This is a genomic window from Microbacterium sp. JZ31, assembly GCF_016805985.1.
Taxonomy (GTDB): domain Bacteria; phylum Actinomycetota; class Actinomycetes; order Actinomycetales; family Microbacteriaceae; genus Microbacterium.
In genome coordinates this window covers 1,523,257-1,580,026 of the sequence record NZ_CP017661.1, presented here as the reverse complement: position 1 = coordinate 1,580,026, position 56,770 = coordinate 1,523,257, and the positions used below count along the sequence as shown (strand labels likewise).

Genomic DNA, 56,770 nt, shown 5'->3' with positions numbered 1-56,770 from the left:
CGCTGCATCCGCACAACGACCGCGGCACCGCGGTCGCCGCCGCGGAGCTCGGCTACATGGCCGGAGCCGACCGCATCGAGGGCTGCCTGTTCGGCAACGGCGAGCGCACGGGCAACGTCGACCTCGTCGCGCTGGGCGTCAACCTGTTCACGCAGGGGATCGACCCGCAGATCGACTTCAGCGACATCGACCACGTCAAGCGCACGGTGGAGTACTGCAATCAGCTGCCCGTCCCCGAGCGCAGCCCGTGGGCCGGCGACCTCGTCTTCACGGCGTTCAGCGGCTCGCACCAGGACGCCATCAAGAAGGGCTTCGAGGCGATGGCCGCGAGCGCCCAGGAGAAGGGCGTCACGGTCGACGACATCGAGTGGGCCGTGCCGTACCTGCCGATCGACCCGAAGGACCTCGGGCGCTCATACGAGGCGGTCATCCGCGTCAACTCGCAGTCGGGCAAGGGCGGCGTCGCCTACCTGCTGAAGAGCGACCACGCGCTCGACCTGCCGCGCCGGCTGCAGATCGAGTTCTCGGGCGTCGTGCAGGCCAAGACGGACGCCGAGGGCGGCGAGGTCACGAGCGACCAGATCTGGGCGATCTTCCAGGACGAGTACCTGCCCTCCGCCCAGGCCGAGGCCCGCTGGGGCCGTTTCGAGCTGCTGGGCACGAGCAGCCGCAGCAGGCTGGACGGCAACGTCGCACTCGAGGTCGTGCTGCGCGACGGCGAGGAGCAGCATCAGCTCGCGGGCCAAGGCAACGGACCGATCGCGGCGTTCCTGACCGTGCTGCGCGAGCAGGGCGTCGACGTCACGCTGTACGACTACGTGGAGCACACGCTCAGCGCGTCGGGCGACGCCGAGGCGGCCGCGTACGTCGAGCTGCAGGTCGACGGCGAGCGCCTGTGGGGCGTCGGCATCGACGGCGACATCTCGACCGCCTCTCTCAAGGCCATCGTGTCGGGCGTGAACCGCTCGATCCGGGCCCGCAAGCCGGAGCTCGCCGCCGCGATCTGAGCGGATTCAGGCGCGGGGGTCGTCGTCGGAGGCGGCCTCCGCGGCCTGCTCGGCGGCCGCCTGCGCCTGCTCGGCGGCTTCGACGGCCTGCTCGGCCGCGGCCTGCGCCTGCTCGACGCCGGCCTGCGCCTGCGCGATCATCTCCGACGAGATGACCGGGATCGCGGAGGTCTCGAGCGCGACGCGGCGGCGGTAGATCCGGCGCTGCTCGGGCAGCGACACGTCGAAGATCACGGCGAGCAGGCGGATGACCGTCGTGACCGCGACGCCGGCGATCGCGGCGGGCACGATGTCGAGACCCGCCCCGAAGCTCACGGCGAGCACGGTGCATCCGGCCGCGGCGGCGACCGCGTACAGCGAGCCGACATGCATGATCGCGATCGGCAGTCCCATCGCCATGTCGCGCGCGACGCCGCCGCCGACCGCGGCGACCGCGCCGATGAAGATCGCGGGCACGAGCGGCAGGCCGAACGCGAGGGCCTTGCTCGTGCCGAACGCACCGAACAGGCCGATCAGCACGGCGTCGAGCCCCACGATGACCTTGTTCAGCCGGTGGAAGACCCCGGCGAGCAGCATGCCGACGAGCGACGCGACGATCGCGGTCAGGATGTACCAGTTCGACTGCAGCGACGCGGGCGTCACGCCCAGCAGCACGTCGCGGATGAGACCGCCGCCCATGCCGAGGATGATGCCGATCAGCGCGACGCCGAGCAGATCCAGCCGGCGCTGCCCCTGGAAGCCGGATGCGAACATCGCACCCTGCACCCCGCCGAACGCCACCGCGATGAGGTCGGCCCACAGCGGCAGCACGAAGGTCGGATCGGTCACCCTCCAATGGTGTCACCGCGGCGCTAACGCGCCGATTCGGCCGGCGCCTGGCGCGTCGCCCGGATCGCGGAGATCGCCCGGATCCCGGACCGCCGGGCGGCGTCGAACCCGGGATCCGGGTGAACTCCTGGGTTCTGGTGGGTCGGCGGGGTCCCGGAGTGCCGCGCCGATTCGGCGGGCGCCTGGCGCGTCGCCCGTATTCCGGAGATCGCCGGGATCCCGGACCGCCGGCGCGTGTCGAATCCGGGATCCGGGTGAACTCAGGAATCCTGGCGGACCGACAGGGTCACGCTCCACCGCGGGAAGGGCTTCGCGCCCACAGCCGGATGTCGCAGGCGCGGCAGATAATGGATCGGTGCCCACCTATCGAGACGAAGCGGTCGTGCTGCGCACGCACAAGCTCGGCGAGGCCGACCGCATCGTCACCATGCTGAGCCGGCGGCACGGCAAGGTGCGCGCGGTCGCGAAGGGCGTGCGCCGCACCTCCTCGCGCTTCGGCTCGCGGCTCGAGCCGTTCATGGTCGCCGACGTGCAGCTGTACGCCGGCCGCAGCCTCGACATCGTGCAGCAGGCAGAGACGCTGGGGGCGTATGGCGCCGATATCGCGGCCGACTACGACCGCTACACGGCGGCCTCCGCCATGGCGGAGTCGGCCGATCGGCTGACGCACGACGAGCCGGCGCCGAACCAGTACTACCTGCTCGTGGGCGCGCTGCGCTCGCTCTCGCGCGGTGAGCACTCGCCCCGGCACACGCTCGACTCGTACCTTCTGCGCTCGCTCTCACTCGCCGGATGGGCGCCCGCGCTCGACGACTGCGCGCGGTGCGGCGCCGCCGGCCCGCACGATCAGTTCCTCGCGCAGCTCGGCGGCGTGGTGTGCACGGCGTGCGCGCCGCCCGGGACGCCGCACGTCAGCGCCAACGTGCTCGCCCTGCTGCGCGCGCTGCTGTCCGGCGACTGGGAGGTCGTCGACGCGGCGTCGCCGCGCGACGCGTCGCAGGCATCCGGTCTCGTGTCGGCGTATGTGCAGTGGACGATGGAGCGCGGGCTGCGCGCGCTGTCGCAGACCTCGACGAGCCAGGGAGCCCGATGACGCCCAAGCCCTACACGCACCGCGACGCGGTGCCGTACCGCGCGCTGGACTGGACGGGCCTGCAGGCTCCCGACTACGGCACGGACGCGCCCGCGCACGTGGCGATCGTGATGGACGGCAACGGGCGCTGGGCGAATCGGCGGGGACTCAGCCGCATCGAGGGGCACAAGGCGGGGGAGGAGGTGCTGCTCGACGTGGTCGCGGGCGCGATCCAGGCGGGCGTGAAGCACCTCTCCGTGTACGCGTTCTCGACCGAGAACTGGCGCCGCTCGCCCGACGAGGTGCGGTTCCTGATGGGCTACAACCGCGACGTGCTGCACCGCCGACGCGACCAGCTGAACGAGTGGGGTGTGCGCATCCGCTGGGCGGGCCGTACGCCCAGGCTGTGGGGCTCCGTGATCAAGGAGCTGAAGTTCGCCGAGCAGCTCACGGCCGGCAACGACGGTCTGACGCTCACGATGTGCATCAACTACGGCGGGCGCAACGAGATCGTCGACGCCGTGCGGGCGCTGGCCGAGGAGGTCGCCGCCGGCAGACTGAAGCCGTCCGGAATCACGGAGAAGGCGCTGCGCCGCCACTTCTACGTGCCCGACATGCCGGACGTCGATCTGTTCGTGCGGTCAAGCGGCGAGCAGCGCACCTCGAACTTCCTGCTGTGGCAGGCGGCGTATGCCGAGATGGTGTTCCTCGACACGCTGTGGCCCGACTTCAGCCGCAGCGACCTGTGGCACGCGATCGACCTCTACCTCGGACGGGAGCGCCGTTTCGGCGGCGCGGTCGACGCACCCACGAGTGCATGACGGATCCGGAATACCTCGAGCCGTCGCGCGCGTTGTCTTTGAGGTGACCGACGAGACTGCAACGCCCGCCCCCATCCGCATCGACGTCTGGAGCGACATCGCCTGCCCCTGGTGCTACATCGGCAAGCGCAACCTCGAGAACGGCATCGCCGCGACGGCGCAGGATGAGGACGCGCCCCGCGTCGAGATCACCTACCACTCGTTCGAGCTGTCGCCCGACACCCCCGTCGACTTCGAGGGCTCGAGCACGGACTTCCTCGCGCAGCACAAGGGCGTCACGCCCGAGCAGGCGCAGCAGATGAACGAGCGGGTCACGCAGATCGCGAAGGAGCAGGCCGGCCTGCACTACCGCTTCGACCTGCAGCAGCACACGAACACCGTCAAGGCGCACGAGCTCGTGCACTTCGCCAAACAGCACGGCAAGCAGCTCGAGATGAAGGAGCGCCTCCTCGCGGCCTACTTCGTCGAGGGCCGGCACGTCGGTCGCATCGACGAACTGGTCGAACTCGCCGGGTCCGTCGGACTGGACGAGGCCGCGGCGCGCGACGCGCTGGAGAACGACGAGTTCCTCCCCGCCGTGCGCCAGGACCAGGCGCAGGCGCGCGCCTACGGCATCAACGGCGTGCCGTTCTTCGTGATCGACGGTCAGTACGGCGTGAGCGGCGCGCAGCCCCCTGAGGCGTTCGCCCAGGTCGCCCGCCAGGTCTGGTCCGAGCACCGGGCGGCGGCGAACTGAGGCTCAGCGCGGGAGCGCGGCCTCGATCCGCCACACGATCTCCGGGTCGTCGGGCTTCTGCGTCGGCCGGAAGCGGGTGACGGTTCCGTCCGGCAGCACGAGGAACTTCTCGAAGTTCCAGGCGACGCGACCGGCCTTGCCGTGGGAGTCCGGCGTCTTCTTGAGCGCCTTGTAGAGCGGATGCGCCTTCGGGCCGTTGACCTTGATCTTGTCGTTCACCGGGAAGGTGACGCCCCAGGTCGTGGAGCAGTACTCGAGGATCTGCTCCATCGACCCCGGCTCCTGACCCATGAACTGGTTGCAGGGGAACCCGACGACCTGGAACCCGCGATCGCCGTACGTGCGCTGCAGCTCCTCGAGCTGCTCGTACTGCGGCGCGAGGCCGCACTTCGACGCGACGTTCACGACCAGCACCGGTCCGTCGAACTCGGACAGCGTCCGCTCCGCACCGGAGGCGTCCGCGAAGGGGATCTCCCGCACAGGGGGCAGATCTGTCGTGTCCACGTCGACTCACTCCGTTCGCTCGGGCATCGCCTGCTCTCAACAGGCTACGACGCTCGGCGATCGCCCATGCCGATTCTGTGAGAATGGATCCGTGACCTCTGTTCTGACCCGCCCGCGCCAGCTGCGCATCGGCACGATCGACCTCGACGTGCCGGTCGTCCTCGCACCCATGGCGGGCATCACGAACACCGCGTTCCGCCGGCTGTGCCGCGAGTACGGCGCCGGCCTGTACGTCAGCGAGATGATCACGACGCGCGCGCTCGTCGAGCGCAACGAGACCACGATGCGCCTGATCCGGCATCACGAGTCCGAGACGCCGCGGTCGATCCAGCTGTACGGCGTCGACCCGGCCGTGACGGCCGAGGCCGCGCGGATCATCGCCGAGGAGGACCGCGCCGACCACATCGACCTGAACTTCGGCTGTCCCGTGCCGAAGGTGACGCGCAAGGGCGGCGGCTCCGCGCTGCCGTGGAAGACCGGGCTGTTCCGCGACATCGTCGAGGGCGCGGTCAAGGCCGCGGGCGACGTCCCGGTCACGGTCAAGATGCGCAAGGGCATCGACGCGGATCACCTCACCTACCTCGAGGCGGGGCGGATCGCGGAGGGCGCCGGCGCGGCGGCCGTCGCACTGCACGCGCGCACGGCCGCCGAGTTCTACTCGGGCACGGCCGACTGGTCGGCGATCACGAAGCTCAAGGAGACCGTCACGAGCATCCCGGTGCTGGGCAACGGCGACATCTGGAGCGCGGCCGACGCCGTCCGGATGATGGACGAGACCGGATGCGACGGTGTCGTCGTCGGGCGCGGCTGTCTCGGGCGGCCGTGGCTGTTCGGCGAGCTGGCCGCCGCGTTCGGCGCCGACGCCCCGGTGGTCGACGCGAACCTCGGGTTCGTCGCGCGCGGCTTCCGTCGGCACGCCGAACTGCTCGTGGAGTTCTTCGAGGACGAGGATCGCGGCTGCCGTGACATCCGCAAGCACGTCGCGTGGTATTTCAAGGGCTACCCGGTCGGCGGCGACCTGCGTGCGAGTCTCGCGACCGCGTCCAGCCTCGCCGAGATCGACGACCTGCTGGCGCAGCTCGACCACGACGCGCCCTACCCGGGCGCCGCCGCCGAGGGGCAGCGCGGTCGTGCCGGTTCGCCCAAGCGACCCGTGCTGCCGCAGGGCTGGCTCGACTCGCGAGAGATCGGCGAGGACGCGAGCTGCGAGCTCCAGGGAGCGGAGCTGGACACCAGTGGTGGCTGACGGCATGCGCCCCGACGGATACCGCGAGGGCGACGCCGAGCGCTTCTTCGCCGAGCGGCACCGCTCCGAGCGCGACGACTTCGCGCGCGACCGGGCGCGCGTGCTGCACTCGGCGGGTCTGCGCCGCCTTGCGGCCAAGACGCAGGTGCTGAGCCCCGCGAGCTCGGCCGACTTCGCGCGCAACCGCCTCACGCACTCGCTCGAGGTGGCGCAGATCGGCCGCGAGCTCGCCATCTCGCTCGGATTGTCCGCCGACGTCGTCGACACGGCGTGCCTCAGTCACGACCTCGGCCATCCGCCCTTCGGGCACAACGGCGAGCGCGCGCTCAACGAGTGGGCCGACCACATCGGCGGCTTCGAGGGCAACGCGCAGTCGCTGCGCATCCTGACGCGGCTCGAGGCGAAGGTGCTCGACGACCGCGACCACTCCGTCGGACTCAACCTGACGCGCGCGAGCCTCGACGCCACGTGCAAGTACCCGTGGACGGTCGACAACCCCGTGCCCGACCCGGGCGGGCGCCTGAAGTTCGGCGTCTATCCCGAGGACGAGGCGGTGTTCCATTGGATGCGCGACGGCGCTCCGGGGCGGCTGCGGTGCATCGAGGCCGAGGTCATGGACCTCTCGGACGACATCGCCTATTCCGTGCACGACTTCGAGGACGCCGTCGTGAACGGCTACATCGACCTCGAGGCGCTCGCGGATCCGGTGCAGCACCATCCGCTGATCGGCAAGATCCAGCAGTGGGTGGGCTACGACTACTCGCGCGAGGAGCTGGCGGACGGCCTGTACCGCCTGACGAGGCAGCCGATGTGGCTGAGGTCGTTCGACCGGTCGCGGCAGGATCTCGCACGCCTGAAGAACCTGACGAGCGACCTGATCGGCCGCTTCGCCCGTGCCGCAGTGGCCGCCACGCGCGAGGCGTACGTGGGCCCGTCGCTCGCGCGCTACAACGCCCACGTCGTGGTGCCACGCGTCATCGAGGTCGAGATCGCGGTGCTCAAGGGCGTCATGGGATCGTCGATCGTGACCATCGAGGCGCGCAAGGGCGTCTACAAGGAGCAGCGCCGTGTGCTCAAGCGCCTCGCCGACGCGCTGCTGTCGACCGACACGCTGTGGTCGGCCGGCGGCGAGGTGTTCGAGCCGGCGTTCGCCGCGGACTTCCATGCCGCCGAGAACGACGCCGAGCGCGCCCGCGTCGTCGTCGATCAGGTGGCGAGCCTGACCGACCAGACGGCGATCGACTGGCATAACCGCCTCGTGGGAGAGATCGATCCGGCCGAGGTCGGCATCTGGACGCCGCGCCACGCGCGCCCGGGCGCGCGTCCGCGCGCCGCCGCGCCGCAGCCGGTGCGCGTCGGGGCCGACTGATGCCGAGGATCCGCCAGGCCGACGTCGAGGAGGTCAAGGCGCGCACGAACATCGCCGACGTGGTCGGCGAGCGCGTCGCGCTGCGCTCCGCGGGCGTGGGATCGCTCAAGGGCCTGTGCCCCTTCCACGACGAGAAGAGCCCGAGTTTCCACGTCCGGCCGCAGGTCGGCTACTACCACTGCTTCGGCTGCGGCGAGTCGGGCGACGTGTACACGTTCCTGCGCGAGATGGACCACGTCACCTTCACGGAGGCGGTCGAGCGCCTCGCGGCGCGCATCGGCTACACGCTGCACTACGAGGACGGCGGGCCTGCACCCGAGACGAGCGGACGCTCGCGCCTTTTCGCCGCCAACGCCGCTGCCGCCGAGTTCTTCCGCGGGCAGCTCGTCTCTCCCGAGGCCGAGCCCGCTCGACGCTTCCTCGGGGAGCGCGGCTTCGACGCGGGGGCCGCAGCGCACTTCGGGGTCGGCTACGCGCCCAAGGGCTGGGACGCGATGCTCAAGGCCCTCACGGCCCAGGGGTTCTCGCGCGAGGAGCTCACGACCGCCGGGCTCGTCTCGACCAATCAGCGCGGCGGCGTCTACGACCGCTTCCGAGGCCGGCTGGTGTGGCCGATCCGCGACGTCACGGGCCAGACGATCGGCTTCGGCGCACGAAAGCTGTACGACGACGATCAGGGCCCGAAATACCTGAACACACCCGAGACGCCGATCTACAAGAAGGCGCAGGTGCTGTACGGCCTCGACCTGGCCAAGCGCGACATCTCGCGCGGCGATCCCAAGCGCGTCGTCGTGGTGGAGGGGTACACCGACGTCATGGCGTGCCACCTGGCGGGTGTGACGACCGCGATCGCGACCTGCGGCACGGCGTTCGGGTCGGAGCACGTCACGGTGCTGCGGCGCGTGATGGGCGACGAGTCCGCATCCGGCGAGGTCGTCTTCACGTTCGACGGCGACGAGGCCGGCCAGAAGGCAGCGATCCGCGCGTTCGCGGAGGACAACCGCTTCAACGCCCAGACCTATGTGGCGATCGCGCCCGACGGGCTGGACCCGTGCGACCTGCGTCTGCAGCGCGGCGACGGCGCCGTGCGCGGCCTGCTCGACCACCGCGTGCCGATGTTCGAGTTCGTGATCGACCGCCGCATCGGCGGCTTCGACCTCGCGAGCGTCGAGGGGCGCATCGGCGCGCTGCGCTCGGCGGCCCCGATCGTCGCGGCGATCCGCGACCGGATGGTGCGGGCCGGATACGAGCGCGTGCTGGCGCGCAAGCTCGGCATGGAGCCGCGCGACGTGCACGGCGCGGTCGAGCAGGCGGCGCGCAGGGCGAGCGGATCCGTGGGTCAGGGTGCGAAGGGCGATGCTCGGCAGGAGCCCCGGCCGATGCCCGGCTCGGGGCCGCGGCCGATGCCAGGGTCGGAGCCCGCCGTGCAGGCGCCGCTGGAGCGCGTGACGCTCGCGTCGCTGCCACGCTCGACCGACGTGGCGCTCGAGCGGGACGCGCTCACCGGTGTCCTTCTCTACGGGCACCGGATCGATCCGGCCCTCCTCGCGCGTGCGCTCGGGATCCCGTTCCGGACGCAGGCCCTCGAGGCCGTGCGCGCGAGCGTGGCGGCGGCGGCGGATCGCACGCGGCCCGGATGGGCGCTGAACGCCATCGAGACCGTGCGCGAGCCGTACCGCCAGCTGGCGGGCGAGCTGCTCGCGCGCGACTTCCCGGCGCGGGACGACGACCACGCGATCGCGTCGGTCAACGACATCTGCCGCCGCCTCGTCCTGCGCTCGCTCGACGGGGAGAAGGCGGAGCTGCTCGGAGCCGTGCAGCGCACCGCGCCGACCTCCGACGAGGGGCGGTCCCTGCGCGTGCGCCTGCGCGACCTCGACAACGAAAGGCGCGCGCTGATCGACGTCGAATGAGGCGGCTGGCCCGGATGCCCGGGTACCAGGCAGGATGGGACGCATGTTCCGCGTCCCGGATGACCCCGTCAATGCCGTCGTCTGCGACGACCTGAGCGTGAGTCGCTGGGGCGCAGGGCCGGAGACCCGGGCCGTCGACGGCGTGACGTTCACCCTCAAGGCGGGGGAGATCCTCGCCGTCTCCGGCGAGGCCGGATCCGGAAAGTCCAGCCTGCTCGCGGTGCTCGCGGGCCGGCTCGACGACACGATGACCGTCTCCGGCGGATCGGCGCGCGTGACGGGGATCCCCGTGCACCACAAGGGGCGCGACCGGCGCGTGCTGACCTACCGGGTGGGCTATGTGCCGCAGGGCGCCGGAGCCGGGCTCCCCGCGCGCCTTACGGTGAGCGAGACGATCGCGGAGCCCATCACGTCGCGCGACCGCCGGGTCAACAGCCGCGCGGTCGCGGTGCGTGTCGCAGGGCTGCTCGACGAGATGCACCTGCCGCTCGGCACGGCCGACCGGTTCCCGTTCGAGCTCAGCGCCGGCATGCGCCAGCGGGTGGCCTTCGCGCGAGCGCTCGTGCTCGACCCGCGCGTGCTCGTCGCCGACGAGCCGCTCGCCAACATCGACCTGGAGGTCCGCCACGTCGTGTTCGACGCGATCGTGCGCCGGCGCCGCGACGCGGGTATGGCGGCGGTCGTCGCCAGCAACGACGCGGCCTTCGCGCGCGAACTGGGCGCCGCGCATCTGCGCCTGCGCGGTGGGCACGTCGTCGCGCAGTCCGCGGACGGCCAGGTGCTCTGGACCCCCGACACGCCAGGGCGCGCGCCCGTGTCGTGAGCATCCGTTTCGCTTTGCTAAGATTGTGGGGTTGCCCCGCGAGGGGCAGAGGAATGATCCTCGGTAGCTCAATTGGCAGAGCAGCCGGCTGTTAACCGGCAGGTTCTTGGTTCGAGTCCAAGCCGGGGAGCCATCAGGGCCCGTCCATCGGACGGGCCCTTTCCCTTTCGCGAAAGCGGCCGCGCCGCCAGGCTCCGCTCCGCTCGGAGTCCGGGTGAGCTGTCATGTCGCGGAGTCGCTGCGGTCTTCCCTTCAGCCCGTAAGGGCCGGCGGCTTCTGACCGTGCCGGATCGCGTACTCGACGAGCGTCTCGTCCATGTCGCGGGCCTTCAGCGGGAACTGCGTTCTCAGCTCCTGAGTGAAGTCGGCGATCGCCTCCCGCAGCGCGTCGCCCGCCGTGCGCACACCCGCATGATCGGACGCGCCGGCCCGCCGGGCCAGAGATAGGGCGAACGGCATCATGGCGGGCAGCGAGCTCTCCCGCTCGCGCTCGGAGAAGAAGTAGCTCTCAGAGCTCTGCGTCAGGTCCACGCGCACCTGCGCGAGTTCGGCGACCAGGCTGTGCAGCGTGCCCGCCACGACGGCGGCATCGATGTGGGGCAGCTCGACCCCGAAGCCGGCGCGCTCGAGGACGGCGAGGCGCAGGGCGAACGCGCGGCGCCGCCGCAGGCCGGGGTACAGCTCCAGGAACCAGGACACGGCCGCGGTCAGCAGGCCGAAGCCGATGACCGACTCGAATGGATTGATGAATCGCACCCACGGATCCGATCCGGCCACGTCTCCCAGGCCCAGGGTCGAAAGGCTCACCGCCGAGAAGTAGAACGCCTCCAGCGCATCGGGATAGTCCTCCGGCCGCAGCCCGGGGGAGTAGCTGAACCCGTCGGGGACGTGGGGCAGATACACCATGGCCCAGCCGACGATCTGCATGCCCACCCACAGGAGGATCACGCCGATGACGCCGAAGGGGCCGGCGAGCACAAGGCCGCGACTGCCGAAGAGGGCGCAGACGTGCCACGTGCCCTGCGCGACCCAGCGGGTGAGGCGCCCGCGTCCGACCGGATGCAGGAGCGTGCGGAACACCTCGGTCAGCCCGCCCACGATGAGCGCGATGCCGCAGAGCGTCCAGAACCACGTCACGGGATCACGCTACCCACCGTCAGCTTGTGGGGCGCGGCATCGGGGTGGGGCTTGACCCCGCCGTTACGTCATGGTTCTGACTGGACGCATGAGACTCATTTCCCTCGCCCATCTGGCGTCCTATCTGCTGTCCTGCTCGGCGGCGCGATGGGAGATCAATACGATGGCGCGCCGCACGGGCGGCGCCCCGACGTCGTAGGCGGCGCCGGCGCGCGTGATGCCCGCCGCCACGAAGTAGACGCCCAGCACGAGCGAGATCAGCTGCAGGCTGCGCTCGGGGAGGAGCAGGCCCGCGAGGCCCACGGCCACCGCGGCGACGGCAGCGGCGAAGATTCACCCGTGTGCCCGCCGGTGCACCTCGGCTCGGATCGCCTCGCGCTCCCGTCGGCGCCTGTCAGCGGATCGGGCCATCACGGTCTCCTGCCTCTCCTCCGTCGTGCGCGAGGTCGGACCGATCGCGCGGTTCGGCCGGGGGGACGGCGTCGGGGCGCGACGGTGCGAGCTTCGCATCCTGCCGCGGGATCAGCACCTGGGTGACGATCAGCAGCACCGAGGCCGTCACGGGGATCGCCACGAGCGCTCCCAGGAGGCCGAGCAGCGTGCCCCCGACGAGCGCCCCGATGACGACGAGCGACCCCGGCACGGCGATCGTCCGGTTCATGACGCGCGGCGTGAGCACGTAGGCCTCGAGCTGCATGTAGACGAGGTAGACGACGGCGAAGATCAGTGCGCTCGTGGGGCTCGTGAAGAGCGCGAGCGAGGAGGCGACGATCCAGAACAGGACGGATCCGACGAGCGGGATGAGCGTGATGCAGAAGGCCGTCACCGCCATGAGCTGCGGGAACGGCAGGCCGAGCAGCAGATGCAGCACGAACGCGACGACCGCGTTGAAGAACGCGAGGATCACCATGCCGCCCAGGTAGCCGCCGACGGACGCCGTGATCTCGTCGGTCAGGCTGCGCACGCGGGGGCGGCTGTGCGCCGGGGCGAGCCGCGTCAGGGAGGTCTTCATCGACGGCAGGGAGGCGAGGAAGTACAGGCTCAGCACGATGACGATCACGACTCCCGACGCCGCCGTCGCGATCGTCGTGCCGACCCGCAGCACGCCGCCGCCGATGGCGGCGATGTTGGCGGGATTCGTGAGGAAGGTCTGCACCTCGGCGAGCATGCCGGTGACCTGCTCGCCGAAGGAGCTCTCAAGACTCGCATACAGATCGGAGCTGCGGAGCTCGGCGACCGCGGCCGGCAGCGAGCGCACGAACTGCGCGATCTGCTCGACCACCGTCGGGACGATCAGCAGCAGCACGCCGGCGATCACCGCGACGAATGCGGCGCAGACGATCGTGATGCTCCACGCGCGGGACAGTCCGCGGCGCGCGATCCACTCGACGGCGGGGTCGAGGCCCAGCGCGACGAACAGCGCCAGCGCGATGTACACAAGCACCGTCGAGAGGTTCGTGATCGCGATGCCGAGCGCGATCGCCGCGAGGCCGCCCAGTGTCAGGAAGAATCCCGCTCCGAACGGCTGCCGGAGCAGCAGCGTCGCGATCGTGCGCGCGGGCGCCGATGCGGCGTCCGCCGTGGGCGTGGGCCGATCGGCGCTCATGTGAGTCACTGTACGGGCGCCCACGAGGGGCAGGAAGGTCGGGCCGCCGTCAGTCCGTCGCGATCGCCACGATCGGGTCCGTCGTGGGCGTGCCGGTCGGCGATCCGCCGTGCTCCTCGACCGTCACCGCGATGACGTCACCCGGCTGCATTCCCTCCTCGAGCAGCGCCCCCGTCGAGCGGGCGTCCTCGGCGTCGAACACTCCCGCCGGGATCGCCTCGTCGCTGCGCACGTACCAGAGCTCGAACTGCCTGTCCGCGCCGATCTCGGGCAGGCGCTCCGACACGAGCACCGCCTCACCGAGCTCGACCGACCAGTGCAGGATCGCCTCACCGCCGCCCGTCACGGGCGCGCTGGCCGTGCGTGCGTCGGGCGCGTCCTCGATCCGGTCCAGGGCGACGACCGCGGCGGGCCGGTCGAACCACTGCGCGGCGAGCACCGCGCCCACTCCGGCTCCCGCGAGCAGCACCATGGACGCCGCGAGCGTGAACCAGGCGCGCGCGCCCCAGGGCGCGCGGCCGCCGCGGCGCTGCTGCGGCTCGCCTTCGGCCGCGCGCTGCGTGGCGGCCTGCTCGCCCGCCGCCTGCTCGCCCGCGGCCAGCCCGGGAGCGTCCGGCCGGTTGGGTTCGGCCGCGATGCGCGCGAGGAGCTCGGAGCGGATGCGCGGCGGGGGAGCGACCTCCGAGACGGCATCGGCGAGCCGCGCGGCGGTCGCCGCGTCGTCCGCCGCGTGCGCCGCACTCTCCGGGTCCTGCTGCGTCACCTCGCGCAGGGCGCGCTGGTCCTCCGGGCTGAGCGCGTGCAGCGCCTGTCCGGCCGACAGCTCCTCGAAGTCCCGCTCGTTCATGCGCTCACCCCCAGTTCGGTTCGCAGGCGCGACAGTCCGTCGCGCATCCTCGTCTTGATCGTTCCCAGCGGCGCACCGACAAGGGCGGCGATCTCGCTCTGAGAGTAACCGCCGTAGTACGCCAGGACGATCGCCTCGCGTTGCGCGTGGGGGAGACCGCGAAGCGCGCCTACCACCTGCTGCGCGTCGAGCCGCATCTCGATCTCCTCGGCAACGCCGTCGAAGGCGACGCCCGCGTCTCGGATCCCGATCCGGGTGTCACGATCCGTGCTCGCCTGCGACGCCCTCACCCTGTCGATCGCCCGGCGATGAGCGATGGTCAGGATCCAGGATCGTCCTTGTCCTTGATTCGGAGCGAAGCGCGAAGCGGATTGCCATACCTCGAGGAAGACCTCCTGGAGGACCTCCTCGCTCTGGGCGCGATCGACGAGCACGCGCAGGATCAGACCGAAGACGCGGGGGGAGAGCATGTCGTACAGATCGGCGAACGCGCTCTGATCGCCGTCGGCGATGCGCACGAGCAGCAGGCCGACGTGATCGATCGGTGCCTCCTCGCCCTCACGCACCTCGACGCCGTCGATCCCCATGAGCACAAGCATGCCCCACGCGCACCCATCGCCCGACCAGCGCGACGCAGGCCGGTGCGACGCAGGCCGGTGCGGCGGCGGGTAGACGAGGGACCGCCGCTAGGGTGGGCGCATGTCCGCCGTCGCGCCCCGAGCGCCTGCCGAGACCGCGGACGCGCCCGCACCGCGGCGCCGGACGAGCGGGTATCCCCGCCACGCCGACCGGGGAAGCGGATGAGGTTCGTCACCGCGTTGCGGGAGCGGCTCGCCGCGCGGCGCCGCCCTCCGCTCCACGTCGCCGTGGACCAAGGGGACGGCCCGGCCGTCGTGCTGGTGCACGGCATCGCATCGTCCTACACGACGTTCGAGAACGTGATCCCGCTCTTGCGGCCCGAGCACCGGGTGGTCGCGATGGACCTTCTGGGGTTCGGAGCGTCGCCGGCGCCGCCCTCGGCGACCTTCACGCTGGACGAGCACGTGCTGTACCTCGAGCGCACCCTCGCACGGCTGCGCGTGCGCGAGCCGTTCGTGCTCGTGGGCCACTCCATGGGCGCGCTCATCGCGACGCGCTTCGCAGCTCGCCGCTCGTCCGCGCTGACGGGTCTCGTGCTCGTCAGCCCGCCCGTGTATCTGCCTCCGGACATCGTCGGAGACCCGGTGGACCGCGCCGCCATGACGCTCTACCGCCGGGTGTACGACCTCCTCCGCCGCAAGCGGGAGTTCACGCTCCGCAACGCGGCCCTGCTCGCGCGGCTCTCGCCGATCCGCGACGCGTTCGAGGTCAGCGACAGGAACTGGAACGCGTTCGTCCTCTCGCTCGAGAACGCGATCGAGACGCAGACCGTGATCACGGATGCCGCGGCCACGGATGTACCGATCGAGGTGGTGTACGGGACTCTCGATCCGTTCCTCGTCCCCGGTGCACTGCGCGTCATCGAGAAGATGAGGCACGTGACGGTGCACAGGGTGCACGGTGGCGACCACCTCATCCGCATGCCGATGGCCCGCGTCGTCGCGAAGGCGATCGACTCTCTCACTGCCCCGAGGGCCTGAACGGGCGAGCCCGTTCCTCGGGTGTCAGCGCGCGGCGCCCTCGAGCGAGCCGGTGAGCTCCTTGGGCCCGTCGTCGGTGGGCTCATAGATCACGCACTGCACGAGCCGGTCTTCGACGTTCGGATCGTTCCAGCCGTCCTCGAGCGGGGAGAGGAAGACGTAGTCGAGGGTCGAGTCCTCGTAGGCCGTGCCGACGAAGGCCTCGAACGCCGCGTAGCATCCCTCGTCCGCGGCCTGTTCGACGGCGTCCTCGCCGGGCCAGTCACCGTCCTCCATCTGGAACTCGTGGAAGATCTCCTCGGTGTGCGGCTCGCTGCACGGCACGACCGCCGCCGAGGACAGCTCGCCCGTCTCGCCCAGGTTCAGGCAGTCGCCGACCTGCAGGTCGAACACGTCGACGTCGCCGCTCTCCGTGAACTCGCCGGTGTCCGCATCGCGGTCGGGTCCGCCGCCGAGCAGGTCGCCGATCGCGGCGCACCCGCCCAGCGTGAGCGCGATCACGAGGGTGCCTGTCGCCGCGGCGAAGCGGCCGGAGGTGATGCGGTTCATGACGCGTCTCCTGTTCGGCTCGGAACCGGGCCCGATGCGACCGTCCCTGCGCTCACAGTAGCCTCCGGGCACGCGGCGGGCGAGCACCAGGATGCCGGAAGGCCGATGCGCTGCGGGCCTCAGCCCTCGAGGTCGTCGACGCCCGGCATCCAGCTCGCCCCGGGTCGTCCCCAGCCGCGCTTGCGGGCGATCTTCTGCACGAGCTTGGCGTCGGATCCGGTCAGCCGGTCGATGTAGAGCACACCGTCGAGGTGATCGAACTCATGCTGCATGATGCGCGCGCGCCAGCCGTCGACCGCGATGGTCACGGGGTCGCCGTCGAGGTCGATGCCCGTCACGCGCACGCGCTCCGAGCGACGCAGTGCGAACCGCTCACCCGGGAACGACAGGCAGCCCTCGGACTCCTCCTCCTCATCCGGCTCACCGGGGATGAGCGGCGTCATCCACAGTTCCGGGTTCAGGATGACCCCGCGCCAGGGCTGTCCCTCGTCGTCCTCATAGGCGTAGGTGTAGATCCGCAGCGGCACGCCCACCTGGGGAGCCGCGAGGCCGACGCCGGGAGCGGCGTCCATCGTCTCGAACATGTCGGCGACGAGCTCGCGGATCTCGTCCGTGATCTCGTCGACATCGGCGGCGGGGGCGTGGAGCACGGGATCGCCCATGATGCGGATCGGGAGCACGGTCATGCTTCCAGCGTATGTTCCCGGGCGACCGCGATTCGCACCCCGGCGTCACGGCCTCGGCCGGTACCCTCGGAGAGTGCATCGCGCGATCGTTCAGTGGCCGCTCGGAAGTGGGATCGTCGAGGACGTGGGCGACCAGCTCGTGGGCGCCTTCCAGAACCCGGGACTGCTGCTCGGCATCCCGCTCGCGCTCGCAGGCGCGGTGTTCATGTCCCTCGGCGCGCAGTACCAGAGCCAGGGCGTGCGCAAGGTCGAGCGCATCTCCGGCTCGACGGGGGACACGGGTCTCGGGCCTTCGCACCTGCTGCGCCTCCTGACCCGCCCGTCCTGGGTGATCGGCACGATCCTGCTGGGCGTCGCGATCATCTGCCAGCTCAGCGCCCTGGCCGTCGCCCCGCTGATCGTGGTGCAGCCCCTCGGCGCCGTCTCGCTCGTCATCACGACCCTTCTCAACGCCCAGATCTCGGGCCACCTGCCGACCAGGAAATCGCTCACCGCCATCGGGCTGTGCGTGGGCGGCATCTTCGTGTTCGTCATCGTCGCCGCGCTGTTCGCGACCGAGCGACCCGTCACACAGTTCGAGCTGCTCGTCGTGCTCGCGATCCTGCTCGTCGTGATCATCCTGCTCGGCGTGGCGTGGCTGGCGCTGCGGCAGCGCATGGGCGCGCTTTTCTACATCTCGGCGGCGGGCGTGCTCTACGGATTCGTCGCGACGCTCGCCAAGGTCGTGATCAGCCGCATCCAGCAGCAGGAGTTCGACTGGCTGACCATCGTCTGCCTGATCGCGCTCGTCGCGGCGGCCATCGCCGGCGGCTACTTCGTGCAGACCGCCTACTCGTCGGGACCGCCGGACCTGGTGATCGCGGGGCTGACGGTGATCGATCCGATCATCGCCGTGCTCATCGGCGCGATCGTGCTGGGCGAGGCCTCGCAGGCCCACCTCTGGGCGCTCATCGTGTTCGTCATCGCGGGAGCCGCGGCGTCGCTCGGCGTGATCATGCTCGCGAGGACGCACCCGCAGGTCGTGAGCGAGAGTCAGGAGCTGGCGATCGCCCGCGGGCGCGACGAGGGGATCGACCGCGCGGCGCGGGAGACCGGTGAGACGGCGCAGGGCGGCCGGACCGCGCTCGATCAGCTGCGCGCCATGCGCGATCCGGACGATCTCCTCGACCGGCGGCTTCCTCCCGAGGACGACCAGCGCGAGCGCCGGCATCCTCCCGAGGACGATCCCGACCAGCCTCGCTGACGGATGCCGCCGGCGCGGCCCCGGTTCCGATCAGGCGGCGTATCGTCGAGGCATGACAGGCGCACTCACGTCCGCCGTGACTTTCGGCAACAGCTTCGCGCGGGACCTGCCGGAGATGGCGGTGCCGTGGCAGGCCGAGGAGTTCCCCGACGCGCGCCTGATCGTGCTCAACGAGCAGCTCTCAGGCGAGCTCGGCCTGGAGCCGGCGTTCCTCCGATCCCCGGACGGCGTCGCGCTGCTGTGCGGCAACGCCGTGCCCGACGGCACGACACCGGTCGCGCAGGCGTACGCGGGTCATCAGTTCGGGGGATACTCGCCGCGTCTCGGTGACGGCCGCGCGCTGCTGCTCGGCGATCTCACCGACCCGCAGGGGCGCATGCGCGACGTCCACCTGAAAGGGTCCGGGGCGACGCCGTTCGCCCGCGCGGGGGACGGGCTGGCCGCGCTCGGGCCCATGCTGCGCGAGTACGTCATCAGCGAAGCCATGGACGCCCTGGGCATCCCGACCACCCGATCGCTCGCCGTCGTCACGACGGGCGCCTCGGTGTACCGCGAGACCGTGCTGCCCGGCGCCGTGCTCGCGCGCGTCGCCAGCAGCCACCTCCGCGTGGGCAGCTTCCAGTACGCGGCGGCATCGGGGAACGCGGATCTGCGCGACCGGCTCGTCCGGCACGCGATCCGCCGCCACTATCCGCACCTCGAGGGTGCCGAGAACCCCGCGCTCGCGCTGTTCGACGCGGTGCTGAGCGCCCAGGCGTCGCTGATCGCGCGGTGGATGCTCGTGGGGTTCGTGCACGGCGTGATGAACACCGACAACATGACGATCTCGGGCGAGACCATCGACTACGGGCCGTGCGCCTTCATGGACGCGTTCGACCCCGCCACGGTGTACAGCTCGATCGACGTCGGCGGCCGCTATGCGTACGGCAACCAGCCCGCGATCGGCGAGTGGAACCTCGCGCGGTTCGCCGAGACGCTGCTGCCCGCGTTCCACGACGACCGGGAGCAGGCGATCGCGATCGCCCAGGAGGCACTGGGCGCCTTCCGCGGCCGCTACACGGAGGCGTGGCGGACCGGATTCCTGGCGAAGCTCGGGCTGCGGGACGACGCGGACGAGACCGCGGTGGACCAGCTGATCAACGATCTGCTCGCGCTCCTTCACGCGAACCACGTCGATTACACGTCCTTCTTCCGCATGCTCGGCGGTGCCGTGCACGGCCCCTCCGAGCCGGTGCGCACCCGGTTCCTCGATCTCGCGGCGATCGACGCGTGGATCGAACGGTGGCGCGCGTTCGGGCCCGACGCGGAGCTGATGGCACGCGTGAACCCGGCCTACATCCCGCGCAACCATCTCGTCGAGGAGGCGCTGGCCGCCGCCACCGACGGCGACCTGGATCCGTTCCACCGCCTGCTGGAGGCCGTCACCCAGCCGTTCCACGAGCGCTCGGGCTGGGAGCGCTACGCCGAGCAGGCCCCCGAGGACTTCGGCGCCTACCGCACGTTCTGCGGCACCTGAGGCGGGCGCGCGCGCCGGCCCGCGATAGGCTCGGACATCGCGGGGCGGTGGCCAAGATGGTCAAGGCAGCGGGCTCATAACCCGACGATGCGTGGGTTCGAGTCCCACCCGCCCCACCAGCAGAACGTGAACGCAGCGGACGCCGTCTGAGGCGCCTCCCTCGGCAGGATGTCGGCCGTGCGCTCGGTGGGCTTCGGGCTACCGTGACGTGATGACCGTCTCGTTCCCCGGCCGTCACGCGATCGACGAGCCGCTGGTCCGGAAACTCGTGCGAGAGCAGTTTCCTCAATGGTCGACCCTGCCCGTGAGCCCAGTCACCGATGCGGGAAACGATCATCGAGTGTTCCGCCTCGGGGAAGATCTCATCGTTCGCGTTCCCGCGGATGTCGACTACGTCCCGCAGGTGCGCAAGGAGCAGGCGTGGCTGCCGAAGCTCGCGCCTCAGGTATCGCTGCCGATTCCGCGGGTCGTCGGTCGCGGAAGACCGAGCGAGATCTTCCCGGCGCCATGGTCGATCTACAGCTGGATCGAGGGCCGTCGGCCGGACCCTGGCCGCCTGAGCGGCGACGTCGCTGCGGCAACCGACCTGGCCGTCTTTCTGGTGTCCTTGCGCCGGGCGGATGCCACAGAGGGACCGGCACCGGGCCTGCACAGCGCCTATCGCGGTGCCTCCGTCGCCCGGTGGGATGACCAGGTGCGCAGCCGTCTACCCCTTCTCGACGAGCGAGAACGAGACCGTGCTGCTGCTCTCTGGAACGACGCCACCTCGACGACCGACGTCGCGCACCCCGTGTGGGTGCACGGCGACGTCGCGATCAGCAATCTGCTCGTCGACGACGGGGGGTCGCTTGCGGCCATCATCGATTTCGGGTGCTCCGCCGTCGGCGATCCCGCCTGCGACACCGTCATCTTCTGGACGCAGTTCCGGGGACCAGCACGACGCGCTTTCCGATCGACACTCGACCTCGACGATGCCACGTGGTCGCGCGGCGCCGGATGGGCTCTCTGGAAGGGCCTCCTCATGTTGACGAACACACCCCCCGGCCAAGCAGCGTTCGCACGTCGCGTGCTGGACGAAGTGCTGGAGCTGAATGGCTAGCCCACCTGCCGACCGCAGGGTAGGACATGGGCGCGACGGCGGAGGCCGCCCGTCAGCCGACGTCGGCCGTCCGGGGACGCACGGCTCCCGGACGCACGCCGGCCAGGGACGGCGCCCCGCCGTCCACTCCGGCCGAGAAGCGCTCCATGGCCGCGAGCAGATGGGCGCGCATCGCCTGCTCGGCCTCGTCCGGATCGGCCGCGGCGATCGCGCGCGCGATCCGCTCGTGCTCGGCGATGGTGTGCGCGCCGTCGATGTCCGCCGGGTACAGGCGGAACAGGTGCAGATGCGGGTGCATCTGACGGAACGCGTTCGCCAGGAAGTCGTTTCCGACCGCGCGCAGGATCAGCTCGTGGAAGCGCGTGTCGTGCGCGCTCATCAGGTGCCGGGGGTCTCCGTGCATCTCCGCAGCGAAGCGATCGATCTCGCGCAGCATCGCGGCACCGGGGTTCGCCGCACGGTCGACGGCCGCCGCCCGTGCGCTCCACGGCTCGAGCAGCAGACGCACCTCGAACATGTGGCGAAGGCCCGCCTCGTCCAGCAGCTGGGTGGTGGCGTAGCCGCGGGGCCGCCGCGCCACCACCAGCTGGTCGCCCTCGAGGCGCTGGACCGCCTCGCGCACGGGGGTCTGCGAGACGCCGAGCTGACGGGCCAGCTGGTCGATGTTGAGCTTCTCACCCGGCGCGATCTCGCTGGCGAGGATCATCGTCCGGATCCGCTCGTACACCGACGCCGCGGCGGAGCGCGACACGTCGGCCCGACCGGCGCGGTCGTCTGCGCGTTCTGCCATCCCGCTCAGACTACTTCTCGCGAAAGGTCGGTGAAGAGACTGCGGATCCCGTACGTCCACGGCGGCAGTTCTTCCGTGCGGCGGACCGTGTTGACGAGCGCACCGAGTCGCGCGTTCTCGATCGCCACGACGTCGCCGAGCTCGTGCGTGAAGCCCTCGCCGGGCTCCGTGCGGTCCTCGGTCGGCGCGAAGAGCGTGCCCGTGAACAGCACGAAGCCGTCGGGGTACTGGTGGTGCTCTCCGTGCGCGGCGCGCACCAGCTCCTCGAAGCTGCGGCTGAGCGCCGAGACGGTGTTCTCGCCGCGCAGCACATATCCGTCCGCCCCCGTGACCGTGAGGTCGATCGTGAGGGCGCGCGCGTCGTCTATCGTGAAGGCGTCGTCGAAGACGCGGATGAACGGGCCGATCGCCGTCGAGCGGTTGTTGTCCTTCGCCATACCGAGCAGCAGCGCGCTGCGCCCCTCGACGTCGCGCAGGTTGACGTCGTTGCCGAGGGTCACGCCGACGATCCGGCCGCGCGGATCGACCGCGAGGACGAGTTCGGGCTCCGGGTTGTTCCACGAGGAGAACGCCGGCACGCCGATGTCGTCGCCCGTGCCCACGGCCGACAGCACGGGTCCCTTGGTGAAGACCTCGGGATCGGGTCCCAGCCCGACCTCCAGGTACTGCGACCACCAGCCCCGCGCCGACAGCCTCTCCTTCAACGCCTCGGCGGCCGCCGTGTGGGGGCGGACGCCCGCGAGATCTGCCCCGACGGCGCGCGACATCTCCTCGCGCACCTCGGCCGCACGCCGGGCGTCGCCGTGGGAGCGCTCCTCGATCACGCGCTCGATCATCGAGCCGGCGAACGTCACGCCGCAGGCCTTGATCGCCTGGAGGTCGATGGGCGGCAGCAGCGTGAGCGGCGCGCCGCCGGCGCCTCCGGGCAGCGCGATGTCATCGACGCTCCACGTCGCGTCGGCGTCCGCCGTCTCCCTCAGCACGGCCAGGTGGTCCGCGCGGTCGAAGAGGTCGGACACGGTGCGCGCCGCCCCGGCGAGCGACCAGACGCGGCGCCCTCGGACGAGCACGGGCACGGGAGCCCGCCGCTGGGTGTCGTAGACGCGCCCCACGAGCATCGCGTCGTCATCCTGCGGGAGCACCTCGCGAACCGCGGTGATCACGCCGCTCACGCGCCTTCCGCCCGGACCCAGACACCATCGACGCGTCGGGGGATGCGCAGCGGATTCGCCTCCTGCAGCTCGGGCGGCAGGTCGGCGTCGGCGAAGTCCTGGAACGCGACGGGCCGCAGGAAGCGCCCGACCGCAGCCGTCCCCACCGAGGTCGTGCCGCTCGTCGTCGCGGGATAGGGCCCGCCGTGCTGTTGCGCGTACGACACCGTGACGCCCGTCGGCCAGCCGTCGCGCAGCACGCGGCCGGCGCGGTCGGTCAACGCGGAGGCGATCGCGCCGACCGCCTCGCCGTCCGCGCCGTGGACGCCGCCGGTCAGCTGACCAGGAAGACGGTTCAAGGTCGCGAGCAGCTCCGCCTCCGACGCGTACGCCACCACCACCCCGGCGGGGCCGAACATCTCGCGCGTGAGGACGGGGGAGTCCGCATCGAGGTCGCCGGCGTTCGCTGCGAACAGCGCGGGGGAGGGCGGGTCGCCCGCCCCGCCCTCGAGGAGCACCTCGACGCCGGGCGTGTCCTGCACGAGCTCGCGGTTGTGCAGGAAGCCCTCGCGCACGCCGTCCGACAGCATGGCCCCCGCTCCGACGGGCGCGTCGCGCAGCAGCGCGGGCAGCTGCTCGCGCGCCCGCTCGGCGGCCTCGGCGGGCAGGAAGAGCAGACCGGGCTTCGTGCAGAACTGCCCGAGGCCGAGCGTCATCGACGCGACGAAGCCGCTCAGGATCTCGTCGGCCCGCTCGCGCCACGCCGCGGGCGTGACGACGACGGGGTTGATGCTGCCCAGCTCGCCGTAGAACGGGATCGGCTCCGGTCGCGCCGCCGCCCGGTCCAGCAGGAGGCGGCCCACGCGCTCCGAGCCGGTGAAGCCGATGGCCCGGGTCAGGGGATGATCCACCAGGGCTGTCCCCGCCTCGAGACCGATCAGGCCGCTGAAGAGCCCGTCCGGCGCCCCCGCGCGAGCGAGCGCGTCGACCACCAGCTCGACCGTCCGCCGCCCCAGGCCGACGTGCGCGTCGTGCACCTTGTGCACGACCGCGCATCCGGCAGCCAGCGCCGAAGCACTGTCGCCGCCCATCACCGAGAACGCGAAGGGGAAGTTCGAGGCCCCGAAGACGCCGACCACGCCCAGCGGCACGTTGATGCGCCGCAGGTCGGGGCGGGGCCCCATTCCCCAATCGGGATCGGCATGGTCGATCGTCGCGTCGAGGAAGGCGCCCGTGCGCACCTCGTCCGCGAGCAGACGCAGCTGGAACGCCGATCGCGTCAACTCGCCGTTCAAGCGCGCCTCGGGGAGGTGCGTGTCCTCGCCCGCGAGCCCCACGAGCTCCTCCCGGTGCGCCTCGAGCTCGTCCGCGATCGCCTCCAGCCAGGAGGCACGCTCCTCGCGAGTGCGCGTGCGCGCCTCGAGGAACGCGGCATGAGCCGCGCGCACCGCCTCGTCGGCGCCGGATGCGCCCTCGAACACCGTCGTCGTCATCGTGTCGTCCTCTCCTCGATGCTGTCGAGGGCGCTTGCCGCGCCGCTCGCGGTCGCCGCCGCCTGATCCGCCACGCGTGCCCAGCCCGGCCCGTGCGGGAACTCCCACTCGTCCAGCGACGAGGCGAGCATCTCGGCGCCGTTCCCCGGCTTCTGCGGAGCCAGATAGCGGCCCCGCTCCACCACGGCCGGCTCGGCGAAGTGCTCGTGCAGGTGGTCGACGAACTCGGTCACCCGATCCTCCTGCGTGGCCGACACGGCCGCGTAGTCGAAGAACGAGAAGTGCTGCACGAGCTCGCACAGACCGACGCCGCCGGCGTGCGGGCACACCGGCACGCCGAAGCGCGCTGCCAGCAGCACGATCGCGAGGTTCTCGTTCACACTCGCCACGCGTGTCGAGTCGAGCTGCAGGATGTCGATCGCCTCCGCCTGGAGCAGCTGCTTGAACATGATGCGATTGTGCACGGCCTCGCCGGTCGCGACCTTGACCGGCGCCACGCCGCGGCGGATCTCGGCGTGCCCGAGGATCTCGTCGGTGCTGGTGGGCTCCTCGATCCAGTACGGGTCGTACTCGGCGAGCGCGTTGACCCAGTCGATGGCCTCGTAGGTCTCCCACTTCTGGTTGGCGTCGATCGCGATGCGGATGTCCGGCCCGACCGCCTCGCGTGCGAGCCGCATCCGGCGGCGGTCGTCGTCGAGCGTGCCGCCCACCTTGAGCTTGATCTGCGTGTAGCCGTCGGCGACGGCCTCCTTGGCAAGGCGGACGAGCTTGTCGTCGCTGTACCCCAGCCAGCCCGGGCTCGTGGTGTAGGCGGGGTATCCCTCCGCCTGCAGCTGCGCGATGCGCTCGGCCTTGCCGGGCTCGGCGGCGCGCAGGATCTCAAGGGCCTGCTCCTCGTTCAGCGCGTTGCGGATGTGCGTGAAGTCGACGGCCGCGACGATCTCCTCGGGGCTCATCTCGGCCAGCAGTCGCCACAGCGGCTTTCCCGCACGGCGCGCCTTCAGATCCCACAGGGCGTTGATCAGGCCGCCGGCGGCCATCTGCGTCACGCCCTTCTCGGGCCCGAGCCAGCGCAGCTGCGAGTCGTGCACCAGCAGCTTGGAGGCGCCGCCCAGGTCGTTCAGCAGCTCGTCGACGTCGCGCCCCTGCAGGAGGTGCGCATAGCTGCGCATGGCGTTCACCAGGATCTCGTTGCCCCGTCCGCAGGTGAACACCAGGCCGAAGCCGCTCTCGCCCGCGTCCGTGCGGATCTCCGCGTACGCGGCGGAGTAGTCGGGGTCGACGTTGACGGCATCCGATCCGTCGAGCTCGAGCGAAGTGGGGAAGCGGATGTCGCGGGTCACGATCTCGGTGATGGCGGTCATGATTTCCTCTCGTTGAGATGGGGCGCGCTCAGAGCGCGAAGCCGAGCGCGCCGGGCAGCCACAGGCTCACGGCAGGCACGAAGGCGATCAGCAGCAGGGTGGCGAGCATCGGCACGTAGAACGGCACCGTGCCCTTGATGACGGTCGTCACCGGCTTCTTCGTCACCGACGACAGCACGAACAGGACGAGGCCGACAGGCGGCGTCAGCAGTCCGATCATCAGGTTGAAGATCATCATCACGCCGAAGTGCACGGGGCTGAGGCCGAACGCCTCGGCGACCGGCACCAGGACGGGAGCGAGGATCAGGATGGCCGAGGTCGGCTCCAGGACCGCGCCGACGATCAGCAGCAGCACGTTCGCCAGGATCAGGAAGAACAGCGGCTGGTTCGTCAGGCCCAGGATGAACTCCGCGGCGATCTGCGGCGCCTGCTCGCGCGCCAGCACCCAGCCGAACAGCGCGGCGCCGCCCACGATGATGAGCACGCCGCCGGTCGTCTCCACGCTGCTGACGAGGGCGTGACGCAGGTTCGCCCATCCCAGGTTGCGGTAGCAGAGCGCGAGGATCGCGACGTACGCGACGCCGACCGCGCTGGCCTCCGTCGGAGTGAACACGCCCGTCAGGATGCCGCCGAGGATGATCACGGCGGCGCCTGCCGGCGGCAGGGCGCGCAGCAGATCCTTGCCGCGGCGGCCCCAGCTCGCGCGCTCCAGGCGCAGCCCCTCGTGCCTGCGCATCATGAGCCACACCGTGACGACGAGCGCGAGCACCAGCACGAGCGCGGGGACGATGCCGGCCATGAAGAGCGCACCGACGGAGACGCCGGCCGTGACGGCGTAGATGATCGCGGGGATGCTCGGCGGCAGCATGGGCGCGATGAGCGACGACGCACCCGTGATGCCCAGCGAAAACCCGGTCGGGTAGCCGCGCCGGATCATGGCGGGCACCTGGATGCGGCCCATGGCTGCGGCGTCCGAGATGGCCGCGCCGCTGATCCACGAGAAGCCGAAGCTCGTGAGGATGTTGACGTACCCGAGCGAGCCGCGCACGTGCCCGATGGCCGAGACGGCCGCATCGTAGAGGCGGTCGGTGGCGCCGGAGACGTTGGCGAGGTTACCGAGCAGGATGAACATGGGCACCGCGAGGATCGCGAAGTTGAACAGGCCCGCGCTGGCCTGCTGCACCGCGAGGGCGGGCGTGGCCGTCGGATCGATCAGGATGTAGAGGATCGACGGGATGAAGAGGGCGAACGCGACCGGCACGCGCAGCGCGAGCAGCACGAGCAGGGCGAGGATCATCAGCAGCAGGACCATGGATCAGAGACCTTCCAGCTCGGCGGCCTTCACGCTGGGATCCGGCTCCTCTGCCGGATACCTCACCTGCATGTAGAGCGCGAGCAGCGAGTGGATGAGGATGAGGGCGAAGCCGACCGTGGCCGCCCCGTAGAGCACCGCCGTCGGCAGCCGCGTGGCCGCCAGGTCGATCCCCGCGACGACGAGCATCATGCTGAACCCGGAGAAGGTCAGGAACGCGGACGCGAGGATGACGAGCACCTGCGCGAACATCCCGATGGCCCTGGCCGCCGCCCGGGGGAGGATCGTGGCGAGGAGGTCGACGGTGATGTGTGCACGCCGGGAGCTCACGAAGGCGGCCGCCAGGAAGGCCAGCCACACGAGCGTGAGTCGCGCTGCCTCTTCGGTCCACGTCAGCGGCGTTCCGAGCACGTAGCGCGTGAACACCTGCGTGAGCACGAGGGCGAACACCCCCACGAGCAGCACGGCGCTGATCACGCGTTCGATATTGACCATCAGCTCGTAGGCGGGGTGGCGGCGCTCCAGCACGTCGCGGATCGCCTCGGTCTTCGGCGGCAGCTCCACGCCGCCGCGTTGCATCTGGTCCTCAGGCGTATCCGTCATCACTGCTCCTCCTCGTTCTCGGTCGCGAGGTCGGCCTGGATCTGGAGGTAGAGATCGCCCCACGGCACCTGCGACGGCAGCTCCGCGGCGATCCGCTCCTGGAAGGCGTCGACGTCGACGTCCTCGACCACCTCGATCGCGCCGGTGTCCTTCCACTCCGCGAGAACCTGCTGCTCCTCCTCGACGATGCAGTCCCGCACGCTGATGCGGGCCGTCTCGATCGCAGCCTCCAGCGCGTCCCGCTGCGCCGGCTCCAGCGACTCGAGCAACCGGTCGGTGGTCACGATCTGCACGCCCTGCACCATGTGCCCCGTGAGGCTGACGTAGTCCTGCACCTCTTGGAAGTTCGACGACGCGATCGTCGGGATCGGATTCTCCTGGGCGTCGATCGCATTCTGCTGCAGACCGAGATACACCTCGCTGAGCGCCATGGGCGTGGCGGTCGCGCCCATGATGCCGAAGTTGATCAGGTACAGCGGCGCGTCCGGCGTGCGGATCTTGAGGCCCTGCAGGTCCTCGGGGGCAGTCACCGGCTTGTTCGCGGTGATGTGGCGCGTGCCGTAGTACCAGTTGCTGGCGACGCGCAGGCCGGTCTCCTCCGCCATCCGGTCGTACACGTCCGCGAGCACCGGACCGGTGGTCGCCTCGTCGAACTCGTCGACGTCGCGGAACAGGTAGGCGCCGTCGACGACCGCGGCATCCTCGTACCACTCGCCGAGGAAGGATCCGCCGGCGATGCCGATGTCGAGGGCGCCGGTCGCCACCTGCTCGACAAGGGCCGCCTCGCTGCCGAGCTGCCCGGCCGGGTAGGAGCGCAGATCGATGCCCGCCGCCGACAGCTCCTCCTTCATCGGCTCCACGCCGCATCGGTTCACCGGATGCGAAGGCTCGTAGCCGTTCGCGAATCGCAGCACACGCGAACCGGGCTCGGGTGCGGCCACCTCCTCGGGCGCGACGTCGACGGGCTCGAGCAGCGAGCATCCCGACAGCGCGATGGCGACGGCACCGATTCCGAGCGCGGCGCTCAGGCGTCTTCTCATGTCTTCTCCTCGTCGGGCCGCTCTTCCTCGAGCGGCCGTCGTGTCCGGCGACGCCGTGCGGCTGCGTCGCTCTGCTGTGTGCGGGTCGGGTCAGCCGTCCGCGCGAGTGGGGGCGTCGAGACCGAGCTCCGCCGCGAGCCGATCCAAGGCGGCCGCCGTGCTGTCGCTCAGCGGCACGCGCGACGACCAGCGCGCCGCGTTGTCGTGCTCGATCTGCCCCGGCAGGAGCACCTCGTCACCCGACGCGGCGATCGCGTCCTGCAGGCCGCGCACCTTCGCCTCGGTCCGCTCGCGTCCGATGAACGCCGCCGTGTCGAGCGCGATCAGCAGGTGGCCGTTGTTCATGCGCGAGGCCGGGTTGTCCCAGATGTCCTGCGTCTCGTACGCGAACGTGGCCTCGCCGAGCGAGACCGCCAGGGCTTCGAGCAGCACCGCGAGGCCCGACCCCTTGTGCCCCCGAAAGCGAGCAGCGATCCCGCGGCGGCCTCGTCCGGATCGGTGGTGGGGCGCCCGTCGGGGGCGACGGCCCAGCCCTCGGGGATCGGCGTGCCCGACTGCCGGGCCGCGATGACCTTGCCGAACGCTCCGGCGGATGTGGCCATGTCGACCGTCAGGGGCAGATCGCGCCCGCTCGGCGCGGCGATGGTGAGGGGATTGGTGCCGAGCACCTTGCGCGCGCCGCCGTGCACCGCGACCGTCGGTCCGGTGCTCGACGTCAGGATGCCCACCATGCCGCGCGCGACGAGCTGGTCGGTCCAGAACGCGCCGGCCCCGAAGTGGCTGGAGTGCTCGACCGCGACCGCGCACACGCCGTGCTGCGTGGCGCGCTCGACCGCGAGATCGACGGCGGCCTGCATCGCGACCTGACCCAGACCGGCGTCCGCGTTCAGCAGTGCGGTGGCACGGCTGTCACGCACCACGGTGACGGCCGGGCGGGGATTGATCCCGCCCTGCCTCAGAGCGTCGACGTACAGCGGCAGCCGCAGCAGACCGTGCGAGTGGATGCCCCGCTGGTCGGCCTGCACGAGGGATCGCGCGGTCAGCTCGGCATCCGGAGCGGGGACCGTCTGCGACGCGAGCGCGTCGGCGGCGAGCCGCAGAAGTGAATCGACGGAGAAGTTCATGGACACCCTCGTCCTGTCTCGACTTCGAAATATAGGAACTGCGATAAACGTATAGGCAGCGGGTCGGGTTGGCAACCCCCGTCCGCGCATCCACACGCCGAAGCGCCATCTAGTGCGTCCGATCGCCGGGCGCAAGACCGTAGGCGTTCAGGCGCGTCCACGAATAGCGTCGCGTGCACCGACGAGGCGAATGGAGCACCCGTGAACGACGCCCACCCCGCGCATCAGAACAACTCCGCGATGTATCGCGCCAAGCGCCCGCGCACGCCGCTCGCGGGCCCCTACGGCCATCCGTTCCACGCGACGGTCATCACGATCCCGATCGGAGCGTGGACCGCGAGCATCGTCTTCGACATCATCGCGCTGATCACCCGTGACGACGCGTTCTCGGTCGGGGCGCTCTGGCTGGTCGGGATCGGCATCGCGGGCGCTCTGCTGGCGGCCGTGTTCGGACTGCTCGACTACGCGAACATCTCCCCGGGCACCAAGGCGCGACGCGTCGGACTCGCCCACCTCGCGCTCAACACCGTGGCGACCGTTCTCTTCGCCGTCAGCCTGTTCGTGCGCCTCGGTGCCCCGGAGGAGGTCAGCGTGGGCGGGTTCGTCCTCAGCGTGATCGCCTTCCTGATCGTCGGAGCGTCGGGCTTCCTGGGAGGCGAGCTCGCGTACCGCTTCGGCGTGCGCGTCGCCGACGAGGACACTCAGCGACGCGGTCACGAGACTCCGGCCGAGGCAGCGCGCCGCTGAGTGCGTCCCGCCGCCGACGCGGCGGTCGCTCCGGGGCCGGGAATCACACGCTTGTGATTCCCGTGGCGCCCGGTCATAATGCTGGGAGAACCGAATACACGTCAGCCGGATCGCCGGTCAGGTCGTAGGGGAAGACGCACCTGACGAAACGGAGAGATCATGGCGACACCAATGGCGCGCGGAGTGGTCTACATCCACTCAGCGCCACGCGCGTTGTGCCCCCACCTGGAGTGGGCGGTCGGCCGCTCGATCGGCCGTGCCGTGAACTTCGAGTGGGCCGATCAGCCCGTGCTGGCCGGGGCGCGTCGCGCTGAGTTCTACTGGGAGGGTCCCGCCGGCACCGGCGCGGCCCTGGCGACGGCCATCCGCGGCTGGGAGCACCTGCGCTTCGAGGTGACGGAGGACCCCACGCCGCGCAGCGACGGCGGGCGGTGGATGCACACGCCCGACCTCGGCATCCACTACGCGCAGATGGACACCGCCGGCAACGTCGTGGTGCCCGAGGACCGCATCCGGTATGCCATGGAGGTCGCCGCGGGTGATCCGATCGAGCTGCAGCGCGAGCTCGACATCGCGCTCGGCTCGGCATGGGACGTCGAGCTCGAGCCGTTCCGCCACGCGAGCGACGACGCGCCCGTGGTGTGGCTGCACAAGGTCGGCTAACGGCTCCACGTCCGGAAGCCGGGCGAGCTGGCTCCCACAGACCACGGAGCGGCGTCGGTACCGCACGCCGGTGAGCAGTCCCGGCGGGTGAGAAGACGTCACTCCGGAACGAGAAGAGGCGGCCCCTGGAGAACAGGGGCCGCCTCTTTCATGCGCAGGACCCGACCCGCGAGGCTCGCTGCGGCTCCTCACGGAGCGCGGTACGTCAGTCGTCGTAGGACGCGAACGCCGCGACGGCGTTGTGGCCGCCGAAGCCGAACGAGTTGCAGATCGCCAGCTGCGGATCGCTGCCGAGCTCCTGCGGCGCGCTGGACGCCTTCAGCGGGATGGCCGGGTCCTGATCGACGAGGTTGATCGTCGGGGGAGCGACGCGGTCGCGCAGCGCGAGGATCGTGAACACCGACTCGAGCGCGCCGGTGCCGCCGAGCAGGTGGCCCGTGGACGCCTTGGTCGCGGAGACCGGGATCTCGTGGACGCGATCGCCGAACACCGACAGCAGCGCCGCGTACTCGGCGGGGTCGCCCACCGGCGTCGAGGTGGCGTGCGCGTTGATGTGCGTCACCTCGTCGGGCGTGCGGCCCGCCTGCGCGAGCGCCTGGCGCACGGCGCGGGACGCTCCCGCGCCGCTCGGGTCGTTGGCCGTGATGTGGTGGGCGTCGGCCGTCACGGCCGTTCCCTCCAGGCGGGCGTAGATGCGCGCGCCGCGAGCGAGCGCGTGCTCCTCGGTCTCGAGGATCAGCACCGCGGCGCCCTCGCCCATCACGAAGCCGTCGCGGTCGACGGAGAACGGCCGCGAGGCGGTCTCGGGGGAGTCGTTGCGGCGCGACAGTGCCTGCATCGAGGCGAAGGACGCCACCGTGATCGGGTGGATCGCCGACTCGGTGCCTCCCGCGATGACGACGTCGGCCAGGCCCAGCTGCAGGTGCTCGTAGGCGCTCGCGATCGACTCGACGCTCGACGCGCAGGCCGAGGCGACCGTGCGGGCGAACGCGCGCGCGTTGAAGTGCAGCGACAGGTTGCCGGCGGCCGCGTTGGGCATCAGCATGGGCACCGTCATCGGCATGACGCGGCGGGGGCCCTTCTCGCGCAGCGTGTCCCATGCGTCGAGCAGGGTCCACACACCGCCGATGCCCGTGGCGAAGTCGACGCCGAGGCGGTCGGGCTCGATCTCCGGCGCGCCGGCGTCCTCCCATGCCTCCATGGCGGCGACGAGCGCGAACTGCGACGAGGGGTCGAGGCGCTTCGCCTGCGGGCGCGGCAGCACCGTGTCGGGGCGGACGATTGCCTCGGCCGCGAACGTGACGGGAAGCTCGTACTCGGCGACCCAGTCGTGCTCCAGCGGACGGGCGCCCGAGGCGCCGGCGAGGAGGTTGGTCCAGTTGTCGGGTGCCGTGCCGCCGATCGACGACGTGGCGCCGATTCCGGTCACGACGATGCGCTTGCTCATGTGATGGTTCCTCGTGCTCCGATGAAGGGGGTCGGTGCCGCAGCCCTGTCGTCGATCGGCTGCGGCACCGCGGATGTCACTGGTTGTTCGTGATGAAGTCGACCGCGTCCTTCACGGTCTTGAGGTTCTTGACCTCGTCGTCCGGGATGGTCACGCCGAACTTCTCCTCGGCGTTGACGACGATCGTCATCATGGAGATCGAGTCGATGTCGAGGTCGTCCGTGAACGACTTCTCCAGCGCCACCTCCTCGGCGGCGATGCCGGTCTCGTCGGTGATGAGCTCGGCCAGGCCGGCGAGGACCTCGTCAGTCGTGTATGCCATGGGGTTCTCCTTTGTGTCGGGTGGTGTTTCGGATCGGATGGATCGGAGACGACGGAACCGGAGTTCAGTCTAGAGTCGCGTCTCGCCGCCTCACGGGAGGACGACGACCTGCGCGGCGTAGACGAGCCCGGCGCCGAAGCCGATCTGCAGCGCGAGGCCGCCGCTCAGCTCGGGGTTCTCCTGCAGCAGGCGGTGGGTCGCGAGCGGGATGGACGCGGCCGACGTGTTGCCCGTCGTCTCGATGTCCCGGGCGATCTTGACCGTCTCGGGCAGACTCAGCTGCTTGGCGAACTCGTCGATGATGCGCATGTTCGCCTGGTGGGGGATGAACGCCGCGAGGTCGTCCGCGGTGACGCCCGCGGCCTCCAGCGCCTGCTTCGCGACCTTCGCCATCTCCCAGACGGCCCAGCGGAACACCGTGGGTCCCTCCTGGCGCAGCGTCGGCCACTCGGCCGCGCCGTCGCGGAAGTCCGTCAGCGTGTTGTTCATGCCCACGGCGCCGGCCTTCGAGCCGTCCGAGCCCCAGATGGACGCGGAGACGCCGGGCGCCTCGCTGGGGCCGAGCAGCGCCGCACCGGCGCCGTCGCCCAGAAGGAACGAGATGCTGCGGTCGGTGGGGTCGACGATGTCGCTGAGCTTCTCGGTGCCGATCACGAGAGCGTGACGCGCAGCGCCGGAGCGGATGAGCGCGTCGGCCTGCGCCACGGCGTAGCAGTAGCCGGCGCACGCGGCGTTCACGTCGTACGCGGCGGCCGGGTTCGCTCCCACGCGGTCGGCGACGATGGCCGAGACCGAGGGGGTCTGCTTCGGGTTGCTGATGGTCGCGACGATCACGACGTCGACCTCGGCCGGATCCACGCCCGACTTCTCGATCGCCTCACGCGCAGCGGTGGTCGCGAGGTCGATCGCGTCGGTCTCGGGCACGGCACGCACGCGCGTGACGATGCCGGTGCGCTGGCGGATCCACTCGTCGCTCGAGTCGATGGGGCCGATCAGGTCGTCGTTGGGCACGGCGAGCTCGCCGCGCGCCGCGCCGAGCGCGTAGATCCGGGAGTGCGGCGCCCCGACGGCTTCCTTGAGGGTGACGGTCATGACTGTTTCCGTTCTGTGGATCGGGGCGGTCAGGCGGCGAGCAGCTCGATGGCGGCCGCGAGATCGTCGGGGGTCTTGACGGCGACGGACGGCACTCCGCGCAGGCCGCGCTTGGCGAGGCCGACGAGCGCACCGGCGGGAGCGAGCTCGATGATGCCTGTCACCCCGCGCTCGGCGAAAGAGGCCATGCAGAGATCCCACCGGACGGGGTTCGCGACCTGGTGCACGATGAGCTCGAGCGCGCGCGAGCCGTCGGTGACGGTGCCGCCGTCGCTGTTGGTCCAGAGGGGGAGCGCGGGGTCCGCCACCGCGGCGACATCCGCGAGGGCCGTGCGCAGGGTGTCCTGCGCGGGTGCCATGAAAGGCGTGTGGAACGCGCCGGCGACCTGCAGCGGGATAACGCGTGCCCCGCGCGGCGCCTGCTCGGCGAGAGCGGCGAGGGCGGGGAGCTCTCCGGCCGCGACGATCTGTGCGCCGCCGTTGTAGTTGGCGGGCGTGAGGCCGTGGGCGGCGATCGCCTCCAGGACCTGCTGTTCGTCACCGCCGACGACCGCGCTCATGCCGGTCTCGACCCGGGCGGCGGCATCCGCCATCGCACGTCCGCGCACGCCGACCAGCCGCATGCCGGCCTCCGCGTCCGTCACGCCCGCCGCGACGAGCGCGGCGATCTCGCCCACCGAGTGGCCGGCGACCCCGTTTGGCCGCTGTCCGCCCTGCGTCAGCTGCTCCCACGCGAGGATGCTCGCCGCGACGATGAGCGGCTGGGCGATCCGTGTGTCGCGGATCGTGTCCGCGTCGGACTCCGTGCCGTGCGCCACGAGATCCACCTGCGCGGCGTCGGAGAACGCGGCGAGGCGGTCCGCCGCGCCGTCGAGCTCGAGCCAGGGTGCGAGGAAGCCGGGGGTCTGAGAGCCCTGTCCCGGGCAGACGACGACAATCACTCGACCAGTCTGCCAACGTTCCGGGGGCCGGTGCTGGCGACAGCCTCACAAGAAAAGTCGAAACGATTGTGCGTGGCGGACATCTTCGCAGGCGTGTCCCAGGATGCGGCGCGCGCAGGCCGTGGCCCCGCGGCCGGAGGGCCGTCTCAGCGCGCGGAGCCGTCTCGCGGGCGGCGCACCGCCGTCCGGCGCCGCGTCACGTCCGCCGACCCGATGGATCCGAGGATGAGCGCCGTCTGCAGGATGAGCGCCTCGCGCGGTCCGGTCGCGTCCCAGCCGATCACGTCGCTCACGCGCTTCAGGCGGTAGCGCACGGTGTTCGGGTGCACGAAGAGCTCGCGTGCCGTGGCCTCCAGGGATCGGCCGTTGTCGAGGTAGCTCCACAGCGTCGTGACGAGGTCGGTCGAGTGCGCCGCGAGCGGGCGGTAGATCTTCTCGACGAGCGTCTGCTTCGCCACGGAGTCGCCCGCGAGGGCGCGCTCGGGCAGGAGGTCGTCGGCCTCGACCGGCCGCGGTGCGTGACGCCAGCCTCGCGCGACCGCGAAGCCCGCCAGTGCGGCGCGCGCGCTCTGGCTCGCGTCGACCAGCGCGGGCACGGTCGGGCCGAGCACGAGGTAGCCCTCGCCGAAGGCGGGCTCCAGCTGACGGGCGACCTCGATGAACGGCAGTCCCTCCGGCCCGGCGTCCTCGTCCGCGTCCGCGTCCTGTGCGCGCCCGATCACGATCACGAGGCGTGAGCCCTGCACGCCCACGAGCACGTCGACGCCGAGCTTGCGCGACGTGCGACGCACCTGATCGACGTCGAACTGCGGGGGAGCGGTGCCGACGAGCACGCACGCCTGACCGTGTCCGTGCCAGCCGAGCGCCGCGATCCGGCTCGGCAGCTCCTCGTCCGCCTCGCCCGTCAGGATCGAGTCGACGACGAGCGCCTCGAGGCGCGCGTCCCACAGGCCGCGCGACTCCGCCGCGCGCGCGTAGACGTCGGCGGCGGTGAAGGCCACTTCGCGCGAGTACAGCAGGATCGCCTCGCGCAGGTCCTCGCTCTTGGACGCGACCCGCTCCTCGACGACCTCCACCGTGATCCGGATCAGCTGCAGCGTCTGCTGCAGGCTGACGCTGCGCAGCAGCTCGCGGGGAGCGGCGGCGAAGATGTCGGCCGCGATCCAGGGCGTGGACGAGGGGTCGTCGTACCACTGGATGAACGACGTGATGCCCGCCTGGGCCACGAGCCCGACGGCCGACCGACGCGCCGGCGGCATGCCGGCGTACCACGACAGCGAGTTCTCGAGCCGCGTCGTGGTCGCCGTCGCGAGGTCGCCGGAGATCCGGCGCAGCCACGCGAGGGTGGCCGCCTTGTCGAGGGCGACCACCTCGGTCGGAGCCGTGCGGGCGTCCTGACTCACGTGCGGGCTCAGCTCTCCCCGCCGGCGTTGCCGGACGTGCCGGCGTTGACGTCGTGCAGCCGGTACTTCTCGATCGCCTGGGCGATCACGCCCCGGTCGACCTTGCCCTCGTCCGCGAGCGCCTGCAGGGCGCGCACGGCCATGGACGGGCCGTCGATCTTGAAGAAGCGGCGGGCCGCGGCGCGCGTGTCCGAGAAGCCGAAGCCGTCGGCGCCGAGCGTCAGGTAGCGCTGCGGGATCCACGGACGGATCTGGTCCTGCACGGCGTGCATGAAGTCACTGACCGCGATGACCGGGCCCTCGGCGTCCTTGAGCTTGTCCGTGATGTACGCGGTCTTCGGCTCGGCCTCGGGGTGCAGGAAGTTGTGCTCGTCGGCGGCGAGGCCGTCGCGGCGCAGCTCGGTCCAGCTCGTGACCGACCACACGTCGGCGATCACGCCCCAGTCGTTCTTGAGCAGCGCCTGGGCCTCGAGCGCCCACGGCACGCCGACACCCGACGCGAGAAGCTGCGTGCGGGGACCGTCGCCCGAGCCCTGCGAGATGCGGTGGATGCCGCGCACGATGCCGTCGACGTCCACGTTCTCCGGCTCAGCCGGCATCACGAGGGGCTCGTTGTAGACGGTGATGTAGTACATCACGTTCGGGTCCTCGTGCTGGCCGCCGTACATCCGCTCGATGCCGGACCGCACGATGTGCGCGACCTCATAGCCGTAGGCCGGGTCGTACGACACCGTGGCGGGATTCGTCGATGCGAGCAGGTGCGAGTGGCCGTCGGCGTGCTGCAGACCCTCACCCGTCAGGGTGGTGCGTCCCGCGGTGGCGCCGATGATGAAGCCGCGCGCCATCTGGTCGCCGGCGGCCCACTGGGCGTCGCCCGTGCGCTGGAAGCCGAACATCGAGTAGAAGATGTAGATCGGGATCAGCGGCTCGCCGTGCGTGGAGTAGGCCGTTCCCGTTCCCGTGAACGCCGCGAGGGCGCCGGCCTCGTTGATGCCGACGTGGAGGATCTGGCCCTGCGGGCTCTCCTTGTAGGCGAGGAGGAGCTCGCGGTCGACGGACGTGTAGTTCTGTCCGTTCGGGTTGTAGATCTTCGCGGTCGGGAAGTACGAGTCCATGCCGAACGTGCGCGCCTCGTCCGGGATGATCGGCACGATGCGGTTGCCGAAGCCGTCGACCTTCAGCAGGTCCTTCACGAGGCGGACGAACGCCATCGTGGTGGCGACCTCCTGCGTGCCGGATCCCTTCTTCAGCAGGGCGTAGTCCTTGTCCTGCGGCAGCGAGATCTGGGTGTACTTGCTGCGGCGCTCCGGCAGGAAGCCGCCGAGCGCGCGGCGGCGCTCCAGCATGTACTGGATCGTCTCGTCGTTCTCGCCCGGGTGGTAGTACGGCGCGCGGTACGGGTCGTCCTCGAGCTGCTTGTCCGTGACGGGGATGTGCATCGTGTCGCGGAACAGCTTGAGGTCGGCGAGCGTCATCTTCTTCATCTGGTGGGTCGCGTTGCGGCCCTCGAAGTGCGGCCCGAGGCCGTAGCCCTTGATGGTGTGGGCGAGGATGACGGTCGGCTGGCCCTTGTGCTCCATGGCGGCCTTGAACGCCGCGTAGACCTTGCGGTAGTCGTGGCCGCCGCGACGCAGGCCCCAGATCTGCTCGTCCGAGTAGTCCTTGACGAGCTCGAGGGCGCGCGGGTCGCGACCGAAGAAGTTCTCGCGGATGAACGCGCCCGACTCGGCCTTGTAGGTCTGGAAGTCTCCGTCGGGCGTGACGTTCATGAGGTTCAGCAGCGCGCCATCGGTGTCGCGCTGGAGCAGGTCGTCCCACTCGCGGCCCCAGATGACCTTGATGACGTTCCAGCCCGCACCGCGGAAGAAGCTCTCGAGCTCCTGCACGATCTTGCCGTTGCCGCGCACGGGACCGTCGAGGCGCTGCAGGTTGCAGTTCACGACGAAGGTGAGGTTGTCGAGGCCCTCGTTCGCGGCGACCTGCAGCTGACCGCGGCTCTCGACCTCGTCCATCTCGCCATCGCCGAGGAACGCCCAGACGTGGCTGTCGCCGACGTCCTTGATGCCGCGGTTGGCGAGGTACTTGTTGGTCATCGCCTGGTAGACCGCGTTGATCGGGCCGAGACCCATCGACACGGTCGGGAACTGCCAGAACTCCGGCATCAGGCGCGGGTGCGGGTAGGACGACAGGCCGTTCTCGCCCGCCGACTTCTCCTGGCGGAAGCCGTCGAGCTGCGCCTCGGAGAGGCGGCCCTCGAGGAACGCGCGCGCGTAGGTGCCGGGCGACGCGTGGCCCTGGATGAAGATCTGGTCGCCGCCGGACGGGTGGTCCTGGCCGCGGAAGAAGTGGTTGAAGCCGACCTCGTACAGCGCGGCAGACGACGCATAGGTCGAGATGTGGCCGCCGACGCCGATGCCGGGGCGCTGCGCACGGTGCACCGTGAGGGCCGCGTTCCACCGGATCCACGAGCGGTAGCGGCGCTCGAGCTCCTCGTCACCCGGGAACTCGGGCTCGTCCTCCGGCGCGATCGTGTTGACGTAGTCCGTGGTCGGCACCATCGGAACGCCCAGGTGCAGATCCTTCGAGCGCTTCAGCAGGCTCAGCATGATCTCGCGACCGCGCTGGTGACCCTTCGCGTCGACGAGCTCGTCCAGCGACTGCTGCCACTCGCTGGTCTCCTCCGGGTCGCTGTCCTGCGGTCCCTGCGAGTACGGATCCTGGTCGTGTACAGCCACCGGATGCCCTTTCGTCGAGCGGGGCAGATCGTGCCTCGCAAACGTGCCTGCGCGTGCGCCGACGGGTCGGAGCGCACGCGTGATCGCCCATCAGCCTAGTCCCCTCTGACGGGGCAGGATGGATCCGTGCCGATCGTGAAAGCCTTGTATCACTACCCCGTCAAGGGCTTCACGCCGCAGGCCCGCGATGCGCTCACGGTGAGGGACGACGGCCGGATCGAGGGCGACCGCGTGCTGGCGTTCCGGTTCGCGGACGCCGCCCGCCCGGACGAGCGGGACGGCCTCGACTACTGGGCGAAGAGCCGTGGCCTGTCGCTCATGGACTTCCCGGCGCTGGCACGCATCCGCACGGACTGGGACGGTGTGCGGCTGCGGATGACGATCGACGGCGAGGTGCTCGTCGAGGAGGGCTTGGACCCGGCCGGACGCCGGCGGATCGCGGATGCGATGGCGTCGTATGTGGCGGGGACGCCTGATGCGCGACGCCTGCGGGCGGTCGGCCGCCTCCCGCTCGAGCTCGTCGGGGATGGCGTCGTGCCGCGGTTCCAGGACCGCCCGCGCGGTTACGTGTCCCTGCACAGCACCGCCTCCGTGGCGGCCCTCGACGCACTCGTCGGCGCGCCGGTCGACGATCGCCGCTTCCGCTCGAACATCGTCGTCGACGGTCTGGACGCCTGGAGCGAGCTGGACTGGGTCGGGCGCATCCGGATCGGCGAGGTCGCGTTCGAGGCGCAGAAGCCGATCGTGCGGTGTCTGGCGATCCATGCGAACCCCGACACCGGGGAGCGCGACGCGCGGCTGCTGCCGACGCTGACGGGCCGGATCGGCCAGCGCGAGCCGACCCTCGGCATCCTGCTGCTGCCTGTCGAGCGCGCGGGCGTCATCCGGGTCGGTGACGAGGTCTCCGTCGACGAAGACTGTTCCGCGGCGCGCGACCCCGCCGCGGCGCAGCCGGTCCGCCCGTAGGATCGGAGGGAAGGGCCTTTAGCTCAGCTGGTAGAGCGCCACGTTTACACCGTGGATGTCGTCGGTTCGATCCCGGCAGGGCCCACCGCTTTGCGTTCCGCCGCCGCACGCGCGACGGCGGTGCCCGACCCGAATGGGCCGGGCACCGCCGCCTGTACCGTCGTGCGCCGGCTCAGAGCGCGCGCAGGCGCTCAAGGAGCGGCTCGGCGACCTGGTCGAGGAACTCCTGCTGCCGGGCGTCGCCGATCTGGACGATCGCCACGTCCGTGAAGCCGGCGTCGAGGAACGGACGCACCCCCTCTGCGAGCTCGTCCAGGTCCGGTCCGCAGGGGATCGACGCCGCGACGTCCTCGGGACGCACGAACTGCGACGCGGCCGCGAAGCCCGCGGGCGTCGGCAGATCCGCGTTGACCTTCCAGCCCCCGGCGAACCAGCGGAACTCCTCGTGCGCGCGCTGGATGGCGGTGTCCTTGTCCGGGTCCCAGCTGATCGGCACCTGGCCGATCTTGCGGGATCCGCCGCCCTCGTGGTGCTCTTCCCATCCGCTCAGGAGGTCGGCCTCCGGCTGCACCGCGATGAGGTGGTCGCCGAGCGGCGCGAGGCGCGACAGCGAGCTCTCGCCCGACACGGCGACGCCGATCGGCACGCCTCCCTCGGGCGCATCCCACACGCGGGCGGAGTCGACGCGGAAGTAGGCGCCGTCGTACGTCACGAGGTCGCCGGTGTGGAGAGCGCGGATGATCTCGATCGCCTCGACGAGCATCTCCTGGCGCTGGTCGACCCCCGGCCAGCCCTCGCCGACCACGTGCTCGTTGAGACTCTCGCCGGAGCCCAGGCCGAGCGTGAAGCGCCCCTCCGACAGCAGCTGCATGGTGGCGGCCTTCTGCGCCACGACCGCCGGGTGATAGCGGATCGTGGGGCACGTCACGTAGGTCATGAGATCGACGCGGGAGGTGACCGCCGCGACCGCGCCGAGGAGGCTCCACGCATACGGTGCGTGCCCCTGGGTCGTCAGCCAGGGGGAGTAGTGGTCGCTCGAGACCTCGAAGTCGAAGCCGACCTCCTCCGCTCGCTGGGCGTAGCGCACGAGCTCACGCGGCCCGCTCTGCTCGGTCATGAGGGTGTATCCGAAACGGGTCATCCGATCCTCCATCGGGGCAGCTGCTGGCAACGATGCCGACGCTACGGCGGCGGATCGCGCGGTGCACGGGGCTTGCGGATCCACGCCGGATGAGGCACGCGCAGCGCCCGCCGGGCCCGTGCGCCGCGAGGCCGCGCGGTAGGTTGGAGGGGTGAAAGCAAGCCCTGCCGACCAGCTGCTCCTGCTCGACGTCGCCGACATCGACCGTCGCCTCGCACAGGCCGAGGCCGCGCGCAGGAATCCGCCGCAGGCCGCGCGGGTTCAGGAGCTGATCGCCCGGCGCACCGAGCTCGGTCGCGAGCTCGCCGCGCGGGCGGGCGCACGTGACGACCTGCGCGCGGAGCTGAAGCGCATCGAGGCCGACGTCGAGGTCGTGACCGCCCGCCGCGCGCGTGACGCCGAGCGCCTGAACTCCGTGACGAACCCGAAGGACGCCCAGGGCCTCGAGCACGAGATCGCGTCGCTCGACCGGCGTCGCGGCACGCTGGAGGACGCCGAGCTCGAGATCATGGAGAAGCTCGAGGCCGCCGACGCGGCGGTCGCTGAGCAGCAGGCGCTCATGGACGTGACGACCTCCGAGGGGCAGCGTCTGAGCGCGGAGGCGAAGGAGCTGGTCGCCAAGGCGACCGGCGACGCCGACAGCCTCTCGCGCGACCGCGCCGCCATCGCCGGCCGCATCCCGGCCGACCTCCTGGCGATGTACGACCGCCTCGCCCAGCGCGGGACGGGCGCCGCACTGTTCACGCGGGGCATGTGCGGCTCGTGCAACATGACGCTCTCGCCGAGCGATCTGCAGGCGCTGCGCTCGACTCCCGCCGACGAGGTGGCGCTGTGCCCGAGTGCGGCGGGATCCTCGTGCGCACCGCGGAGTCCGGCCTGTGACCGGAGCGCTGATCGTCGAGGCCGACGGCGGATCACGGGGGAACCCTGGCGTCGCGGCCGGCGGGGCCGTCGTGATCGACCCCGCGACGGGCAGCGTGCTGAGCGAGCTGGGCGTGTACGTCGGCATCGCCTCGAACAACGTCGCCGAGTACAACGGCATGATCGCGGGCCTCCAGGCGGCGCTCGAGCGCGACCCGTCGGAGGTCCACGTGCGCATGGACTCCAAGCTCGTCGTCGAGCAGATGACCGGGCGCTGGAAGATCAAGCACCCGGACATGCAGATGCTCGCCCGCCGCGCGCAGGACCTGATCGCCGGACGAACGGTCACGTTCGAATGGGTGCCGCGGGCCGACAACAAGCTGGCGGATGCGGCGGCGAACGAGTCCATGGACGCTCAGGCGAGCTTCCGCCGCGACCTCCACGCCCCGCAGGCGGCCGTCGCGGCCCCCGAGGCCGCGGGCGGTGACCTCCTCCTCTGACGGCCCGGCGCGGGGGTCCGACGCCGCGCCTCTCGCCGAACAGTCTCCGTGGGCCGACGCCGAGCGCATCGCTCTCGGGCATGCGGCGGACGGCGGCATCGTCGCGATCGTCCTCGACAGCGACGGGGAGGTCGGACGCCGCCCCCTCACGGCGGCGGAGTTCCCCGCCTGGGTCGCCGGACGCGAGGCGGAGAGAGCGGCGAGCGGCCGCGGCATCCGCTGGGTGTGGTCGAGCACGGCCGACTGGTACCCGCGCCTGCTCGGCTCCGGCGTGCGCGTGGCCCGCTGCCACGATCTGCGCCTGAGCCATGCGATCCTGCGCGACGCGGTGCCGGGGGCTGCCGCCCTCCGCGCCGCGACCGCGTGGGACGCGGACGCGCCGGATGAGGTGTCGGCGGGCGGCGACACCCTGTTCTCTCTCGAGTCGTCCGGCCCCGCACGCGGACGCGATGACATCCGCGAGGTGATCGCCGAGCTGGAGCGGCAGGACGCGGCAGCGCCGCTCGCGACGGATCCCGGGCGCATGCGCCTGCTGCTCGCCGCCGAATCGGCCGGCGCACTCGTCGCCGCCGAGATGCGCGTCGCGGGTGTGCCGTGGGACGCCGACCATCACCGCGCGATCCTGACCGACATGCTGGGTACTCGGGTGGCGGGCGGCGTTCCCGCGAAGATGGCGCGTCTGGCCGAGGAGGTGCGGGAGGCGCTCGAGGATCCCGCCGTTCCCCTGGACTCGCAGCCCCGGCTGCTGCGGGCCCTGCACAACGCGGGGATCCTCGTGGAGTCGACGAGCAAGTGGGAGCTGTCGCGGGTCGACCATCCCGCGATCGCGCCGCTGCTGGAGTACAAGCGCCTGTCGCGCCTGCTGTCGGCGAACGGCTGGACGTGGCTCGACGAGTGGGTGCACGACGGTCGCTTCCGACCGGTGTACGTCCCCGGCGGCGTCGTCACGGGGCGGTGGGCGTCCTCCGGTGGCGGGGCCCTGCAGCTGCCGCGGCAGCTGCGCGAGGCGCTGCGCGCCGATCCGGGGTGGCGCATCGTGGGCGCCGACGTCGCCCAGCTCGAGCCGCGCGTGCTGGCCGCGATGGCGCGCGACGACCGGATGGCCGAAGCCGCGCGCGGGCGGGATCTGTATGCGGGCATCGTGGCGGACGGCGCGGTGGCGACGCGCGCCGAGGCCAAGGGGGCGATGCTCGGCGCGATGTACGGCGCCACGAGCGGAGAGTCGGGCCGGCTCGTGCCGCGGCTGCGCAAGGTCTATCCGCGCGCCATGGCCCTGGTCGACGCGGCTGCGCGCACGGGCGAGGCGGGCGGCACCGTCGCGACGTGGCTCGGGCGCACCTCGCCGGGCCCGGACGAGCTCTGGCGGACGGCCCAGGCCCGCGCGGGCGCGTCCGCCGCGGACGAGACGCGCGCACGCCGCATAGCCCGGGACCGCGGCCGGTTCACGCGCAACTTCGTGGTGCAGGGAACGGCCGCCGAGTGGGCGCTCGCGTGGCTCGCCGATCTGCGCCTGCGCCTCGCCCGACTGCCCGCGGTCGATCCGGCGGCCGCCGCGCCGCGATCCGGAGCCGCCTTCGCCCGGCGCGCGCACCTGGCGTTCTTCCTCCATGACGAGGTCATCGTGCACGCGCCCGCCGAACAGGCGGAGGCCGCGGCGCAGGCGCTGCGCGACTCGGCAGAAGCCGCGGGCCGGCTGCTGTTCGGTTCGTTCCCGATCGAGTTCCCGCTGGACCTGCGGATCTCGGACAGCGCCGCCAAGTGAGCGGTCATCTGCGCACCGTAGACTGGACGCTGCGAATGGGTCGGCCGGACGACCGCGTCGCGGGCGGCTCGCCGTCGCGCGCCGAGGAACGTCCGGGCTCCACAGGGCAGGGCGGTGGGTAACACCCACCCGGAGTGATCCGCGAGACAGTGCCACAGAAAGCAGACCGCCGGCGCCCGCAAGGGAGGCCGGTAAGGGTGAAACGGTGGTGTAAGAGACCACCAGGGGTCGCGGTGACGCGACCCGCTCGGTAAACCTCGCCCGGAGCAAGACCAGACAGGGGATGATGACGCGGCTCGCCGAGTCCCCGGGTAGGTCGCTAGAGCGTCACGGCAACGTGCCGCCGAGAGAGATGGTCGTCGACGGGGCGCGAGCCCCCGAACAGAACCCGGCGTACAGGCCGGCCCATTCGTCCAGCCGCCTCTGACCAGGGACCCTCCGACGCGCATCTGCGCCGTGGTTCGGGCGTGGATCGGCGCGCATCGGCTCCCGGGCTCGGAGCCACCGGCCGCACATACCGCATGATGATCGGGCCCTGTCAAGCCTGGGAGACGCACCCGCTCGAGCACGTACGGTCGGAATCCGAAGTCTCCAGTGGAGATCGAAGGCTATGACGACCGAAAAGGAGGACCGCCATGTCGAACGTCCCCTCGGGCAACCCGGACCCGAACTCGTACCCGAACAACCCGGATTCCAACTCGTACCCGGCCAATCCGGGCGGCAACCCGTATTCGACCGCCCCGTCGAACCCGCCGGGCCCCGGATATCCGAATCAGTCCGGAGCCGGCTCGTTCCCGCACCCGGGGCAGAACGCGTATCCCAACACCCACGGCGCTCCGCGACGCTGGCAGCAGGGCAAGCCGACGTTCCTCACGACCGAGTTCATCGTGTTCGTCGTCGTCTCGCTCGCCGTGCTGATCGCCGCGGCCGTCGTCGACAACGACGAGGACGCCCAGGGGTTCGGCGCCGACAAGGCCTGGCTGTACGTCACCATCCTGGCCGTGGCCTACATGATCAGCCGTGGCATCGCGAAGTCGGGGCGTCGCTCGCGGCACCACTCGGACGAGTAGTCGGCCACGTCCCACGACGCGCAAGCGCCCGGATCCCCACGATCCGGGCGCTTGCGCGTTCGAGGTCAGAGGGCGAGGGAGGCCGCGCCGATGATGCCCGCGTTGTTCGCGTGCGTGGCGACGCGCAGGTCCGCGCGCGTCTTGATCAGGGGAAGGAACTTCTCGGGGTTCTTCGAGACGCCGCCGCCCACGAGGATCAGGTCGGGGGAGAAGAGGAACTCGAGGTGGTTGTAGAACTCCTGCAGGCGACCCGCCCACTCCTCCCACGACAGGTTCTCGCGCTCGCGCGCCGAGGTCGCGGCGTACTTCTCGATCGAGTCGCCGTTCCACTGCAGGTGACCGAGCTCCGCGTTGGGCACGAGCTTGCCGTCGAACAGCAGCGCGCCGCCGATGCCGGTGCCGAGCGTGGTGAGGATGGTGAGACCGGGCTGGTCCTTCGCGCCGCCGAAGCGCAGCTCCGCGAGGCCCGCGGCATCCGCGTCGTTGACGAAGTGGATGGGCTTGCCCAGTCCCTTCTCGAAGAACGCGTCGGCCTCGAAGTCGAGCCACTTCTTCGACACGTTGGCCGCGGACAGCGTCCGTCCGTTCTTCACGATCGTCGGGAAGCAGATCCCCACCGAGAGGTCGGCGGCGTCCGGTCCGAGCTTGTCGATCAGCTCCTTGACGGTCGCCAGGACGTCCTTCGGCTTCGCGCCGTCGGGGGTCGGGATCCGCACGCGGTCGCTGGCCAGTTCGCCCTTGACGAGATCCACGATCCCGGCCTTCATGCCGGTGCCGCCGATGTCGATGCCGACGGCCCGTTCCACGCTGTTCGCCATGCGCTCAGCCTATTGGAGCGCGGGGCGTGCTCATGCACACCGGGACGAGCCGCAGCGGCGGGCGCGAACGACGAAAGACGCCGACCCCGAAGGGCCGGCGTCGTCGTGGGGGAATCGGCTCAGGCCGACTTCGCGCGCGTGTCCTCGGCGCCGCCGCGACGGGCGCGGACGAACTCGAGACGCTCCGCGAGGATCTCCTCGAGCTCCGGAAGGGTGCGGCGCTCGAGCAGCATGTCCCAGTGCGTGCGGGGCGCCTTGTCACCGCTGTGGTCGACCTCGACGGTGCCGCCGTCGACCTTCAGCAGCGCCTCGCCACCGCAGCCACGGCACTCCCAGGTCTCGGGAGCCTCGGCATCGGCAGCGAAGGTGAGCGTGGTGTCACGGTCGCACGAGGCGCAGTGGTACGTGTACTGGGTGCGCTCCATGAAGACGACGCCCTCCTCGCTCTGGAGGCTCTGGGCGCCGAGTCGGATTCCGCGAAGGCTGCGATCTGCCATGTGTGGTCCTCTCGTCAGGTGTCAGGTATAACGCCCTCGCCTGTGCACATCATCCGAACCACGGCCGCCGGGGCGCCTTTCCCAGCCGAATCCCAGCGGGATGAGCGAGTGACGCCCGCTCAGCGCGTGAGGGTCTCGAGCGCCACGTCGGCGCGGTCCGTCACGACGCCGTCGACGCCCATCGCGACGAGCTCGCGCATGCGCTGAGGATCGTTGATCGTCCACACGTGCACCTCCACGCCCGCATCGTGCGCCCAGCGGATCAGGCGCGGCGTCAGCACCCTGATGGCGCCCTGGCGCTCGGGGATCTGCAGGGCGTCCAAGCCGGTCAGCAGCCTCATGGCGACCGGACGGAGACCCGCGGCGACCGACGCGACGAGCCGTGCGATCGTGCGCGAGCCCGGCGACGTGGCGGGCCGCGCCGGATGCGCGGCCTCCAGTGCGACCCGCCGCCGCTCGTCGGAGAAGCTCGTCACGAGCACGCGGTCCGCGTGCTCCGCCACGATCCAGCCGACGCCGATGGCCGCGCCCGCCGCCTTGACGTCGAGGTTGAACCGCGTGTCCGGGAAGGACTCGAGGGCCTGCGTCAGTGTGGCCACCCCGCCGCGCCCCTCCATCTGCTGCTCGAGCTCGCGCAGCGTGACCTCGGCCACAGCGCGCGGATCGCCCGTCACGCGCTGGAGCGTGTCGTCGTGGAACAGCACGACGTGCCCGTCGGCGGTCAGATGACAGTCCGACTCGACGTACACCGCACCGGCCGCGTGGGCCGCGGCGATCGCCGCGAACGAGTTCTCCTCGACATGCTGGCCGGGCAGCGCAAGACCACGATGGGCGAGCACGCGCGGATGCGCCGCTCCCCGCAGGTAGGGGTGCGTCACGGGCGATCGGTCGGAGCGGTGCCGCGGCCGAAGCCGCCGGCGATGCCCTTGAGCGCCTCGGTGAGCTCGCTGGGAATGATCCAGAGCTTGCTCGACTGGCTCTCGGCGAGCTTCGGCAGCGTCTGGAGGTACTGGTACGCGAGCAGCCGGTCATCCGGCGCGCCCACGTGGATCGCGTTGAAGACGTTCTGGATCGCCTCCGACTCGCCCTGCGCCCGCAGCACCTGCGCCTGCTTGTCGCCCTCCGCCTTGAGGATCTCGGCCTGCCGGGCGCCCTCGGCGACGAGGATCTGCGACTGCTTGTGGCCCTCGGCCGTCAGGATGGCGGCGCGCCGGTCGCGCTCCGCGCGCATCTGCTTCTCCATCGCGTCGCTCAGCGTGGCGGGCGGGTCGATCGCCTTCAGCTCGACGCGGCTCACCTTGATGCCCCACGCTCCGGTCGCCTCGTCGAGGGTCGTGCTGAGCTTTGCGTTGATCACGTCGCGGCTGACGAGCGCCTCCTCGAGGTTGAGCCCGCCGATCACGTTGCGCAAGGTCGTGACCGACAGCTGCTCGACCGCGCCGAGGTAGTTGGCGATCTCGTACGTCGCGGCGCGGGGATCGGTCACACGGAAGTAGACGACGACATCCACCGCGACCGAGAGGTTGTCCTCCGTGATGACCTGCTGCGGCGGGAACGACACGACCTGCTCGCGCAGGTCCACGCGCGAGCGCGCGCGGTCGATGATCGGCACGAGCAGGTGCGGACCGCCGTACAGCGTGCGGTGGTAGCGGCCGAGGCGCTCGATGATGAACGCCTCGCTCTGCGGCACGATGCGGATCGCCTGGATGAGGATCGTGATCACCAGGATCACGACGGCGATGGCGAGGATCCACAGCAGGATCGGTCCGATGGCGTCCATGGGTCAGCTCTCCTGTGACGAGGCGGTGGCGGGGGAGACGATGGCGGTGGCGCCCTGGATGGCGCGCACGACGACGGTGGTGTGCGGCGGCAGGTCGGTGCCCTCCTGCACGCGGGCCGACCACGAGTCGCCGTTGACGAGCTTGACCCGACCACCGAAAGCCGTGACGGTCTCGGTGACGACGCCGCCCAGGCCGATCAGGCGCTCGACGTTGAACTTCTCCTGATCGGAGCTTCGACGCAGCATCCGCAGCAGCGGGGGGCGCAGCAGCCCCAGGAACGCGACGGCGGCGACCGCCGCGATGATCACCTGCAGCCAGAGGGGAGCGCCGGCGATCGCCGACAGGATGCCTGCGGTCGACCCCAGGGCGAGCATCAGGAACGTCATCTCGCCGGCCGCGACCTCGATGGCGAGGAAGAGGGCGATCAGCACGAGCCATCCGACCCATGACCACTGCTCGATGAACCCGAGGAACTCCATCGCAACCCTCCTGCACAGCCGGGTCGGCGGCGCAGAGGCCGCCTCCCTGCGCACACTATCAGCGCCCCGCGACGTCGCGGCGTCCAACGCCGTCGACGCGACCTTGGAGGCTCGCGACAGGGCGCTTCCTCGCCCCGTTGATACTGTCGAACTGACCCCGTGACGCGTCCGATCTCATCCGACGCGCGCGATCCGTCCACCGATCCAGGAGCTTCTCGTGACCGACGCCCCCTCGCAGCCCATCGCCCCCGGCACCCTTGCGGGCAAGGTCGCCCTCGTGACCGGCTCGTCGCGCGGCATCGGAGCCGACACCATCCGCTATCTCGCCCAGGCGGGCGCGGACGTCGTAATCAACTTCCGCAACAAGGCGCCGCGCGCCGAGAAGCTCGCGGCCGAGGTGCGCGAACTCGGCGTGCGCGCGCTGGTCGTGGGCGCCGACCTGACGGACCCCGCATCGGTCGAGGCGATGTTCGCGTCCGTGAAGGACGAGTTCGGCGTGCTCGACGTCCTCGTCCTGAACGCCTCGGGCGGCATGGAGTCCGGCATGGCGGAGGACTACGCGCTGAAGCTGAACCGCGACGCGCAGGTGAACGTGCTGCAGACCGCGCTGCCCCTGCTGTCCGAGGGCGCGCGCGTCGTGTTCGTCACCAGCCACCAGGCGCACTTCATCCGCACCACGCCGACCATGCCGGAGTACGAGCCCGTCGCGCTGTCCAAGCGCGCCGGCGAGGACGCGCTGCGCGAGCTGATCCCGTCGCTGACGGAGCGGGGCATCGGCTTCACGGTCGTGTCGGGCGACATGATCGAGGGCACGATCACCGCGACGCTGCTGGAGCGCGCCAACCCCGGCGCGATCGCGCACCGCCGCGAGTCGGCCGGTCGCCTCTACAACGTGTCGGAGTTCGCCGCGGAGGTCGCGCAGGCCGCCGTAGACCCGGTGCCCGCCGACAACACGCGCCTCGTGGGCGACGTGAGCGCCTTCGGCGCGGACTGACCGGGCCTTCGGCGCATCGAGGCGAGCGCACGGGAGGACGATGCCCTCACACGACGTGGTCGTCGTCGATCACCACGACAGCTACACCGGCAATCTCGTGCACCTGATCGCGCGCGTGACCGGTGTGCTGCCGCGCGTCGTCGAGCACGATGAGTGCACGGTTAGCGAGGTGCTCGCGCACGACTACGTCGTGCTGTCCCCGGGCCCCGGCCATCCGGCGGATCCGCACGACTTCGCGGTCGGGCGAGAGGTGCTGCGCGCGGGGGAGCGACCCGTGCTCGGCGTGTGCCTGGGCATGCAGGGGATCGTCACGACCTTCGGCGGCAGGGTCGAGCGCGTCGACCCCGGCCACGGCGTCGACGCGACCGTGCGGCACGTCGGAGCGGGCCTGTTCGCCGGCGTGCCCGACGGCTTCCGCGCGATCCGATACCACTCGCTCGCGGCGCTGGAGCTGCCCGACGAGCTCGTCGTCACTGCCTCGGACGAGCGCACGGGCCTCGTGATGGGCGTCGCACACCGCGTGCTGCCGATCAGCGGCGTGCAGTTCCATCCCGAGTCGATCCTGACCGAGCACGGTGAGCTGATCGTGCGGAACTTCCTGGACGCCGCGTGATCGCCGCCGAGCGGATCGCCGCGGCGGCGCGAAGCGGGCGCTGCGTCTGGCTGCACGCCGGCGACGGCGGCCCGCAGCTCGCGTGGCTCGAGCTGCACGACGTGTCGCTGACCTATGACGCCGCGCGGCGCGAGGTGACGCGCCACGCGGACGGAGCGGCCGAGGTCGTCGGCGATGACATCTTCGCCGTGCTGTCGGCCGAGCTCGCGGCAGGCACGGCGACCGACCGCTGGTTCGGCTACTTCGGCTATGCGGCGCGACCGGACCTGCCGGCGCGGCCGGACGGCATGCTGCCGGATGCCGTGTGGATGCGTCCGTCTCACATCGAGCGGCTGCCGCTGCCGGGCGCCACCGCACCCCGAGCCGCGGACGATGTCGACGGTGGTCCCACGCCCGACGAGTACCGCGTCGCGTTCGCGGCGGTGCAGGAGCACCTGCACGCCGGGAACTCGTACGAGGTGAATCTGACATACCGCGCGGCGGTCGGCCGCGATCTCTCACCGCTCGACGCGTTCGCGCGGCTGTGGGCGCTCAACCCGGCACCGTACGCCGCGTATCTGCATCACGACGTGCCGGGGGCGCGGGCGTTCCTCGCCGGATCCTCTCCCGAACGCTATGCGCGCATCGACGCGGACGGCGCGGTCCGGGAGCTCTCGACGAAGCCGATCAAGGGCACGACGCCGCGCGGTGCGACACCCGACGAGGACGCCGCGGCCGCGCAGCGGCTGCGCACCGACCAGCGGTACCGTTCCGAGAACCTCATGATCGTCGATCTGCTGCGCCACGACCTGTCGCAGGTCTGCGAGGTCGGGTCTGTCGAGGTGCCGGCGCTGATGGCGGTCGAGTCGTACGCGTCGGTGCACCAGCTCGTGTCCACCGTGCGCGGCGTTCTGCGTCCCGACGTCGCATCGATCGACGCGCTGCGCGCGCTTTTCCCGGCCGGGTCGATGACGGGCGCGCCGAAGCTGCGGACGATGCAGATCATCGACGAGGTCGAGCAGACGCCGCGCGGCGCCTACGCGGGCGCGCTGGGATGGATCGCCGGCGACGGGCGCGCCGATCTGGGCGTGATCATCCGCACGCTGCTGACGGACGGATCGGGAGCCTACGTGCTCGGCACGGGAGGCGGCATCACCGTGCAGTCCGACGCCGACGACGAGTACGCGGAGTCGCGCTGGAAGGCCGAACGGCTCATCCGCGCGCTCGAAGGCTGACTCAGCCGCCGAAGATCACGGCGGAGGCGAACACGACGGGGATGCAGCCGAACGTCGTGAGGAACACCACGTCGCGGGCGAGGACCTCGCCGACCCCGTAGCGCTGCGCGTAGTTGAAGACGTTCTGCGCACTCGGCAGGCTCGCGAGCACGACGACGACCAGCATCGCGTGCGCGTCCAGCTGGAACAGCAGCCCGAGCGCCCACGCCACCACGGGCATGATGAGCAGCTTCATTCCCGTCGCGAGCAGGACGTCGCCGCGCGAGGCGGGGCTCGTGAGCACCCGCTGTCCGTGCAGCGACATGCCGAAGCTCAGCAGCAGCACGGGCACGGCGGCGCCCGCCAGCAGGCCGATCGGCTCCGACACGATCGGCGGCAGCTCGATGCCCGTCACCGCCACCAGCACGCCGAGCGCCGCGCCGATGATCATCGGATTGCGCAGCGTCCTGCGGACGGCGCGACCGAGCCCGCGCCATCCGGCGGCCCCGCCGCTCGAGACCGTGTCGAGGATCGCCAGCACGACCGGCGTGATCAGCAGGAGCTGGATGAGGATCACGGGCGCCGCGTACGCGCCGTTGCCCAGGAGATAGGTGGAGATCGGGATGCCGATGTTGTTGCCGTTGACGTATCCCGCGCCGAGTGCGCCGACCACGATCTCGCCGAGCGACCGCTTCCAGACGAATCGTGCGATCAGCCCGTAGAGGAGGAAGATCGCACAGGCTGCGAGCAGGGACACGGGCAGCAGCGCGGAGAACAGCAGGGTGAGGTCCGCATCCGACAGCACGGCGAACAGCAGGAACGGGTTGAGCACGAAGAACGTCAGGCGGCTGAGGACGTATCGCGCATGCTCGCCGAGCAGGTCGATGCGCGCGACGATGAAGCCGGTGACGATCGCCAGCCCGACGACCGCGAACCCGGTCAGGACGCCGATCACGAGACGGTTCTCATACGACCGGACGCACCTTCGGCTCGGGGAGCGCGGGAGGTGCGGCGGCCGGCGCCTCGGCGAGCCGCGTCACGGCCTCGTCGATCGCGCGGTCGAGCTGGGGATCGTCGTCGCGGAACAGCTGCGCGGGGGTGTGCACGACCTCGATGTCTGGATCCACGCCGTGGTTCTCGACGCCCCAGCCCTTGCCCTGCAGCCAGTACGCGTACCGCGGCTGCGTGACCTTCGTGCCGTCGACGAGGTCGAAGCGGCTGTCGATGCCGACCACCCCGCCCCACGTGCGCACACCCACGACCGGCCCGACGCCCAGCGCCTGCGCGCGGGCGCCCACGATGTCGCCGTCGGATCCCGAGAACTCGTTGGCGACGAGCACGACGGGTCCGAGCGGCGCGCGGTCCGGGTCCGGCTGCATCCGCTCGAACTGCCGCGCGGCGGTCCAGGCGATCACGCGCGACGCGAGGCGCTCGACGACGAGCTGGCTCGTGTGGCCGCCGCGGTTGTAGCGCACGTCGGCGACGACGGCCTCGGCCTCGGTCGCGACGCGCAGGTCGCGATGCAGCTGCGCCCATCCGTAGCTCTGCATGTCCGGGACGTGCACGTAGCCGACGCGGCCGCCGCTGCGCTCCGAGACGTACGCGCGACGCGAGCGCACCCAGTCCTGGTAGCGCAGCACCTCCTCGTCCGGAAGCGGCACGACCACGACGCGGCGGTCCTCCTCGCCGTCGCGGCGCAGAGTCAGCTCGACGGGCTTGTCCGCCGCCCCGATCAGGCCGGCCGCGGGGCCCGCGACCGGGTCGACCGGCGCGCCGTCCATGGCGACGATGAGGTCGCCCTCGCGCGCTCCCACGCCCGCCTGACGCAGGGGAGAACGCGCCTTCGGCTCGCTGGACTCTCCCGGCAGGATCCGGTCGATGCGCCAGCCGTCGGCGGCGGGGGAGAGATCCGCTCCGAGGAAGCCCAGGCGGCGTGACTGATCGCCGAGCGGATCGGCAGGGTTCACGTAGGCGTGCGAGGTGTTGAGCTCGCCGACGGTCTCCCACAGGATGTCGACGACGTCGTCGTGGGTCACGGCCGTGTCGACCACGGGGCGCCAGCGACGCACGACGCCGTCCCAGTCGACGCCGTCCATGTCCGCCCGCCAGAAGTGGTCGCGCATGATGCGGGCGTTCTCGTCGAACATCTGCCGCCACTCGGCGCGCTGATCCACCGAGAAGCGCAGCCGGCCGAGGTCGACCGCGACGGCATCGTCCTTCGCCGGCCGGTTCGCGGGCACGACGGTGACCTCGTCCTTGCGCCGCACGACGAGGCGCTGCCCGTCGCCCGAGACCGCGAAGCCGTCGACGGCCTCGACGATCGTCTCGGCCTTGCGCTCCTCGAACGACCAGCGCTCCAGTGTGTCCGGAGCGGCTTCCTCCTTGACACCCGCGCGACGCGATCCGAGCACGCCCTGTTCGCGGTGCACGTCGATCCAGAGCACCCCGCCGTCCGCACAGCGCAGTTCGCGGTACTCGGCGGAAGGCACCGGGAACGGCACGATGCGCTCCTCGGCGCCGTCGGCGTCGAGCTCGGGGCAGGTCACCGTCTCGTCGTCCGCCGCCGAGGGCGCGGGGGAGACCGGCCACCCGTCCGCGCTCGGCCCGAACGGAGCCGGCTCGGTCGCCGACAGAGGGATGAGCCACGGCCGCGTCGCGCCGGTGAAGGCGAGATCGAAGGCGTGCGCGTTGTAGTGCGGGTCGAACGTCCGATCCGACAGGAACACGAGGTGCTTGCCGTCGCGCGTGAAGTCGGGGGAGCGGTCGTGGTACTGGCCCGTGGTGAGCCGCACGGCCCCCTCGCCGCGGGTATCGGCAATCCACAAGGCGTGGAGCTCGTTGTCCGCGGTGCTCGGCTGCGACCACACCAGGTAGCGCCCGTCGGGTGAGAAGCGCGGGGTGCGCGCCTCGCCGTGCGACGAGCGGCCGAGCTCGCGCGCCTCTCCGCTGGCCACCTCGATGAGCCGGATGACGCCGTCGTGCGAGATGGCGGCGATCCGGTCACCGGCGGGAGCGGCCGCGAGGTGCAGGATCCGCCCGACCTCGCCCGACAGGATCCGCCGTGGCGCCTGCGCGCCGTCCAGAGCGAGGATGTCGATGCCGTCCTCGCCGTCCGCATCGCTCACGACGGCGCCGAACCCGGTGCGGCCGAGCACGATCGGCTCGCGCGCGCGGACGCCGGAGTCGGCGCGGAGCGCGCGCGCCGGACCCTCGCGGTGGGCGAGCCAGAACGCCTTGCCGCGCCAGGTCACGAGGCTGCCGGATGCGTCGTGATCCGGCGCGAAGGCATCCAGGCGCCGCTCGCCGGCGAGGACGAGCGGCTCGGGCTGGCTGCCGGGCAGCGTGATGTCGATCGTGCGCGGCTCGGCGTCGAGCGCGTCGAGGATCCGGATGCTCCCGCGGCTGTGCCACACGATGCGCGTGCCGTCGGTGGTCGCGTCGCGCACGTAGCCGTCGTCGGCGCTCTGCCGCGTGAGGATCCGGGGCTCGCCCTCGCCGGGCGCGTCCCAGATCCACAGATTCGCCTGCTCGTCGGCGCGATCCGGGAACCTCGCGGCGCGATCCGACGTGAACACGAGCGCGTCGCTCAGCCACAGCGGATCCGTGATCGAGGCGGCGTCGTCCGCGAGCAGCTGCTCCCAATCCCCGCTGCCGGCGCGGTCGAGCCACAGGCGCGGCGCCGTGCCGCCGCGGTAGCGCTTCCAGTGCGCGGGCGGCCGGCTCCACGGCGTCGCGAGGGCGATTGCGCCGTCCTCCCGCAGCGCGATGCCGGACGCCATGCCGATCTCGGGCCGCTCCCACGCGCCGTCCGGCGACAGGAACCTGACGACCGTGTGGCGGATGTTCGCCTCGCCGGCGTTGGAGGCCACGATGATCCGCCCGTCCGCGGTCCAGCCGAGCACGCTCGTGGCCTGCGCCCCCCAGTGCGTGAGGCGGCGGACCGCACCGGAGTCGACTTCGGCGACCATCACCTCGGGATGCCCGTCCCGGTGCGACACGAATGCGATGCGGGCGCCGTCGGGCGAGAAGCGGGGCTGCCGCACGGGCGCCGTGTCGCTCGTGACCCGCCAGGCGCGGCCGCCGGCGAGCGGCGCGATCCAGATGTCGTCCGCGGCGACGAAGGTGACGAGGTCCGCGTGGACATGGGGGTAACGCAGATACGGGGCGGGGGAGGTCACTCTCTCAACCTATGTCGTCCGTAGGCTGGGGAACATGACCACCACGCCCGACGCCCCCGCCACCGGACCCATCCGCCGCATCACGGTGTTCACGGGATCGTCCGCCGGGACCGATCCCGCTTACGCCCGCGCCGCGGTCGACGTCGGGCAGGCGCTCGCGGCCCGCGGCATCGCGGTCGTGTACGGCGGGGGCAACGTCGGGCTCATGGGCGCCGTGTCGACCGCGGCCAGCGAGGCCGGCGGCGAGGTGCACGGCGTCATGCCCGAGGCGCTCGTGGACAAGGAGATCGCTCACACGGGGCTCACGACGTTCGAGATCGTCCCCGACATGCACGCGCGCAAGATGCGGATGGCCGATCTCGGCGACGCATTCGTCGCGCTTCCCGGCGGGATCGGCACGCTCGAGGAGTTCTTCGAGGTCTGGACGTGGCTGCAGCTCGGCATCCATCGCAAGCCCGTGGCGCTGTACGACGTGCGCGGCTTCTGGCGGCCGATGCTCACCATGCTCGACCGGATGGTCGAGGAGGGCTTCGTCGCCGGCTCCTTCCGCGACTCGCTGCTGGTCGCGACGACGCCGCGCGAGCTCATCCGGGTGCTCGAGGACTGGGCGCCTCCGGCGCCCAAGTGGGCCGAGGGCGAGGCGCCGGCGGTCTGACCCGCCTCCCCCTGGGCCGATGTCCGGGGGTCGTGGCACCATCGTGTCGTGGCCACGGACCTCGACGAAGCGCGCCTGCGAGAGCTCGCGCTGCTGAGGCGCGTGCGCGACCGCATGGACCGCGAGTACGCCCAGCCCCTCGACGTCGAGGCGCTCGCCCGCGGGGTGCACATGTCGGCGGGCCACCTGAGCCGGCAGTTCAAGATCGCGTACGGCGAGACGCCGTACGGGTATCTGATGACGCGCCGTATCGAGCGCGCCATGACGCTGCTGCGACGCGGTGACCTGAGCGTCACGGAGGTGTGCTTCGAGGTCGGCTGCGCATCGCTCGGCACGTTCAGCTCGCGCTTCACGGAGCTGGTGGGCATGCCGCCCAGCGTGTACCGGCGCGAGGCGCGGCACGGGCTCGGCGGG

General features: G+C 71.2%; 52 protein-coding genes, 3 tRNA genes, 1 other RNA gene and 3 pseudogenes (2 of these 59 running past the window's edge). 28 read left to right on the top strand and 31 right to left on the bottom strand.

The features are described 5' to 3' along the window. Nucleotides 1-1,007, top strand: the 3' portion of a protein-coding gene (gene leuA, locus BJP60_RS07550; protein WP_203138722.1) for a 2-isopropylmalate synthase. Its footprint begins 751 nt before the window's first position; only the last 1,007 of its 1,758 coding nucleotides appear in the window; the start codon falls outside the window, past its left edge; its stop codon occupies nucleotides 1,005-1,007. 144 nt (nucleotides 1,008-1,151) lie between these two features. Here leuA and BJP60_RS07545 read toward each other — a convergent pair. Further along, nucleotides 1,152-1,835, bottom strand: a pseudogene (locus BJP60_RS07545) (trimeric intracellular cation channel family protein); the annotation flags it as partial. A 355-nt stretch (nucleotides 1,836-2,190) separates the two neighbouring features. Here BJP60_RS07545 and recO point away from each other — a divergent pair. From recO to BJP60_RS07530, 3 genes are read left to right on the top strand one after another with little or no spacing between them, the layout of a single operon-like run. Further along, nucleotides 2,191-2,928: a DNA repair protein RecO gene (gene recO / locus BJP60_RS07540; protein WP_203138720.1), complete on the top strand. Its 738-nt coding sequence runs from the start codon at nucleotides 2,191-2,193 to the stop codon at nucleotides 2,926-2,928. After that, complete coding sequence (locus BJP60_RS07535) at nucleotides 2,925-3,728, top strand: isoprenyl transferase (protein ID WP_203138719.1); 804 nt, start codon at nucleotides 2,925-2,927, stop codon at nucleotides 3,726-3,728. The genes recO and BJP60_RS07535 overlap by 4 nt, the downstream gene beginning before the upstream one ends. Nucleotides 3,729-3,771: 43 nt before the next feature. Further along, nucleotides 3,772-4,464, top strand: coding sequence for a DsbA family oxidoreductase (locus tag BJP60_RS07530; RefSeq protein ID WP_203138715.1), 693 nt, complete (start codon nucleotides 3,772-3,774; stop codon nucleotides 4,462-4,464). Nucleotides 4,465-4,467: 3 nt separating this feature from the next. Here BJP60_RS07530 and BJP60_RS07525 read toward each other — a convergent pair whose 3' ends face one another. Beyond that, nucleotides 4,468-4,968, bottom strand: a complete 501-nt coding sequence (locus tag BJP60_RS07525; protein WP_442923415.1) for a glutathione peroxidase — start codon at nucleotides 4,966-4,968, stop codon at nucleotides 4,468-4,470. Between the two features lie 91 nt (nucleotides 4,969-5,059). Here BJP60_RS07525 and dusB point away from each other — a divergent pair, with 91 nt between their 5' ends. From dusB to BJP60_RS07500, 5 genes are all read left to right on the top strand, one after another. Continuing rightward, nucleotides 5,060-6,214: a tRNA dihydrouridine synthase DusB gene (gene dusB, locus BJP60_RS07520; RefSeq protein ID WP_238439618.1), complete on the top strand. Its 1,155-nt coding sequence runs from the start codon at nucleotides 5,060-5,062 to the stop codon at nucleotides 6,212-6,214. A gap of 4 nt (nucleotides 6,215-6,218) precedes the next feature. Next, on the top strand, nucleotides 6,219-7,583 hold the full coding sequence (locus tag BJP60_RS07515) for a deoxyguanosinetriphosphate triphosphohydrolase (RefSeq protein ID WP_203138714.1): 1,365 nt from the start codon (nucleotides 6,219-6,221) through the stop codon (nucleotides 7,581-7,583). Beyond that, nucleotides 7,583-9,496: a DNA primase gene (dnaG, locus tag BJP60_RS07510; RefSeq protein ID WP_203138713.1), complete on the top strand. Its 1,914-nt coding sequence runs from the start codon at nucleotides 7,583-7,585 to the stop codon at nucleotides 9,494-9,496. Before BJP60_RS07515 ends, dnaG begins: the two co-directional genes overlap by 1 nt. A gap of 43 nt (nucleotides 9,497-9,539) precedes the next feature. Beyond that, a complete protein-coding gene (locus BJP60_RS07505; protein ID WP_203138712.1) occupies nucleotides 9,540-10,319 on the top strand; it encodes an ATP-binding cassette domain-containing protein in 780 nt (259 codons plus the stop codon). Between the two features lie 57 nt (nucleotides 10,320-10,376). Then, nucleotides 10,377-10,452: transfer RNA gene (locus BJP60_RS07500), tRNA-Asn, on the top strand. A 119-nt stretch (nucleotides 10,453-10,571) separates the two neighbouring features. Here BJP60_RS07500 and BJP60_RS07495 read toward each other — a convergent pair. From BJP60_RS07495 to sigK, 5 genes are all read right to left on the bottom strand, one after another. Then, complete coding sequence (locus BJP60_RS07495) at nucleotides 10,572-11,456, bottom strand: potassium channel family protein (protein ID WP_203138707.1); 885 nt, start codon at nucleotides 11,454-11,456, stop codon at nucleotides 10,572-10,574. Nucleotides 11,457-11,576: 120 nt separating this feature from the next. Beyond that, nucleotides 11,577-11,765: a hypothetical protein gene (locus BJP60_RS07490; RefSeq protein WP_203138706.1), complete on the bottom strand. Its 189-nt coding sequence runs from the start codon at nucleotides 11,763-11,765 to the stop codon at nucleotides 11,577-11,579. A gap of 85 nt (nucleotides 11,766-11,850) precedes the next feature. Next, nucleotides 11,851-13,062 carry an AI-2E family transporter gene (locus BJP60_RS07485; protein WP_203138705.1) on the bottom strand — a complete coding sequence of 404 codons (1,212 nt, stop codon included), beginning with the start codon at nucleotides 13,060-13,062 and terminating at the stop codon, nucleotides 11,851-11,853. 49 nt (nucleotides 13,063-13,111) lie between these two features. After that, the gene (locus BJP60_RS07480; protein ID WP_203138704.1) at nucleotides 13,112-13,909 is read right to left on the bottom strand and encodes an anti-sigma factor; all 798 of its coding nucleotides are present in this window, start codon (nucleotides 13,907-13,909) and stop codon (nucleotides 13,112-13,114) included. Next, nucleotides 13,906-14,508: an ECF RNA polymerase sigma factor SigK gene (sigK, locus tag BJP60_RS07475; RefSeq protein WP_203138703.1), complete on the bottom strand. Its 603-nt coding sequence runs from the start codon at nucleotides 14,506-14,508 to the stop codon at nucleotides 13,906-13,908. Before sigK ends, BJP60_RS07480 begins: the two co-directional genes overlap by 4 nt. Before the next feature lie 201 nt (nucleotides 14,509-14,709). On the opposite strand from sigK, the gene BJP60_RS07470 reads away from it, so the two are divergent. After that, a complete protein-coding gene (locus BJP60_RS07470) occupies nucleotides 14,710-15,528 on the top strand; it encodes an alpha/beta fold hydrolase (protein WP_203138702.1) in 819 nt (272 codons plus the stop codon). Between the two features lie 24 nt (nucleotides 15,529-15,552). Here the strand turns inward: BJP60_RS07470 and BJP60_RS07465 are convergent, their stop codons facing one another. Beyond that, nucleotides 15,553-16,077, bottom strand: a complete 525-nt coding sequence (locus BJP60_RS07465; protein WP_203138700.1) for a septum formation family protein — start codon at nucleotides 16,075-16,077, stop codon at nucleotides 15,553-15,555. Between the two features lie 119 nt (nucleotides 16,078-16,196). Next, nucleotides 16,197-16,763, bottom strand: coding sequence for a peptide deformylase (gene def / locus BJP60_RS07460; protein ID WP_203138695.1), 567 nt, complete (start codon nucleotides 16,761-16,763; stop codon nucleotides 16,197-16,199). Between the two features lie 112 nt (nucleotides 16,764-16,875). On the opposite strand from def, the gene BJP60_RS07455 reads away from it, so the two are divergent. From BJP60_RS07455 to BJP60_RS07440, 4 genes are all read left to right on the top strand, one after another. Then, nucleotides 16,876-18,006, top strand: coding sequence for a DMT family transporter (locus BJP60_RS07455; protein WP_238439638.1), 1,131 nt, complete (start codon nucleotides 16,876-16,878; stop codon nucleotides 18,004-18,006). Between the two features lie 52 nt (nucleotides 18,007-18,058). Beyond that, nucleotides 18,059-19,522 (top strand): protein adenylyltransferase SelO, encoded by a 1,464-nt coding sequence (locus tag BJP60_RS07450; RefSeq protein WP_203138686.1) that lies wholly within the window; start codon nucleotides 18,059-18,061, stop codon nucleotides 19,520-19,522. Between the two features lie 41 nt (nucleotides 19,523-19,563). Next, nucleotides 19,564-19,641, top strand: a tRNA-Ile gene (locus BJP60_RS07445). 92 nt (nucleotides 19,642-19,733) lie between these two features. Further along, a complete protein-coding gene (locus BJP60_RS07440; protein WP_203138684.1) occupies nucleotides 19,734-20,621 on the top strand; it encodes an aminoglycoside phosphotransferase family protein in 888 nt (295 codons plus the stop codon). A 52-nt stretch (nucleotides 20,622-20,673) separates the two neighbouring features. Here the strand turns inward: BJP60_RS07440 and BJP60_RS07435 are convergent, their stop codons facing one another. From BJP60_RS07435 to BJP60_RS07400, 8 genes and pseudogenes are all read right to left on the bottom strand, one after another. Then, nucleotides 20,674-21,411, bottom strand: coding sequence for a GntR family transcriptional regulator (locus tag BJP60_RS07435; RefSeq protein WP_203138683.1), 738 nt, complete (start codon nucleotides 21,409-21,411; stop codon nucleotides 20,674-20,676). Nucleotides 21,412-21,416: 5 nt separating this feature from the next. Then, entirely contained in the window at nucleotides 21,417-22,574 is a 1,158-nt protein-coding gene (locus tag BJP60_RS07430; RefSeq protein WP_238439617.1) for a fumarylacetoacetate hydrolase family protein, read from the bottom strand. A gap of 5 nt (nucleotides 22,575-22,579) precedes the next feature. Beyond that, entirely contained in the window at nucleotides 22,580-24,055 is a 1,476-nt protein-coding gene (locus BJP60_RS07425; protein WP_203138682.1) for an aldehyde dehydrogenase (NADP(+)), read from the bottom strand. Beyond that, the gene (locus BJP60_RS07420) at nucleotides 24,052-25,419 is read right to left on the bottom strand and encodes an enolase C-terminal domain-like protein (RefSeq protein WP_203138680.1); all 1,368 of its coding nucleotides are present in this window, start codon (nucleotides 25,417-25,419) and stop codon (nucleotides 24,052-24,054) included. The genes BJP60_RS07425 and BJP60_RS07420 overlap by 4 nt, the downstream gene beginning before the upstream one ends. 28 nt (nucleotides 25,420-25,447) lie before the next feature. Then, nucleotides 25,448-26,731, bottom strand: a complete 1,284-nt coding sequence (locus BJP60_RS07415) for a TRAP transporter large permease (protein ID WP_203138678.1) — start codon at nucleotides 26,729-26,731, stop codon at nucleotides 25,448-25,450. Nucleotides 26,732-26,734: 3 nt separating this feature from the next. Then, nucleotides 26,735-27,334 carry a TRAP transporter small permease gene (locus tag BJP60_RS07410; protein WP_203138676.1) on the bottom strand — a complete coding sequence of 200 codons (600 nt, stop codon included), beginning with the start codon at nucleotides 27,332-27,334 and terminating at the stop codon, nucleotides 26,735-26,737. Then, nucleotides 27,334-28,374, bottom strand: coding sequence for a DctP family TRAP transporter solute-binding subunit (locus tag BJP60_RS07405; RefSeq protein ID WP_203138674.1), 1,041 nt, complete (start codon nucleotides 28,372-28,374; stop codon nucleotides 27,334-27,336). The genes BJP60_RS07410 and BJP60_RS07405 overlap by 1 nt, the downstream gene beginning before the upstream one ends. A gap of 90 nt (nucleotides 28,375-28,464) precedes the next feature. Continuing rightward, nucleotides 28,465-29,498: pseudogene (locus tag BJP60_RS07400) on the bottom strand (Ldh family oxidoreductase). 201 nt (nucleotides 29,499-29,699) lie between these two features. Between BJP60_RS07400 and BJP60_RS07395 the strand changes: the two are divergent. Continuing rightward, the gene (locus tag BJP60_RS07395; protein ID WP_238439616.1) at nucleotides 29,700-30,245 is read left to right on the top strand and encodes a DUF2231 domain-containing protein; all 546 of its coding nucleotides are present in this window, start codon (nucleotides 29,700-29,702) and stop codon (nucleotides 30,243-30,245) included. A gap of 159 nt (nucleotides 30,246-30,404) precedes the next feature. Beyond that, nucleotides 30,405-30,908, top strand: a complete 504-nt coding sequence (locus BJP60_RS07390) for a DUF3145 domain-containing protein (RefSeq protein ID WP_203138672.1) — start codon at nucleotides 30,405-30,407, stop codon at nucleotides 30,906-30,908. A 205-nt stretch (nucleotides 30,909-31,113) separates the two neighbouring features. Here the strand turns inward: BJP60_RS07390 and BJP60_RS07385 are convergent, their stop codons facing one another. From BJP60_RS07385 to aceE, 6 genes are all read right to left on the bottom strand, one after another. Next, entirely contained in the window at nucleotides 31,114-32,355 is a 1,242-nt protein-coding gene (locus BJP60_RS07385; RefSeq protein ID WP_203138670.1) for a beta-ketoacyl-[acyl-carrier-protein] synthase family protein, read from the bottom strand. A gap of 76 nt (nucleotides 32,356-32,431) precedes the next feature. Further along, nucleotides 32,432-32,677, bottom strand: a complete 246-nt coding sequence (locus BJP60_RS07380; protein WP_135113190.1) for an acyl carrier protein — start codon at nucleotides 32,675-32,677, stop codon at nucleotides 32,432-32,434. A 90-nt stretch (nucleotides 32,678-32,767) separates the two neighbouring features. After that, the gene (locus BJP60_RS07375; protein WP_203138669.1) at nucleotides 32,768-33,769 is read right to left on the bottom strand and encodes a beta-ketoacyl-ACP synthase III; all 1,002 of its coding nucleotides are present in this window, start codon (nucleotides 33,767-33,769) and stop codon (nucleotides 32,768-32,770) included. Nucleotides 33,770-33,798: 29 nt separating this feature from the next. Continuing rightward, on the bottom strand, nucleotides 33,799-34,710 hold the full coding sequence (locus tag BJP60_RS07370; RefSeq protein WP_203138668.1) for an ACP S-malonyltransferase: 912 nt from the start codon (nucleotides 34,708-34,710) through the stop codon (nucleotides 33,799-33,801). Nucleotides 34,711-34,856: 146 nt separating this feature from the next. Further along, the gene (locus BJP60_RS07365) at nucleotides 34,857-36,113 is read right to left on the bottom strand and encodes a PucR family transcriptional regulator (RefSeq protein WP_203138667.1); all 1,257 of its coding nucleotides are present in this window, start codon (nucleotides 36,111-36,113) and stop codon (nucleotides 34,857-34,859) included. Between the two features lie 8 nt (nucleotides 36,114-36,121). Beyond that, nucleotides 36,122-38,848, bottom strand: a complete 2,727-nt coding sequence (gene aceE, locus BJP60_RS07360; protein WP_203138666.1) for a pyruvate dehydrogenase (acetyl-transferring), homodimeric type — start codon at nucleotides 38,846-38,848, stop codon at nucleotides 36,122-36,124. A gap of 126 nt (nucleotides 38,849-38,974) precedes the next feature. On the opposite strand from aceE, the gene BJP60_RS07355 reads away from it, so the two are divergent. Together BJP60_RS07355 and BJP60_RS07350 are read left to right on the top strand one after the other, a co-directional pair. After that, entirely contained in the window at nucleotides 38,975-39,814 is an 840-nt protein-coding gene (locus BJP60_RS07355; protein ID WP_203138665.1) for an MOSC domain-containing protein, read from the top strand. 12 nt (nucleotides 39,815-39,826) lie between these two features. Beyond that, nucleotides 39,827-39,899, top strand: a tRNA-Val gene (locus BJP60_RS07350). A gap of 87 nt (nucleotides 39,900-39,986) precedes the next feature. Here the strand turns inward: BJP60_RS07350 and BJP60_RS07345 are convergent. Beyond that, a complete protein-coding gene (locus BJP60_RS07345; protein WP_203138663.1) occupies nucleotides 39,987-40,955 on the bottom strand; it encodes an LLM class F420-dependent oxidoreductase in 969 nt (322 codons plus the stop codon). Nucleotides 40,956-41,106: 151 nt separating this feature from the next. On the opposite strand from BJP60_RS07345, the pseudogene BJP60_RS15555 reads away from it, so the two are divergent. From BJP60_RS15555 to BJP60_RS07320, 5 genes and pseudogenes are all read left to right on the top strand, one after another. Continuing rightward, a pseudogene (locus tag BJP60_RS15555) lies at nucleotides 41,107-41,616 on the top strand (zinc ribbon domain-containing protein); the annotation flags it as partial. Nucleotides 41,617-41,833: 217 nt separating this feature from the next. Continuing rightward, on the top strand, nucleotides 41,834-42,316 hold the full coding sequence (locus tag BJP60_RS07335) for a reverse transcriptase-like protein (RefSeq protein WP_203138659.1): 483 nt from the start codon (nucleotides 41,834-41,836) through the stop codon (nucleotides 42,314-42,316). Between the two features lie 67 nt (nucleotides 42,317-42,383). Beyond that, nucleotides 42,384-44,078, top strand: coding sequence for a bifunctional 3'-5' exonuclease/DNA polymerase (locus BJP60_RS07330; protein ID WP_442923419.1), 1,695 nt, complete (start codon nucleotides 42,384-42,386; stop codon nucleotides 44,076-44,078). 36 nt (nucleotides 44,079-44,114) lie between these two features. Continuing rightward, an RNA gene (gene rnpB / locus BJP60_RS07325) (RNase P RNA component class A) lies at nucleotides 44,115-44,490 on the top strand. A 223-nt stretch (nucleotides 44,491-44,713) separates the two neighbouring features. Next, entirely contained in the window at nucleotides 44,714-45,148 is a 435-nt protein-coding gene (locus BJP60_RS07320; protein ID WP_203138655.1) for a hypothetical protein, read from the top strand. 65 nt (nucleotides 45,149-45,213) lie between these two features. On the opposite strand, the gene ppgK is transcribed toward BJP60_RS07320, so the two are convergent. The 5 genes from ppgK to BJP60_RS07295 all read right to left on the bottom strand — a co-directional run bounded on the left by ppgK (nucleotide 45,214) and on the right by BJP60_RS07295 (nucleotide 48,723). Continuing rightward, a complete protein-coding gene (gene ppgK / locus BJP60_RS07315) occupies nucleotides 45,214-45,966 on the bottom strand; it encodes a polyphosphate--glucose phosphotransferase (RefSeq protein WP_203138654.1) in 753 nt (250 codons plus the stop codon). Between the two features lie 119 nt (nucleotides 45,967-46,085). Beyond that, a complete protein-coding gene (locus BJP60_RS07310) occupies nucleotides 46,086-46,463 on the bottom strand; it encodes an RNA polymerase-binding protein RbpA (RefSeq protein ID WP_203138653.1) in 378 nt (125 codons plus the stop codon). Between the two features lie 119 nt (nucleotides 46,464-46,582). Then, nucleotides 46,583-47,341, bottom strand: coding sequence for a glycerophosphodiester phosphodiesterase family protein (locus tag BJP60_RS07305; protein ID WP_203138652.1), 759 nt, complete (start codon nucleotides 47,339-47,341; stop codon nucleotides 46,583-46,585). Beyond that, nucleotides 47,338-48,243 carry an SPFH domain-containing protein gene (locus BJP60_RS07300; RefSeq protein WP_203138651.1) on the bottom strand — a complete coding sequence of 302 codons (906 nt, stop codon included), beginning with the start codon at nucleotides 48,241-48,243 and terminating at the stop codon, nucleotides 47,338-47,340. The genes BJP60_RS07305 and BJP60_RS07300 overlap by 4 nt, the downstream gene beginning before the upstream one ends. 3 nt (nucleotides 48,244-48,246) lie before the next feature. Further along, nucleotides 48,247-48,723: an NfeD family protein gene (locus BJP60_RS07295; RefSeq protein ID WP_203138650.1), complete on the bottom strand. Its 477-nt coding sequence runs from the start codon at nucleotides 48,721-48,723 to the stop codon at nucleotides 48,247-48,249. A gap of 217 nt (nucleotides 48,724-48,940) precedes the next feature. Here BJP60_RS07295 and BJP60_RS07290 point away from each other — a divergent pair, with 217 nt between their 5' ends. The 3 genes from BJP60_RS07290 to BJP60_RS07280 are packed head-to-tail and all read left to right on the top strand — an operon-like array spanning nucleotide 48,941 to nucleotide 51,544. Further along, nucleotides 48,941-49,717, top strand: coding sequence for an SDR family oxidoreductase (locus tag BJP60_RS07290; protein ID WP_203138649.1), 777 nt, complete (start codon nucleotides 48,941-48,943; stop codon nucleotides 49,715-49,717). A gap of 40 nt (nucleotides 49,718-49,757) precedes the next feature. After that, entirely contained in the window at nucleotides 49,758-50,330 is a 573-nt protein-coding gene (locus tag BJP60_RS07285; protein WP_203138648.1) for an anthranilate synthase component II, read from the top strand. Next, nucleotides 50,327-51,544: an anthranilate synthase component I family protein gene (locus tag BJP60_RS07280; protein WP_203138647.1), complete on the top strand. Its 1,218-nt coding sequence runs from the start codon at nucleotides 50,327-50,329 to the stop codon at nucleotides 51,542-51,544. The genes BJP60_RS07285 and BJP60_RS07280 overlap by 4 nt, the downstream gene beginning before the upstream one ends. 1 nt (nucleotide 51,545) lies before the next feature. On the opposite strand, the gene BJP60_RS07275 is transcribed toward BJP60_RS07280, so the two are convergent. Both BJP60_RS07275 and BJP60_RS07270 read right to left on the bottom strand, forming a co-directional pair. Next, entirely contained in the window at nucleotides 51,546-52,478 is a 933-nt protein-coding gene (locus BJP60_RS07275; RefSeq protein WP_203138645.1) for an AEC family transporter, read from the bottom strand. A 10-nt stretch (nucleotides 52,479-52,488) separates the two neighbouring features. Beyond that, nucleotides 52,489-55,701 carry a S41 family peptidase gene (locus BJP60_RS07270; RefSeq protein WP_203138643.1) on the bottom strand — a complete coding sequence of 1,071 codons (3,213 nt, stop codon included), beginning with the start codon at nucleotides 55,699-55,701 and terminating at the stop codon, nucleotides 52,489-52,491. Between the two features lie 34 nt (nucleotides 55,702-55,735). On the opposite strand from BJP60_RS07270, the gene BJP60_RS07265 reads away from it, so the two are divergent. Continuing rightward, entirely contained in the window at nucleotides 55,736-56,356 is a 621-nt protein-coding gene (locus BJP60_RS07265; RefSeq protein ID WP_203138641.1) for a TIGR00730 family Rossman fold protein, read from the top strand. A gap of 48 nt (nucleotides 56,357-56,404) precedes the next feature. Continuing rightward, nucleotides 56,405-56,770 carry the 5' portion of a helix-turn-helix transcriptional regulator gene (locus BJP60_RS07260; RefSeq protein ID WP_238439615.1) on the top strand. It continues 81 nt past the right edge of the window, so only the first 366 of its 447 coding nucleotides appear in the window; the start codon lies at nucleotides 56,405-56,407; its stop codon lies beyond the right edge, outside the window.

Coding starts and splice junctions, on each gene's coding strand:
- BJP60_RS07535 (WP_203138719.1), top strand. CDS start 2,925: ATGACGCCCAAGCCCTACACGCACCGCGACGCGGTGCCGTACCGCGCG.
- BJP60_RS07515 (WP_203138714.1), top strand. CDS start 6,219: ATGCGCCCCGACGGATACCGCGAGGGCGACGCCGAGCGCTTCTTCGCC.
- dnaG (WP_203138713.1), top strand. CDS start 7,583: ATGCCGAGGATCCGCCAGGCCGACGTCGAGGAGGTCAAGGCGCGCACG.
- BJP60_RS07505 (WP_203138712.1), top strand. CDS start 9,540: ATGTTCCGCGTCCCGGATGACCCCGTCAATGCCGTCGTCTGCGACGAC.
- BJP60_RS07485 (WP_203138705.1), bottom strand. CDS start 13,062: ATGAGCGCCGATCGGCCCACGCCCACGGCGGACGCCGCATCGGCGCCC.
- BJP60_RS07480 (WP_203138704.1), bottom strand. CDS start 13,909: ATGAACGAGCGGGACTTCGAGGAGCTGTCGGCCGGACAGGCGCTGCAC.
- sigK (WP_203138703.1), bottom strand. CDS start 14,508: ATGCTTGTGCTCATGGGGATCGACGGCGTCGAGGTGCGTGAGGGCGAG.
- BJP60_RS07470 (WP_203138702.1), top strand. CDS start 14,710: ATGAGGTTCGTCACCGCGTTGCGGGAGCGGCTCGCCGCGCGGCGCCGC.
- BJP60_RS07465 (WP_203138700.1), bottom strand. CDS start 16,077: ATGAACCGCATCACCTCCGGCCGCTTCGCCGCGGCGACAGGCACCCTC.
- def (WP_203138695.1), bottom strand. CDS start 16,763: ATGACCGTGCTCCCGATCCGCATCATGGGCGATCCCGTGCTCCACGCC.
- BJP60_RS07450 (WP_203138686.1), top strand. CDS start 18,059: ATGACAGGCGCACTCACGTCCGCCGTGACTTTCGGCAACAGCTTCGCG.
- BJP60_RS07440 (WP_203138684.1), top strand. CDS start 19,734: ATGACCGTCTCGTTCCCCGGCCGTCACGCGATCGACGAGCCGCTGGTC.
- BJP60_RS07435 (WP_203138683.1), bottom strand. CDS start 21,411: ATGGCAGAACGCGCAGACGACCGCGCCGGTCGGGCCGACGTGTCGCGC.
- BJP60_RS07425 (WP_203138682.1), bottom strand. CDS start 24,055: ATGACGACGACGGTGTTCGAGGGCGCATCCGGCGCCGACGAGGCGGTG.
- BJP60_RS07420 (WP_203138680.1), bottom strand. CDS start 25,419: ATGACCGCCATCACCGAGATCGTGACCCGCGACATCCGCTTCCCCACT.
- BJP60_RS07415 (WP_203138678.1), bottom strand. CDS start 26,731: ATGGTCCTGCTGCTGATGATCCTCGCCCTGCTCGTGCTGCTCGCGCTG.
- BJP60_RS07410 (WP_203138676.1), bottom strand. CDS start 27,334: ATGACGGATACGCCTGAGGACCAGATGCAACGCGGCGGCGTGGAGCTG.
- BJP60_RS07405 (WP_203138674.1), bottom strand. CDS start 28,374: ATGAGAAGACGCCTGAGCGCCGCGCTCGGAATCGGTGCCGTCGCCATC.
- BJP60_RS07390 (WP_203138672.1), top strand. CDS start 30,405: ATGGCGACACCAATGGCGCGCGGAGTGGTCTACATCCACTCAGCGCCA.
- BJP60_RS07385 (WP_203138670.1), bottom strand. CDS start 32,355: ATGAGCAAGCGCATCGTCGTGACCGGAATCGGCGCCACGTCGTCGATC.
- BJP60_RS07380 (WP_135113190.1), bottom strand. CDS start 32,677: ATGGCATACACGACTGACGAGGTCCTCGCCGGCCTGGCCGAGCTCATC.
- BJP60_RS07375 (WP_203138669.1), bottom strand. CDS start 33,769: ATGACCGTCACCCTCAAGGAAGCCGTCGGGGCGCCGCACTCCCGGATC.
- BJP60_RS07345 (WP_203138663.1), bottom strand. CDS start 40,955: ATGACCCGTTTCGGATACACCCTCATGACCGAGCAGAGCGGGCCGCGT.
- BJP60_RS07320 (WP_203138655.1), top strand. CDS start 44,714: ATGTCGAACGTCCCCTCGGGCAACCCGGACCCGAACTCGTACCCGAAC.
- ppgK (WP_203138654.1), bottom strand. CDS start 45,966: ATGGCGAACAGCGTGGAACGGGCCGTCGGCATCGACATCGGCGGCACC.
- BJP60_RS07310 (WP_203138653.1), bottom strand. CDS start 46,463: ATGGCAGATCGCAGCCTTCGCGGAATCCGACTCGGCGCCCAGAGCCTC.
- BJP60_RS07300 (WP_203138651.1), bottom strand. CDS start 48,243: ATGGACGCCATCGGACCGATCCTGCTGTGGATCCTCGCCATCGCCGTC.
- BJP60_RS07295 (WP_203138650.1), bottom strand. CDS start 48,723: ATGGAGTTCCTCGGGTTCATCGAGCAGTGGTCATGGGTCGGATGGCTC.
- BJP60_RS07285 (WP_203138648.1), top strand. CDS start 49,758: ATGCCCTCACACGACGTGGTCGTCGTCGATCACCACGACAGCTACACC.
- BJP60_RS07265 (WP_203138641.1), top strand. CDS start 55,736: ATGACCACCACGCCCGACGCCCCCGCCACCGGACCCATCCGCCGCATC.